Below are 56,681 nucleotides of genomic sequence, written 5' to 3'. Positions count from 1 at the left end.
TTCCACGCATTCGCGGGCCTTGGCCGGGGCGGCGTGGTGCATGACCGGAACCATCATCACCATCGGCTGCATGGCATACCCATATTGCACCGGGCCATAGCCCGCCTGTTGATAGCCATATCCATATCCGGCCTGACCGGGACCGTAATAGCCGGCCAGCGAATCCTCCAGATAGGCCTCGCAATAGTCGCGCGCGCGGTTGCGATCGGCCGAGGCGCCGATGGCCCCGCCGGCTACAGCGCCCACCGCCGCCCCGGCAATCATGCCGACGGTGCGATTGCCGCGGCCCGCGATGCGGTTGCCCAGCAGGCCGCCGAACAGACCGCCGACGACCGCCCCGGCGGTCTTGCTCTTGCTGCCACCCATGCGGCGGCGGCATTCGGTCAGCCAGTCAGCCTTGGCACGGTCCCAGGCGACGGGATCGTAGGCAGGGGCCTGTGCAGGGGCGTGATAGGCGCCGGGATGGGCCATCGGCGCGGTTGGCACAGGGTGGGGCGGAGCACCGGCGGGCAGCGGCTGTACCACCGGCTGCGATACCATTGGCGGCATGACCGGCATGGAGGGGGCAGGCATCGCCGGAGCCGGAACTGCATTGCCGAATACGCGCCCTTCGGCATCGATGGCGGCACTTGGCATGGATTGGGCCAGCGCAGGCGTGGCCAGGGCCAACGGCGCCGTCAGCAAGGTTGCGGCAAGCAGCGGACGAATAATAACGTGACCGGCGACAGACATGGGCATTTCCCCTGATCGGCCGGACGTAAGGTAAGGATTCCTTGATTCCCGGCGTTAACCGGTAATTTATCATTACACGGCGCGGAAAACCAAGGTGCGCCAGCGACCTGTCTTGGCCGTGTCCCGAATCGGAGCGGTTTGGGCGCTTGGCCCGGCAGGATCAGATCGCGTCGGCGATGGCCGCGGCCAGAGCCTCGATCCCGGCGGCGTCCTCCGCATCGAAGCGGGCGGGTTCCGGGCTGTCGAGGTCGATCACCGCGATGACCCGGCCTTCGCGCAGCACCGGCACGACCAGTTCGGACCGGCTGTCCGCATCGCAGGCGATATGCCCGGGAAAGGCATGGACGTCGGGCACCAGCTGGGTTGCCGCGCTGGCCGCCGCCGTGCCGCACACGCCCTGGCCAAAGGGAATGCGGATACAGGCCGGCTTGCCGATGAACGGACCCAGCACCAGCTCATCGGCGCCGACTGTGCGATAGAAGCCCGACCAGTTCAGCCGGGGCAGGAATTGCCAGATCAGCGCAGCGATATTGGCCATGTTGGCCACGCTGTCGCTTTCGCCATGAATCAGCGCCTTCGCCGCGCCGACCAGATCGGCATACAGTTCGGCCTTGGGCTGGTTCGGATCGGGGGCAAAGGCGAACATCGGCGGGGGCTTCCTTGATCGGGGATGTGGACTGGCCCCTACAATACTCGCCTGTTGCCGCATAGCCGCCGTGCATCTATCGTCCCGCCCCATGTCGACCAAACGCAAGCTGCTCGTCGCCCTTGGGGTATTCCTGCTCGTCGTGGGCGGGTTCGTGTTCTGGATCTGGCGCGGGGTGCCTGCGGAGTACACTGTCGACCAGTTGTCCGGCACCGATCCGGTCATCCCGGAGCCCAAGCCCGAAACCCTGCCGAGCGTCGGCATTGCCAAGCCGATCGGCTGGGCCGCGAATGCCGCGCCGACCCCGGCGAAGGGGCTGGTCGTGGGCCGCTTTGCCGAAGGGCTGAACCATCCGCGCACCATGCTGACGCTTCCCAACGGTGACGTCGTGGTGGCGCTGACCGATGCGCCCAAGGGCAATCTCGGCACCGGCCTGATGGCGAAGATCGGCCAGTGGCTGATGAGCAGCGCGGGCGCGCAGGGCGGATCAGCCGATACGCTGGTGCTGCTGCGCGACGCCGATGGCGACGGCAAGGCCGAGGGCAAGTTCGACTTGCGGGTCGGCAACGGCCTCGTCTCGCCCTCCGGCCTCGCCTGGCGCGACGGCACGCTCTACGTCGCCAATCACGATGCGGTCGTCTCGTTTCCCTATCAGCTGGGCGAAACCACGCTGTCGGGCGCTCCGAAAAAGCTGATGGACCTGCCCCCGGGCGGCAACCACTGGATGCGCAACATCATCCTCAGCCCCGATGGCGAAAAGCTCTACGTCGCCGTCGGCTCGGCTTCGAACATCGGTGAAAAGGGGATGGAGCTCGAACAGGGCCGCGCCGCGATCTGGGAACTGAACCTCAAGACCGGCTATCCGCGCCAGTACGCGCAAGGGCTGCGCAACGCCAACGGCCTGGCGTGGAACCCGGCTTCGGGCGAGCTGTGGACCACGGTGAACGAGCGCGACATGCTCGGCCCCGATCTGGTGCCGGATTACCTCACCAACGTGCCGGTTGGTGCGCACTATGGCTGGCCGTGGATCTACTACAAGAAGTACAACGATGACCGCGTCACCGCCCCCGCGCCGGAATACATCGACGACTTCGTGCGCAAGCCCGAATACGCGATGGGCGCCCACGTTGCCGCGCTGGGACTGGCGTTCGTCACTGGCGGGGAGCGCCTGGGGCCGGATTTTGCCAATGGCGCGTTCATTGCCCGTCACGGTTCTTGGAACCGCAAGCCGAAGGCCGGTTACGACGTTGTGTTCGTGCGATTTGACGCGAACGGCAACCCGATGGGCCTGCCGGTGCCGGTGCTGACCGGGTTCCTGACCCCGGATGGCGGCGAAACGCAGGGACGGCCCACCTGGGTGGCGTTTGACAAGGGCGGGGCGCTGCTGGTGTCGGACGATACCGCCGGGATCATCTGGCGTGTAATTGCCCCGAACGCTCAGCCCGCCGCGCCGGTCAAGCCGGTGGTGACCGCTAAGATGCCGCCGCAGCGCTCGTTGCAGGGCGATCCCAACGCGCGCTTCTCCGCCGGGTTCAAGGACGACAGCACCGTCAAGCAGTGACGAATGCGGGGCAGGGCGCGTTACAGCGCCTTGCCCGCCCGCCCGGCCAGCTCGGTAATGAACTGCCAGGCCACCCGGCCTGACCGGGCGCCGCGTCGCTTGGACCATTCCAGCGCTTCGTCGGCCGTCCAATCCAGCCCGAACTGGGTGCAATACCCGCCAATGATGGCCAGATAGTCATCCTGCGAACAGGCGTGGAAGCCGATCGACAGGCCGAACCGGTCGGCCAGCGCCAGCTTGTCATCCACCGCATCGCGCGGGTTGATGGGGTCGTCCTGTTCCGACAGGTGGCGCGGCACGATGGCGCGGCGGTTCGACGTCACGGCCAGCCGGACATTGCCGGGCCGGGCTTCGACCCCGCCTTCCAGCCAGCTGCGCAGCGCGCGCGGGCCCGCGCCATCGGCATCCTCGAACCCCAGATCGTCGATGAATACCAGGAACCGGCGATCCTGACGGCCCAGCGCCGCAAACAGCGGGGCAAGCGAGGCGAGCGCGTCCGGCGCGACCTGGACCAGCGCGACGGCATTGCCAAACGCCGCCTGCGCGGCAAGCACGCTGGCACGAAGCAGAGCCGATTTGCCCATGCCCCGCGCACCCCACAGCAGCATGTCGTGCGCGGCATGGCCCTGGGCCAGCCGGTTGACGTTGGCGGTGACCAGCGCCTTCTGCGCATCGATCCCGCGCAGCAGTTCCAGCGGTGGGGCCACGACCCGGTCCACCGCGCGCGATCCGCGCTGATCGTGGACAAAGGCCGGGGCCGTGGCCCAGTCCGCTGCGCTGGCAGGCGGCGGGGCGAGGCGTTCGAGCGCCTCGGCAATCCGGGTTAGCGCGTCGCTCATCCGGCCAGCGCCGCCGCGTCGAGCGCATAGAGCAGGTCCGCACCGGCCGTGGCCGCCGCTTTCAGGCCGCGCGCTTCGGGGACGATATGCTCCACGAAATAGCGCGCAATTACCGGCTTGGTCACCGCCAGCGCGCCCTCGGCCGCATCGACCTGGCGCAGCAGCTGCCAGCCCGCCACCGCGACCGAGCACATCGTGCAGAACGCGACGCTGCCGGCCAGCTTGTCGTCCAGGCTGGCATCGCTGATCATCCAGCGCGCGACCGCGATGCAGTCCTCGGCCAGTGCCTTGAGCGCCGGGGCCGCATCGCCCGCGCCCGCCGCGACATCGGCCAGCAGGGCGATCAGCACGTCGCCGCCTTCATAGCCCAGCTTGCGGGTAACCAGGTCGGCCGCCTGGATACCGTTGGTGCCTTCATAGATCGGGGTGATCCGCGCATCGCGGTAATGCTGCGCCGCGCCGGTTTCCTCGACAAAGCCCATGCCGCCGTGGATCTGCACGCCGATGCTGGCCACTTCGCAGCCGATATCGGTGCCCCAGGCCTTGATCATCGGCACCAGGCAATCGGCCCGAGCCTGCGCACCGGGCAGACCCAGCGTCCCGCGGTCGACTTGTCCGGCGGTGTAGTAGAGCAGCGCCCGCGCCCCTTCGGTCAGCGCCCGCATCCGCAGCAGCATCCGCCGCACATCGGGATGCTCGACAATCGCCACCGGGGCCTTGTCGGGCGATCCGGCCCGCGCCGACTGGACACGCTCACGCGCGTAATACTGCGCCTGCTGCAATGCGCGCTCGGCAATCTGCACGCCCTGGTTGCCAACGTTGATGCGGGCAGAGTTCATCATCGTGAACATCGCCTTCAGCCCGGCGTTCTCCGCCCCGACCAGTTCACCGATGCATTCATCGTTGTCGCCAAAGCTCATCACGCACGTGGGCGAGGCATTGATGCCCAGCTTGTGCTCGATCGACACGCAGCGCACATCGTTGCGCCCGCCCAGCGTGCCATCGGCGGCCACGTGGAACTTCGGCACGATGAACAGCGAGATGCCCCGCGTGCCTTCGGGCGCGCCCGGCGTGCGGGCCAGCACCAGGTGGACGATGTTGCCCGCGAGGTCATGCTCACCCCAGGTAATATAGATCTTGGTGCCCTTGATCCGGTAGCGGCCCGCATGTTCGCCCTCGGTGATCGGCGTGGCGGTGGTGCGCAGCGCCCCGACGTCAGACCCAGCCTGCGGCTCGGTCAGGTTCATCGTGCCGGACCATTCGCCGCTGATCAGCTTTTCCAGATAGAGCGCCTTTTGCGCGGGGCTGCCGTGATGGGTCAGCGCCTCGATCGCGCCGACGGTGAGCATCGGCAGCAGGCCGAACGCCATGTTGGCCGCGCCCAGGTTCTCGATCACATTGGCCGAGAGGGTAAAGGGCAGGCCTTGTCCGCCAAACTCGGCATCGCCGGAAATGGCATTCCAGCCCTGTTCGACATAGCCGCGATAGGCCTCGGCAAAGCCGGCGGGCAGGGTGACGGTGCCATTGGCCAGCACGGCGCCTTCCACGTCGCCCACCCGGTTGAGCGGCGCCCATTCACCGGATGCGAACGCGCCGATGCCTTCAACGATGGCCTCAACCAAGTCCGGACTGGCGGCAGCGAAGCGTTCGTGCGCGGCAATTTCGTCGATCCCGGCGTTCACCTTGATGGCCAGAACCTGTTCGGCGGTGGGGGCAGTGAATTCCATCGGGATGCCTCGCGCTTTTCCTTGGCTTTGCTGCCTTCCGCCTATAGCGAAGCGGCCATGTCCGACAAGCTGCAAGCCCCAGATGTGCGCCTGGCCGATGCGGCGGGAATCGCTGCTGCCGGGGCAGCGCTGCGGGCGGGGCAGCTGGTCGCGGTGCCAACCGAGACGGTCTATGGCCTGGCCGCGCGGGCCGACAGCGCCGATGCCGTAGCGGCAATCTATCGCGCAAAGGGGCGACCCGATTTCAATCCGCTGATCGTCCACGTGCTGGACATGGCGAAGGCGGAAACCATCGCCGTGCCGGATGATCGCGCGCGGAAGCTGGCGGCGGCGTTCTGGCCGGGCGCGCTGACCATGGTTCTGCCGCTCCGGGAAGGCGCGCGAATCACCCCGGCGGTCACGGCGGGCCTGCCGACGGTCGCCCTGCGTTGCCCGGCGCACCCTGCCATGCGTGCGGTTCTGGCGGAAAGCGGGCTGGCGCTGGCCGCGCCATCGGCCAATCGCTCCGGGGCGGTCAGCCCGACTACCCCCGGCCATGTGATCGCCTCATTGGGGGATCGCGTGCCGCTGGTGCTGGATGGCGGAGCCTGCGCGGCGGGGATCGAATCGACCATCGTTGCGCTACGCGCCGAAGGCGGCTGGCAGGTGCTGCGCCCCGGACCGATCACGGAAGCCCAGATTTCCGCCGTTCTGGGTCAGAACGCTGACGCCGTGACGTCAATGGGAATCGAGGCGCCGGGCCAGCTCGCCAGCCACTATGCCCCCGGCAAGCCAGTTCGGCTGAACGCGGAGACGGCGGCGGCTGATGAATTCCATATCGGGTTCGGGGCGGTGCCGGGCGACGTAACCCTGTCTGCAACCGGCGACCTAGCCGAGGCCGCAGCGCGGTTGTACGATTGCCTGCATCAGGCCGCTGCGGCCACCCACGCGCGGGTGGCCGTCGCGCCCGTGCCGCAATGCGGGATTGGCGCGGCGATCAATGACCGCTTGCGGCGCGCAGCCGCTTAACGCGGTTCATAGGGCACGCTGGGCATCAGCTGGTGCATTTCGGCATAGGCGGCGTCGCGCTTGCGGCAGGCGTCCTCGCTGCCGTCGGCGCAGCGGCGTGATTGCTTGCGATATTCCCGGTCCAGTTCGCCGAGGCGCTCTTCCCGACGGCGAATGTCCTGGCCGCGTTTCTGGTCGCGTTCGGACTGGCTGACCGTGGCGACATCCACCAGTGTGCTGCCGGCTTCGACCGCCTTGGATGTTCCGCGCACAGGCATTGAGGCCAGATCGACGACGGCGCCGGCTGCCCCGCACCCGCCCAGCAACAAGGCTCCCAGAATTGCGCCCCCGTTTCGCATGTAAAAAACCCCGCACTGCATGATGGGGGGCACCATAGCAGCGCGGGGTTACGTCGCGATGAACCGGGACTGGTGATTCATCGCGAAGGGCCGGGGGAATGGTCAGGAACGGATCATTCGGCGGCTGCGGGTTCCGCCTTCGCGGCCGGACCGGATTCGCAGGTCAGCTTGCCGGAACCCATCGCGCTGACCTTGCAGCGGGCGCGGCCCTTTACGGTCACATCGCCCGAACCCATGATCGTTGCGTCGACATCGCCGTCGCTGGCAAAAGTGGTGCTGCCCGATCCGGCGATGGTGACCTTGGCCGTCTCCGCCTTGAGCGCGTCCATCCCGGCCGAGCCGCTGCCGGCGACTGTCAGCTTGAGCGACTTCACGTTGCCGACCGCGCGGTAATTGCCCGATCCGGCAATTGTCACGTCCAGGGTATCGCTTTGCACGGCGGTGGTTTCGATCTGCCCGGACCCGGCAATGGTGACCTTGGCTGTGCTGGCCAGCGCGCCAGCGGTGATCTTGCCCGATCCAGCCATAACCAGTTCGCTAGGCGCGGGCATGGTCACATTGACGATGGCCGGCTTGTCGCTGCCGGAGAAGGTCTTGTCCTTGCGCAGGATGCCCAGCGCGCCATCCTTCAGGGTGAAGCGCATCTGGTCCTTCAGCGCGTCGTCGCCTTCCACCGTGATTGCCAGCTTGTCGCCCGTGGTCACGCGCACTTCATCGGGGCCCAGCAGGACCAGCTCGGTCGGTGCGGTGCCGCTCAGGTCGAGCTCGGAGAGGGGTTTGCCCTCCTCGCCGTTCAGGCGGATATTGGTGGCGTCGCAGCCGGAAACCCCGGCAGCCATGACGACGGCGATGATCGGCGCGAATGCCTTCGCGAAATTGCCCAGCTTCATGCAGACCTCCTCTTGCATGGTGTATTAATGTAATAATACGGCAAGGCAGGCATTTCAAGTGGTCCAACGAAAAAGGGCCACTCCTTTGCAGGAGCGGCCCTTTTCGGTGTGCCGAACTGGCAGGGATCAGGCGGTGGCCTGCTCCGCATAGTACTTCGGCGCGTGTTCGTTCAGGATCGCGAGGATCTTCTTGAGCGCAGCCGGTTCGTCGGTCTTTTCCATCGCGGCGAGTTCGCGCGCCAGGCGCGAGGACGCGGCTTCGAAGATCTGCCGTTCGGAATAGCTCTGCTCCGGCTGGTCATCGGCGCGGAACAGGTCGCGGGTCACTTCGGCGATCGACACCAGGTCGCCCGAATTGATCTTTGCTTCGTATTCCTGGGCGCGGCGCGACCACATGGTGCGCTTTACCTTGGGCTTGCCCTTCAGGGTATCGAGCGCTTCGCGCAGGGTCTTGTCAGACGACAGTTTCCGCATGCCGATCGCCTCGACCTTGTTGGTCGGGACGCGCAGCGTCATGCGTTCCTTTTCGAAGCGCAGGACATAGAGTTCGAGCTTCATGCCGGCGATTTCCTGCTCTTGCAGTTCAATCACGCGGCCAACACCGTGCTTGGGATAAACGACGTAGTCACCAACATCGAAGGCGTGCGCCTTGACCACCATGTAACGTCCTTTCATACGGCGGAACGGACCCGCAAGCGGGCCTGTGATCGAGTGATGCTTGCTGGAACGGGGTAAAGCCTTGCGACCCGGTCCGATGTTCCCATCAACCGAACGTTGCGTCCTGCCTTTCATGATCTGCGGCTGCGCACGAGGCGGAAAACCCCGGCAGTCGCGGATTATATAGCATATCCGCAACAATATTGCCAGCGCGCAGAATCACGCGCCGGCAAGACCGGTGTCACAGGTTGGTCAAACGGTGGAATCGGGCGGAAATCCCCGATTCGCGTCCGCTCAGTCGCCTTCGCCGGGTTCCGGCGAGAAGAACTTCTCGAACTTGCCTTCGACACCCTTGAACTCGTCGGCGTCGGCCGGCGAATCCTTCTTGGACGTCAGGTTCGGCCATTCGGCGGAATACTTGGCGTTCAGTTCCAGCCACTGTTCCAGGCCGGATTCGGTATCGGGCAGGATCGCTTCGGCCGGGCATTCCGGCTCGCATACGCCGCAATCGATGCATTCGCTGGGATTGATCACCAGCATGTTCTCGCCTTCATAGAAGCAGTCGACCGGGCAGACCTCGACGCAGTCCATGTACTTGCACTTGATGCAGGCATCGGTGACGACATAGGTCATGGCAGGCTTGTCCCCTAAGACGAGTTGTTATCAGTCGCTGCTATGGGATTTGCAGCGGGGTCGTCAAGCGTCCGATAGCAGGCCTGTGCTTCACTGGCCGGTCCGCGCCGGGCTGGCAGGGCCAGAATCTCGATCACGGTGACTCGGCGCGGCAGGGGCAGGACCAGCACATCGCCTGGTTTGATGGCATGGCCGGGCTTTTCGATTCGCCGCCCGTTCTGGCGGATATGCCCTTGCAGCACCCAGTCGTGCGCCAGGTTGCGGCTGGCCGCAAACCGCAGGAACCAGAGCAGCTTGTCGATCCGCATTACCGCACGAGTTCCGCCAGCGCGGCAAATGCGCTGGTTGCGGGCCGCGGGGTGGGGCGTGCAGCCTCGATCTGCCGCCGGGTGGGCCGCCAGCGCCATTTCAGCGGTGCGGCCGGGCCAAACGCGCCCTTGGGCAAGGGGCGCGGCATGATCGGCTGGAAACCGGCGAGCCGCAGCAGCTGGGCATAAGCCGCCGTGCCCAGCCCCATGGATACCGCCATCGCGGGATCGATCCCGAACGGGGCCTTGCCTGAACCCACGCGCAGGCCATGCGCGGCGTGGAGCAGCTTTTCCGCCAGATCGATCCGCAGCGCCTGCTTGCCCAGCGCGCGATAGCCCGGCGGCGGCGCGGCCTTGCCCGCCAGCGGCAGGACCGGGGGCATTCCCGGAGCGGGTGGTATCATTCTACCACCGCGAACTTGCGCTGCGTCCTGCCAGGCGGCCAGTGCCGCAGGCTTCAACATGGCGGGCACGAACAGGTCGAGCGCGCCGACCCGCACCCCCAGCTGGCGCAGCATGGTGCGTTGGCCGGGATCAAGCCGGTCCAGCCCGGATTCGCCGCGATCCAGCAGTCCGCCCGCTTCGACCAGCCGGATCAGCAGCGCGCGCAGTTCCGGTCCGGCGGCGGGATCGGTCGCGGCGGTTTCCAGCTTGCGCAGCGGCGCGAGGGGAGCCAGCACCTGGCCCAGCCAGCCATCCAGCGCGGTCAGCAGGGCGCGCTTGCGCTGCGGGTCCAGCGCATCGAGTGCCGGATCAGGCCGAAGCTGGGGCGTGAGGGCAGAGCGCCCCGACGCCAGCCGCGCCACTGCATCGCCATCCCACCGCACTGCGCCACCGGCCAGGTCCAGCGGTGCGGCGCCTGCCGCGATGGCGTCAATCAGTCGATCCGCGCGTTCGGCGAGCAGGGCGGGCAAGTGGCGTTCGGCGGCGGCCAGCAACAGCTTGCGGTCGGCCAGCCGCGCCTCGGGATCGACGCGAAAGCGAAAGCCGGCCAGTTGCCCGATCTGTTCGCCGTCCACTTCCACCGTATCATCGGCGATCGTCACCGGCAGCAGCCCGGCGTCCGGCCCCAGCTTCTTCATCAGCACGCTGGTGCGGCGGTTGACGAAGCGTTCGGTCAGGCGGGCGTGAAGCGCATCGGACAGGCGTGCCTCGGCGGCGCGGGCGCGCGCCGCCATTTCCTCGCGCGCGAGCACCCAATCGGGCCGCTGGGCGATGTAAGCCCAGCTACGGATCGCGGCGATGCGCATTTGCAGCGTGTCGATATCGCCCGACGGGTTGTCGAGCTCCGCGATGGAGCGCGCGACGTAATCGCCGCCGAGATAGCCGTGGCGCAGATCCTCCCACAGTCGCGCGACGAAGCGCGCATGGGTATCCACCCCGGCCTGCCGGAAATCGGGCAGCGAGCAGGTACTCCAGAACCGCCGCACCAGCCCTTCGCCGCGCACGGTGCTGGCAATGTCGGGTTCTTCCGCCAGCCGCTTCAGCACGGCGAGGTCGATGGCTTCGGGTGCGGCGGCCAGTTCGGGGCGGTCGGGCCGCGCTTCCAGGTCCGCGATCAGCGCGCCCAGCGACGTGCAGCGGGGCGCGGCATCGCGCCAGAACAAGCGGGTCAGCGGGGGAAAGCGGTGTTCCTCGATCGCAAAGATTTCCTCGGCGCTGAATTCCGCGTCGTGACTGCCCGATCCGGCCAGCGTGCCGAACGTCCCGTCGCGCTGGTGCCGCCCGGCGCGGCCCGCGATCTGCGCCATTTCCGCGGTGGTCAGCCGCCGCTGGCGCACCCCGTCGAACTTGGACAGCCCGGCGAAGGCGACATGGCCGACGTCGAGGTTGAGGCCCATGCCGATCGCGTCGGTTGCGACAAGGTAATCGACCTCGCCCGCCTGATAGAGCGCGACCTGGCGGTTGCGGGTTTCGGGTGAGAGTGCGCCCATCACCACCGCTGCGCCGCCCCGGAACCGTCGCAGCATTTCCGCCACGGCATAGACCTGCTCTGCCGAAAACGCGACGATCACGCTACGCGGCGGAATCCGCGAGAGTTTTTTCGCGCCCGCGTGGGTCAGCGTGGAAAAGCGGGGGCGGCCGATGATTTCCGCATCCGGCAGCAGCGCGCGGATCAGCGGCTCGGCGGTGGCGGAGCCCAGGAACATCGTTTCCTCGCGCCCGCGCGCGTGCAGCAACCGGTCGGTGAAGATGTGGCCGCGTTCCCGGTCCGCCGCCAGCTGCACTTCGTCCAGCGCCACGAAGGCCAGATCGGCATCGACCGGCATCGCCTCGGCCGTGCAGAGCAGCCAGCGGGCGCCGGGCGGTTCGATCCGCTCCTCCCCCGTAATCAGCGCGACGCGGTCCTTGCCCTTGATCGCGCAGACCCGGTCATAGACCTCGCGCGCCAAGAGCCGCAGCGGAAAGCCGATCGCGCCGGAGGAATGCGCGCAGAGCCGTTCGATCGCCAGATGGGTCTTGCCGGTGTTGGTCGGACCCAGCACGGCCTTCACGCGGGAGTCGGCGTGGCGGATCGGGCGGATCGGGCGGGGCGGCATGGCCTGACCGATGTGGCATCGCGGGCAGTCCCCCGCAACCCGGCCCTTGGGGATGATCCCCAATTGCCCGCACGAACACCGGTTCTGACCGATCTTAGCCCGACATTAACCCTTATCCGTGCAGGACACGGGCTGATGGTGCAGCTGCCGGGGGCAGGTTTCTTGTTCAAGCCGCGCGAATTGCCGGAGCCGGGAAGCGGCGGTGCAGTGGCGCTGGCCGCGGCGCTGACCCATGCGCAGATCGCCAGTCTGCCCGCCGCCCCGCTGATCGAGCAGCTGGAAAGGCGCCGGACCGCCTTGCTGAGCACCATCGCTACGTATGACTGGGCGCCCGATCTGGCCGAAGACATCGGCAGCCAGCGCTGGTTTCGCGGGTTGGGGACGATGCTGGGGCTGACGCTGGCCGCGCTGGCGTTCTGGCCCGATTTCTCGGCCCAGGCGGCCCCTCCGGCAATGCCGGTCGATGCGGCGGCGCGCGACGAGTTTCGCAGCCAGATGATCCAGCCGCTGGCGCTGGGCGGGGATAGCGGCCACCGCATGGGGCCGACCGCCGCCGTCGTGCCACTGGCCGCCGCGCCCGAACGCGCGCTGGTGCAATTGACCGCGACGCTGGTGCAGGGCGACAGCTTTGCCCGGATGCTGCAACGCGCCGGAGTGGGCGCGGCCGATGCTGAGCGCGTGGCGCAACTGGTCGGCCAGACAGTGCAGCCGGGGCAGATCGCACCCGGCACACAAGTCGACATCACGCTGGGCCGGCGCGGCGATGGTGCTGCCGCCCGGCCGCTGGAGCGGCTGTCGTTTCGCGCGCGGTTCGATCTGGAACTGGCGATTGCACGCAATGGCGGCGCGCTGGTGGTGACGCCGCGCCCGATCCATGTCGATACCACGCCGCTGCGCATTCGCGGCACCGTGGGCGGCAGTCTCTATCGCTCCGCCCGCGCGGCGGGTGCGCCGATCGAGGCGATCCAGCAATACCTGCACGCGGTCGACCAGCATCTCAGCCTCGATACCGCGATCGAGCCGGGCGATACGTTCGACCTGGTGGTCGATTACAAGCGGTCGGCCAGCGGTGAGGCGCAAGTGGGCGAGCTGCTCTATGCCGGGATCGAGCGCGCGGGCCGCCCCAAGGCGCAGTTGCTGCGCTGGGGCAGCGAGGGCCAATTCTTCGAGGCATCGGGCATGGGCGCCCAGCGCACCGGGCTGCTGATGCCGGTGGTCGGGCGGGTGACGTCAAATTTCGGCGCGCGCCGCCATCCGATCCTGGGCTATACCCGGATGCACGCCGGGGTGGACTTTGCCGCACCGACCGGCACCCCGATCTATGCCGTGGGCGATGCGGTGGTCAGCTATTCCGGCTGGCGCGGTGGCAATGGCAATTACGTACGGCTGGAGCACGGCGGCGGGTTTGGCACCGGCTATTCGCACATGAGCCGGATCGCTGTGGCATCGGGCATGCGCGTGCGGGCCGGGCAAGTGATCGGCTATGTCGGTTCCACCGGCCTGTCGACCGGGCCGCACCTGCACTACGAACTTTATCGCAACGGCCAGAAAGTGAACCCGCTGTCGGTCAGGTTTACCGTCAGCACGCAGGTCGATGCCAAGGAGCTGGCGGCGTTCAAGGCGCGGCTGGCTTCGCTCAAATCGGTCCAGCCCGGCGCAGCGCTGGTCAGCCTGGCTCCGCGTCAGGCTGCTGTCGCAGGCCCGGAGCGGGAAATCGCGCGGCTCGACTGACCCCGACCGCCGCAGCGCACGGCGCATAGCGGGCTTTCAACCGGGCAGGTCCCGTTCTAGAAGCCCTGCATGACCGGACCTTTTCCCGCCACCCGCCTGCGCCGCACCCGTGCCAACGCCTGGAGCCGCGCGCTGCACCGTGAAACCGTGCTGACCCCGGCTGACCTGATCTGGCCGCTGTTCGTCACCGAAGGAAGCGGGGTGGAAGAGCCCATCGGCTCGCTGCCCGGCGTGTCGCGCTGGTCGGTCGACGGGATCGTGGCGCGCGCGAAGGAGGCGACGGCGCTGGGCATCCCGTGTCTGGCGCTGTTCCCCAACACCCAGCCCGACCGCCGCAGCGCGGACGGGCGCGAGGCGCTCAACCCCGACAACCTGATGTGCCGCGCGATCCGCGCGATCAAGGATGCCTGCGGCGACAGCATCGGCGTGCTGACCGACGTCGCGCTCGACCCCTATACCAGCCACGGGCAGGACGGGCTGATCGACGCGGCCGGCTATGTCCTGAATGACGCCACGGTCGAGGTGCTGATCGGGCAAAGCCTGAATCAGGCGGCCGCCGGGGCCGATGTCATTGCCCCATCCGACATGATGGACGGCCGGATCGGCGCGATCCGCGATGCGCTGGAAGGGGCGGGCCACATCAACGTCCAGATCATGAGCTATGCGGCGAAGTATGCCTCTGCCTTCTATGGCCCGTTCCGCGATGCGGTGGGCAGCAGCGGACTGCTGAAGGGCGACAAGAAGACCTATCAGATGGACCCGGCCAATGCCGAGGAAGCCCTGCGCGAGGTCGAGCTCGACCTGGCCGAAGGCGCGGACAGCGTGATGGTCAAGCCCGGCCTGCCCTATCTGGACATTGTCCGGCGGGTGAAGGACGCCTTCGAAGTGCCGGTGTTCGCCTATCAGGTCAGCGGCGAATACGCGATGATCGAGGCGGCGGTGGCCGCCGGTGCGGGGGACCGCGATGCGCTGGTGCTGGAAACCCTGCTGGCGTTCAAGCGCGCGGGCTGTTCCGGCGTGCTCACTTATCATGCGGCTCATGCAGCGCGGCTGCTGAATGGCTGAATTCCGGCTGGAAACGCCGCGCCTGATCCTGCGGGACTGGCGGGATGAGGATTGGGCGCCGTTCCTGGACGGCACCAATACGCCCGACGGCATGCGCTGGCTGGGCGGGGTGATGGACGCCGCGAAACAGCAATGGCAGCGCGAACGCCTGCTGGGCTACGCCCGCGATCACGGCCATACCTTTTGGGTGGTGGAGCGGCGCGAGGATGGCGCGGTGCTGGGGATGTGCGGACTGAAACGCGCCAACCAGCCTGGCGGGCCGCAAGGCGATTTCGAAGTGGGCTGGCGGCTGCGCGGCGATGCGCAGGGGCAGGGCTATGCCCGCGAGGCGGCGATGGCTTCGCTCAATTACGCGTTCACCGCACTGGATGCGCCGCACGTGCTGGCCCTGACGGTGCAGGGCAATGCACCCAGCTGGGGCCTGATGGAGCGGCTGGGGATGCAGCGCCGCGCCGATCTGGATTTCGACAGCGCCGATTTCGATCCCGATACCGGGCGGATCATCGCCTATGTCCTGACCCGCGCAGGCTGGGAGGAGCAGCCGTGGCGGGCGTGACGCCGGCCACCGCGCCGGGGCCGTCCCGCGCGCTGTTCGTGGTGACGATCCTGGCGGGCAGCTTCCTGCTGTTCCTGGTCCAGCCGATGGTCGCGCGCATGGCGCTGCCGCGCCTGGGCGGTGCGCCGAACGTATGGAACAGCGCGATGCTGGTCTATCAGGCGCTGCTGCTGGCGGGCTATTTCTATGCCCACCGGCTGTCGCGGATGCCGCTGCGACGTCAGGCGACGATCCACCTCAGCCTGCTCGCCGTCGCCGCGCTGACCTTGCCGATCACGCTGGCGGGCCTGCCGCCGCCGCGCCCCGGCACCGAAGTGGTCTGGGTGCCCGCCTTGCTGGCGCTGACCATCGGGCCGGTGTTTTTTCTGGTGTCGGCGCAGGCCCCGCTGATGCAGCGCTGGTTTGCCGCAGATCCCCGCGCCGGGGAGCCGTGGGCGCTCTATGCCGCTTCGAACCTCGGCAGTTTCGGCGGGCTGATCGCCTATCCGCTGTTGGTGGAGCCGGAACTGTCGATCCATGCGCAAAGCTGGGGGTGGAGCATCGGCTATGGCGTGCTGTTGGCGCTAATCGCGCTGGCGGCGCGCGCGCGGTGGAGCGCGGCTGACGTCATCCCTGCGCAAGCCGCCGAGCCGCTCCAGCCGGTGCCGCGCCGCCGGATCGCGCTGTGGCTGGCGCTGGCGGCGGTGCCGTCGGGGCTGATGCTGTCCACCACCACGCACCTGACGACCGACATCTTCGCCATGCCGCTGCTGTGGGTGATCCCGCTGGGGCTGTACCTGCTCAGCTTTGTGATCGCCTTTGCCGACCGGCGCGGGGCGGCGCGGGTGGTGTCGGCGCTGGCCTGGGCGGCGGTGCTGGGTGCGGGCGGGATGGCGATGATCTCGCAAGGCTCGTCGGGCCTTGTCCCGGTCATGCTCAGTGTCGTGCTGCTGTTTGTCATCTGCGTGGCGCTGCACGCGCGGATGTATGATCTGCGGCCTCCGGCGGAGCAGTTGACGCTGTTCTATCTGGTGATGTCCGCAGGGGGCGCGCTGGGCGGGGTATTTACCGCGCTGGTCGCGCCGCTGGTGTTCGACTGGGTGTGGGAACACCCCCTGCTGGTACTGGCTGCCACTGCGCTGCTCCCGGCAGAGCGCCTGCTCGACTGGCGACGGATGCGCGGGCTGCAGCCGGAAATGGTCAAGCTGGGGCTGGCGGCCCTGCTCGGCACGGCGGCGTTTCTGGTCTGGCTGCTGCTGGAAGCCAACGCGTTGGCGGAACCGGGCTGGCAGCGCGCGCTTTGCACCGCGGCGCTGGTGCTGATCGGGCTGCTGCTGACGCCGTGGCGCTGGCTGGTCACGGCGCTGCTGCTGGCAGTGATGATCGCGCAGGGCGGCGACCAGACCTTGCGCGACACCCGCGACGGGGTGCGCAGCCGCAGCTATTTCGGCGTCTACACCGTGCGTGACCATCCGTCAGAAGGGATTCGCACCCTGGCCCACGGCACCACCCTGCATGGCGAACAGTCGCTCGATCCGGTGATGAAGCGAATGCCGCTGAGCTATTATGGCCCCGGATCGGGCGCGGGGATCGCCTTTGCCAATGCCAGCGCGCTCTATGGGCGCGGGGCCCGGCTGGGGGTGGTCGGACTGGGGACGGGGTCGCTGGCCTGTTACCACCAGCGCGGCGAACGGCTGACTTATTTCGAGATCGATCCGGCGGTGCTGCGCTATTCGCGGGATGGCACGTTCACCTACATCCGCGATTGCGCGCCCGACACGCAGATCGTGCTGGGCGATGCGCGGCTGGAACTGGCCAAAGTTGCCCCCGGCAGCTTCGACGTGCTGGCGATCGACGCGTTCTCGTCCGATGCGATCCCGCTGCACCTGATGACGTCAGAGGCATTTGGCGTCTATCTGCGGGCGCTGTCGCCGCGCGGCGTGCTGCTGGTGCACATTTCCAACCGCTATATCGATCTGGAGCCGGTCCTCGCCGCCGAAGTGCGCGCGCGGGGTTTGGCCGGGGCGATGCGCGAGGACGTGCCGCCCTATGGTTCGGACTGGACCGCCTCGTCATGGGTTGCGATTGCCCGCGATTCCGATCAACTGGCGGCGCTTGGCCAGAAGGCCCCGGCGATGGCGTGGCGACCGCTGGTGGCCCCGGCCGCGCGGCGGTGGAACGATGACCATGCCTCGATCCTGCCCTATATCCAGTGGCGCAACTTTCTGGGACACCCGCAATGACCATCAGCCGCCCCGACGTTTCGATCATCCCGATCCACGGCAAGACCCCGCGCATCCACGACAGCGCCTTCGTCGCGCCGGGTTGCCGGATCATCGGTGACGTGGAAATCGGGCCGGATGCCAGCATCTGGTACAACTGCGTGCTACGCGGCGATGTCAGCCAGATCGTGATCGGCGCGCGCACCAATGTGCAGGACGGCACGGTGATTCACTGCGACAGCCCGATGCCCGGCGCGCCGAACGGCTTTCCCACGCTGATCGGCGAAGATGTGCTGATCGGCCACATGGCGATGATTCACGGCACCGTGATTCACGATCGCGGCTTTGTGGGCTTTGCCGCGCAGACCATGAACGGCTGCGTGATCGAGGCGGACGGAATGCTGGCGGCGGGCGCACTGCTCGCCCCGAACAAGCGCATTCCCAGCCGCCAGCTGTGGAGCGGCCGCCCGGCCACATTCATGCGCGATCTGGACGACCGCGCGCTCGGCGGGCTGCAACTGGGCGTGAAGCACTACGTCGAAAACGCGAAGCACCACCGCGCGGCGATCGATGGCCAGACCGAAAGCTGAATTTCCCCCGGCGGAAGCAATCCGCGCGCTGGCTGACGGCGAAGGGCGGCTGGCCCTGCGCGTCACCCCCGGCGCGCGGGTGGAGGCGGTGGAGCTGGGCGATGGCCGGGTGGTTGTGAAAGTCCGCGTGAAGCCGGAAGACGGCAAAGCCAATGCCGCCGTGCTGGATTTGCTGGCCGATGCGCTGGGCATTGCGACGTCACGACTGCGCTTGTTGCGCGGCGCAACTGGGCGCGACAAGCTGGTGCAACTCGACGGGTAAGGGTTTGGGGTTTGTTTCAGCGGCACTGAAACAGCTGAGGCACCGGCCCGGTGCCGTATCCACACAAGTGGAACGGACTCAGCCTTTCAGCCGGCGTGACAGGAATGCCAACGTGCCGGTCCAGGCGACCGCGATCCACAGCACCAGTGCCGGGGCATGGAGCCAGCCAACCGCGCCCAGCACCGCGCCCAATGCCAGTCCCAGCCACAGCAGCAGCCACCCGCTCCAGCCTTCGCCGCCGGTGCCCGTCAGCCATGCGGCCAGCCCCTGGCTCATCCGCACCAGTGCCCCGGTCATGTAGGTCAGGCCGACCGATACCTCGCCCCCGCGCTGGAACGTGTTGTTGAGCGCGCCCATCGCCGCCACCAGCAACGCCAGCATCGCGGGCGTGTGCCCCAGCGCCTGCGTGGTTGCCGCTCCGGCAAGCAGCAGCGTGACCGTGCCCAGCACCACCGGCTTGCGGTGTTGCCCCGCGCGCGCCGCCAGCAGCGCGCCGCCGATCACACCCAGCACGAACCCCGCGATCAGCAGTGCCGGAATCCACGCGAGCGCGGGAAACTGGATCAGGTCCACGCCCAGCCGGGTGGTGTTGCCTGACATGAAGGACACGAAATAGCGGTCCGCCGAAAGGAACCCGGCGGCATCGACGTAACCCGCAAGACCCGCCAGCGCGATGGCCAGCGCCCGGCGGGGGTGATCGTACTGGTGCATGGGATCAGCCTAACGCCGCACGGCGTTGCTGGCAAAATCAATTGGTGTCGGTCAATCCCGGGCCATGCCCTTGGCCATGCGATCCAGCACATCGGCCATGGCATCGGCAATTTCGCGGTCGGCGACGTCGGTTTCGGCAATCGCGCGGCGCATGGCCTCTGCCCATTGTCCGGCGGTGGCGCGGTTAATGCGGAAGCCGCCGTGGGCGCTCATCATGCACTTGCCGGGGTTCGCTTCGAACCAGTCGCGCGGCCCGCCTGCCCAGCCGGCCAGGAACAGCGGCAGCGATGCGCGCATTTCGGACAAGTCCTCGGCGTGCATATCGCGGAGTTCGGCATAGGCCGGGTCCTGATCCATCAGGTCATAGAACCGGTCAGTGATCGCCCGCAGTACCGGATGGCCGCCGACCCGCTCGAACGGGCTGGTGGCGGGAGCTTCGGCAGTGGCAGTGGTCACGGGGCATTCTCCGGCAGGCACAAATCAACATGTCGTGCCTAGCGCAGCCGTCGGTCCAGCGAATTGACCGGAATCAAACGCCGCCCCGAAGCAGGTTCGGGGCGGCGCCAGAGTTGGGAGCAAGGTTGGGACAGGTTGTTATTCGCCGTCGCCGCTGGGTTCCGGCGCGGCCTTGGGCTTCTTGCCGACCGATGGGACGGACTTCTTGCCCTTGACCAGCTTGGGCGGCGCGGGCGTCAATTCGAACGCCAGCGCATCGTCCCTGACCGAGACGTGGACTTCGCCGCCGTGGCGCAGCTTGCCGAACAACAGTTCCTCCGCCAGCGGCTGCTTGACCTTTTCCTGGATCAGGCGGGCCATCGGCCGCGCGCCATAGAGCTTGTCATAGCCGCGCGCACCCAGCCAGGCACGGGCATCGCCGTCGAACTGGATGTGGACGTTCTGCTCGGCCAGTTGCAGTTCCAACTGCAGCACGAACTTGTCGACCACGCGGGCGATCACTTCGGTGCCGAGGTAGGCAAACGGCACGATCGCATCCAGGCGGTTGCGGAATTCGGGGCTGAACATCCGCTTCACCGCTTCGTCGCCCGCATCCGCCTTGGACACGTCGCCGAACCCGATGCCCTGCTTGGCCATGTCGCTGGCGCCCGCGTTGGTGGTCATGATGAGGACCACGTTACGGAAATCGACCGTCTTGCCGTGGTGGTCGGTCAGGCGGCCGTTATCCATCACCTGCAGCAGGATGTTGAACAGGTCAGGGTGGGCCTTTTCGATTTCATCGAGCAGCAGCACGCAGTGCGGTTGCTGGTCGATCGCGTCGGTCAGCAGCCCGCCCTGATCGTAGCCGACATAGCCCGGAGGCGCACCGATCAGCCGGCTGACCGAATGGCGCTCCATGTATTCGGACATGTCGAAGCGCTGCATCGGAATGCCGAGGATCTGCGCCAGCTGCTTGGACACTTCGGTCTTGCCGACGCCGGTCGGGCCGGAAAACAGGAAGCTGCCAATCGGCTTGTCCGGATCGCGCAGGCCCGCGCGGCTCAGCTTCATGGCGCTGGACAGCACTTCGATGGCCTTGTCCTGCCCGAACACCACGCGCTTCAGATCGCGCTCCAGATGTTCCAGCGCGGTGCGGTCGTCCGACGAGACGGACTTGGGCGGGATCCGGGCCATCGTCGCGATCACGGCTTCGATCTCGCGCGCGGTGATGGTCTTCTTGCGCTTCGACGGCGGCACCAGCATCTGCATCGCGCCGCATTCGTCGATCACGTCGATCGCCTTGTCGGGCAGCTTGCGGTCGTTGATGTAGCGCGCCGACAGCTCGACCGCAGTCTTGATCGCGTCGGGGGTGTACTTGACCTTGTGGTGCTCCTCGAACGCGGTGCGCAGACCTTTGAGGATCTTGATCGTGTCCTCGATGGTCGGCTCGTTCACGTCGATCTTCTGGAACCGGCGGAGCAGCGCGCGGTCCTTTTCGAAGTGGTTGCGGAATTCCTTGTAGGTGGTCGATCCGATGCAGCGGATCGTCCCGCCCGACAGCGCGGGCTTCAGCAGGTTGGAGGCGTCCATCGCCCCGCCGCTGGTCGCCCCGGCACCGATCACAGTGTGGATTTCATCGATGAACAGCACCGCGTGCGGCATCTTTTCAAGTTCGTTGACGACCTGCTTCAGCCGCTCCTCGAAATCGCCGCGATAGCGGGTGCCAGCCAGTAGCGCGCCCATGTCGAGCGAATAGATCACCGCTTCGGACAGGACTTCGGGCACTTCGCCCTCGACGATCTTGCGCGCGAGGCCTTCCGCAATCGCGGTTTTGCCGACGCCGGGATCGCCGACATAGAGCGGGTTGTTCTTGCTGCGGCGGCACAGGATCTGGATCGTGCGGTCCACTTCCGGCCCGCGTCCGATCAGCGGATCGACTTTGCCCGCCAGCGCCTTTTCATTCAGGTTGACGCAGAACTGGTCGAGCGCCGTTTCCTTCTTGCCGTCCTTGGCGGCGGCCTTTTCCTCGGCCGCGGGTTGGTCGGTTTCGGTGCCCTTGGGGCTGCGATCCTCGATCCGCTTGCCGCCCTTGCCGATGCCGTGGCTGATATAGCTGACGGCATCGAGCCGGCTCATGTCCTGTTGCTGCAGGAAATAGACGGCATAGGAATCGCGCTCTGAAAACAGCGCGACCAGCACGTTGGCGCCGGTGACGGTATCCTTGCCCGACGACTGCACGTGCAGGATCGCGCGCTGGATGACCCGCTGGAACCCTGCCGTGGGGGCGGGATCGCCCTTTTCCTCGGTCTTGAGCGACTGGTATTCCTGATCGAGGTATTGGCGCACCACGTCGCCCAGCTCGCCCAGGTCCACTCCGCAGGCCTGCATCACTTGCGCCGCGTCGGCATCGTCGATCAGCGCCAGCAGCAGATGCTCAAGCGTGGCATACTCGTGGCTGCGTTCCGAAGCGTTGGCGAGCGCGGAATGTAGCGTCTTTTCAAGGCTTTGGGCGAAACTTGGCATCTAGCGGGCTTTCACGCGGGAGGGGGAGGAGGGCCGGGGGAAGGATGAACGAAGGGAGTATGAACGGTCGGGATTAACCGAACCTATATGGCGCGCCCGCGCAAAACCGGTAGGGGCGCTCATCGTTTTGGCCCGCCGAACAGCGCATCGGCGGCGGCGCGGTGCGCGGCTGCCTTGTCGCGATGCGCTTTCACGCGGGCGATTTCCGCTTCCAGCAAGGCGACGCGCTCAGCCAACTCGTCCTGCGAATAGCTGTCGAGGCTCTCGCGAGCCAGGGCGCTGGCGGCATCACCGCGCGGGCGGGGGCGATCATCGTCGTCCATGCATGGCAGAATCACCGCTGCGGCGCTTGCTGTCAACACGGCCAAAGGATAGGGGAAGGCAGGCGTGCTTTTTGGGCAACGGGGCTGTGCAAATGACTGGTTTACTTCCCGATTCCATGAAGGTCGCGGGTTTTGACGCTCCCGGCGGCCCGGAAGTGCTGCGGCTGGCCGATGCGCCGGTGCCTGTGCCGGGGCCGGGCGAGGTGCTGGTGCGGGTCGCCTTTGCCGGGGTGAACCGGCCCGACGTGATCCAGCGCCAGGGTTTCTATCCGCCGCCGCCGGGCGCTTCGCCGATCCCGGGGCTGGAAATCGCGGGCGCGGTCGTGGCGCTGGGAGAGGGCGTGGAACCGGCGCTGCTGGGCCAGCAGGTCTGCGCGCTGGTATCCGGCGGGGGCTATGCCGAATATTGCCTGGCGGTCGCGGACCACTGCCTGCCGGTGCCGGCGGACCTGCCGCTGGATCAGGCCGCCGCGCTGCCCGAAACGCTGTTCACCGTGTGGCACAACGTGTTCGAACGCGGCTGGGCGAAAGAGGGCGAGACGATCCTGGTCCACGGCGGCACCAGCGGGATCGGCAGCATGGCCATCATGCTGGGCAAGCTGTTCGGCCTTACCGTGATCGTCACCTGTGGCGGGGCGGACAAGTGCGCCCAGGCGCTGAAGATCGGCGCGGACCACGCGATTGACTACAAGGCGCAGGATTTCGTCACCGAAGTGGCGCGGATCACGGATGGGCAGGGGGTGCACCTCGTGCTCGACATGGTTGCGGGCGATTATGTGATGCGCAACCTCAAATGCCTTGCCGATGATGGCCGCCACGTGACCATCGCGGTGCAGGGCGGGGTGCGGGCCGAGCTCAACATGGCCGAAGTCATGCGCCGCCGCCTGTGCCTGACCGGATCGACGCTGCGCCCGCGCTCCAACCAGTTCAAGGCGCTGCTGGCGCAGGAAATCGCGCGCATGGCCTGGCCGCTGGTGGAAAGCGGGCAACTGCGCCCGGTGATGGACCGCGCGTTTCCGCTGGCCGAGGCGTCGGCCGCCCATGCGCGGATGGAGGCGGGCAGCCACATCGGCAAGATCGTGCTGGCGGTTGGTTGAGTCGCTGGCGGCCCTAGAAACCCTTGCCCTTCGGGGCGAATCCGCCTAGACGCCTGCCCAAACGGCCGCTCCGCGAGGGGCGGCCCTTCTATTTTGAACGGAGAATACCCGTGTCCCAGCCGACCCCGTTGATGCCGCACGCCACCGCTTCGTGGCTGGTCGACAACACCGCGCTGACCTTTGAACAGATCGCCGAATTCTGCGGTCTGCACATCCTGGAAGTCCAGGCGATGGCCGATGATCTGGCCTCGTCGAAGTACACCGGACGCGATCCGGTGCGCGCGGGCGAACTGACCATGGCCGAAATCGAAAAGGGCCAAGCCGACGCCAACTATGCCCTGAAGATGCAGAAGGCTCCGGTTACCGTCAGCCGCACCAAGGGCCCGCGCTATACCCCGGTGTCGAAGCGCCAGGACAAGCCCGATGGCATCGCGTGGATCCTGCGCCACCACCCCGAAATCTCGGACGCGCAGATCGGCAAGTTGATCGGCACCACCCGCAACACCATCGCCGCGATTCGCGATCGCAGCCACTGGAACATCGGCAATATCCAGCCGAAGGACCCGGTCACGCTGGGCCTGTGCAGCCAGCGCGAGCTGGACGCCATCGTTGCCAAGGCGGCGAAGAAGGCCGGGCTGGAAGATGCCGCCGGTGACGATGAACGGCTGGGCGATGATCGCGCCTCGCTGATCGAGGAACTGCGCGCCGAACGCGAAGCCGCCTCGCGCGCTGCCAGCGAAGCCGCGCAGGAAGCCGAAGCCGCCGCCTGGCTCGAAGCCAAGCGCGCTGCCGAGGCCGCCGAAGGCCAGTAAGCTTGCCGGTTTAGGCCATCGTGGCAACTTGCCCTTCCCGGTGGGAGGGGCCAAGTTGGCAGGATGACCGAAACCGATCCCGCACCGACCCCCTGGCAAGCCCACTATGCCCACCCTTGCGCGTGGGACATGGACTTTCCGCCACTGACCCTGCCAGAGATGTTCGCCCAGAGCGCCGCCCGCTTTGCCGAGCGGCCGCTGGTGGACTTCATGGGCCGCGCCTTCACTTATGCCGCGCTGCATGCAGAGGCCCGCGCTTTTGCCGCCGGGCTGCAGCGGCTGGGCGTGACCAAGGGCGACCGGATCGGGCTCTACCTCCCCAATGTCCCGATCTATGTCTCGGCCTATTACGGGGCGATGCTGGCCGGGGCGACCGTGGTCAATTTCAGCCCGCTCTACACCGCGCAGGAACTGGCTGCGCAAGTGGAGGATTCGGGCACGCGGCTGCTGGTGACGATCGATTCGGTCGCGCTGCTGCCCACCGCGCTGGAAGTGCTCAAGACTTCCGGGCTGGAACGGCTGGTGGTCGGCTCGCTCGCGGCGATGTTGCCGCTGGCCAAGGGGCTGGCGCTGCGGCTGCTGGGGCGCAAGTCGCTGACCCGCATTCCCGCCCGCCCGGACGTGATCCGGTGGGAGGACGCGCTGGCCCGGACCGATCCCGCGCCCGTCCTGCTCGATCCGCTGGAGGATCTGGCCCTGCTGCAATACACTGGCGGCACCACCGGCACGCCCAAGGGCGCGATGCTGACCCACCAGAACATCTCCGCCAACACCCGCCAGGTCGAGGCGATCGATCCCCGCGCGGGCGAACGCGACGTGATCATGGGCGTGCTGCCGCTGTTCCACGTCTTCGCCAATATCTGCGTGCTCAACCGCACGGTGGTGAACGGCGGGTGCATTGCCATGCTGCCGCGCTTTGATGCGGGGCAGGCGCTCAAGACGCTGCAACGGGTGCGCGCCACCGCGATGCCCGGCGTGCCGACGATGTATCAGGCGCTGCTCGATCATCCCGCGCTGGCCCGGACCGATTTCTCCTCGCTGCGGGTCTGCATTTCCGGCGGCGCGCCGCTGGCCGGGCCGCTGAAGGAAAAGTTCGAGGCCGCCACCGATGCGCGGCTAGTGGAAGGGTACGGCCTCACCGAAACCGCCGGCGTTGCTTCCACCAATCCCTATGAGGGTGAAGACCGCGTGGGCACCATCGGCCAGCCGATCCCCGCCACCCGCATTCGCCTGCTTGACAAGGAAGACCCCACCCGCGATGCCCCCGCCGGGCAGCCGGGTGAACTCGCCATCCAGGGCCCGCAAGTCATGCGCGGCTACTGGCGCCGCCCCGAAGCCGCCGCCGCCTTTGCGGAGCGCGCCGATGGCCAGTGGCTGCGTACCGGTGACGTCGCGGTGCTGGACGATCAGGGCTATGTCCGCATCGTCGACCGCATCAAGGACATGATCGCGGTGGGCGGGTTCAAGGTGTTCCCCAGCCAGGTCGAAGCCGTGGTGCTGGAACACCCGGCGGTCAAGGAAGTGCTGGTCATCGGCGTCCCCGAACCCCGCCTTGGCGAAGTCCCCCGCGCCTACGTCACCCTGAACGACGGCACGGCCGAAACCGGCGAAGCCCTGCGCGACTGGATCAACGCCCGCATCGGCAAGCACGAACGCGTCGACGCTGTGGTGGTGCGGGAAACCATGCCCAAGACGATGATCGGCAAGCTGGACCGCAAGGCGTTGAGAGCCGAGGTGGCGGCGGAAGGATAGGCCCGCCGTCCTGATCGGACGTCACCCCGGGCCTAACCGGGGGGCAGCGACCTTCTGGATTGCTATGGTTTGCGCGACCGCCGGACAAGCCAAGCGGGATTCCGGATCAAGTCCGGGATGACGAAGGCGGAGTTGCCCTAGACCGCCGCTGCCAGCAGCGCTTCAACCCCAGCCGCCACACTCGGTTCGTTCGCGCCGCGCGGGGCGAAGCGGCCTTCGACCTGGGCGCCTTGTTCGATGGTCAGCGAATCGTAGTGGACGTCGCCGTGGATGCGGGCGGATTTGAGGACCACCAGGTCGCGCACGCTGATCGTGCCGCGGATCACGCCGGACAGGCGGGCCGTTTCGGCCTTGACCGCGCCGATGATTTCGCTGGCTTCGCCCTGCACCAGCGCGGTGCAGGTCACGTCACCTTCGATCCGGCCATCGACGTGGAGGTCGGCCGAGGCGGTGACGTCGCCCTTGATGCGGGTGTCGGCGCCGAAAACGGAGAAGGTCGATCCTGCCACGGTGTTACTTCCCGTTGGGTGCGCGGCTGCGCGGTTCTTGGAAAACATGGGCAGCAGCCTCTAGAAATGGACGCGGGTTGAGCGGACGGTCGTGCATCCGCACTTCGAAATGGAGGTGCGGCCCGGTGGACCGCCCGGTGTTGCCAATCGCGCCGATCACGGCCCCGGCGGCCACCGGCTGGCCGACCCGGGTGGCAAAGCGCGACATGTGGGCATAGCGCGTCATCAGCCCGTTGCCATGGTCGATTTCCACGCAGTTGCCGTATCCAGCCTTCACCCCGACGAAGCTGACGGTGCCTTGCGCGGCGGCATAGATCGGCGCGCCGATCGGGCCCTTGAAATCCAGTCCGGCATGGAACGCCGCGCCGCCACCAAACGGGTCGGCGCGGTAGCCGAAGCCCGACGAGACGAATTCGAGGCTGGCGGGCAGGACCTGGGGAATCCCGGCAAGGCCGCGTTCCAGCGCATCCATCCGCGCCAGGCTAACGCCGAGCCGTTCAAAGCGCGTGTCGATCCGCCCCCCACGCGCCGTGGCCAGCGCGATGAAGGGACCGCCCATTGCGCTGCGATCGTCGAGCGAGGCGAGCATGGTGCGGGGATTGAGGCCGAGGCGCTTGATCTTGCTTTCGGCGTCGGCGGCGCGGCGGTCCGCCGCGCGGGTCAGCTTTTCGACGAAGGCCAGCTGGCGGGCCTCGATCCGGGCGAGCGCGGCGGCTTCGGGGATCAGCGCGCTGACCTTGTTCACGGTCTTGGCCGCTTCGCCGGAGGAATCGGAGACGGTTTCGCCCGCCTTCTTCTCTTCCGGCAGGTCGCCCAGATGCGCCTCGGCCATCTTTTCCAGGAATTCCTGGCGCTTTTCGAGGTCGGTGGCGACGCCCTTGATGTCGTCGCGGTATTCGGACACCCGGCTTTCGGCGGTGGCGACTTGCGCTTCGCGGTTGAGCAGCGACAGCCGGTCGCGCGCGGCGAGGTATTGGGATACCGCCATGCCGGCCATCGACAGCACCCACACCAGCAGCAGCGCCGCGGTAACGCCCGCGCCGATCATCTGGATCCGCGATGAAACCTTGATGAAACGAACCTGCCCCTGCGACCGCATGAAGAATTCGCGATCGGGAAACCATGTCCGCAGGCGATCCCCGAAACCGCCAACGCTCAATTTTTGCAAGACGACCCCGGAAGCCTGATTTCAGTTGGGCGCGCGCTAGCAGGCGCATCGGCACGAGGCGAATCCATTAACCGGCGGAGTCGCTGAATCGACGGACTCGCGCGACGAGTCGTTTGCGGCCCCTACGAATTAGCCCCTAAGTTACTTGCAACCGATTGCAGCGAATCGGCACCGGCGGTGACAGCACCGGGCGGAAGTGCTAGGCGCGCGGACCTGATGACCACTGACCTTGCCCCTGCCGTCGAAGCGCCCGAGGCGCTCGTTGCCCGTCTTGCCGGGGTCGGCCGCGCTGCCCAGCGCGTGCTGGCGCGCATGGATGCGCCGGCCAAGGCCGCCGCGCTCCACGCCGCTGCTGCCGCCCTGCGCGCGGCTGAAAGCACGATCCTCGCCGCCAATGCGCAAGACATGGCGGCGGGCGAAGCGCGCGGGCTGACCGGCGCGATGCTGGACCGGCTGCGGCTGGATTCCGCGCGGCTGGCGGGCATTGCCGACGCGGTCGACGCCGTCGCGGACCTGCCCGATCCGGTCGGACAGGTGATCGACCGCTCGGTGCGGCCCAACGGGCTGGAACTCAGCCGGGTGCGGGTGCCGGTCGGGCTGATCGGGATCATCTATGAAAGCCGGCCCAACGTCACCGCCGATGCCGCCGCGCTCTGTGTCCGCTCGGGCAACGCCGTGCTGCTGCGCGGCGGGAGCGAGGCGGTCCATTCCAACCGCGCGATCCACGCCGCGCTGGTGCAGGGCCTGGTCAGCGCCGGAGTGCCGGAAGCCGCCGTGCAACTGATGCCCACGCAAGACCGCGCTGCCGTGGGTGCGATGCTGACCGCCGCCGGCCTGATCGACATGATCATCCCGCGCGGCGGCAAGAGCCTGGTGGCCCGCGTTCAGGCCGATGCCCGCGTGCCCGTGCTCGCCCACCTCGACGGCATCTGCCACACCTTCATCCACGCCGCCGCCGATCCGGCCAAGGCCCGCGCGATCGCCCGCAATGCCAAGCTGCGCCGCACCGGCATCTGCGGGGCGATGGAAACGCTGCTGATCGATTCGACCTTCCCCGACGCGCAAGCCGTGGTGGCCGATCTGCTTGATGGCGGGTGCGAATTGCGGGGCGATGCGCGGGCCAGGGCGCTCGATCCCCGGATCAACCCGGCCTCGGCCGAGGATTGGGACACCGAATACCTCGATGCGATCCTCTCGGTGGCGGTGGTGGACGGCCTTGGTGCCGCGCTGGCCCACATCGAGCGGCATTCCTCGCACCATACCGATGCCATCGTGACCGAGGACGAATCGGTCGCCGAGCAGTTCCTGGCCGAGGTCGATTCCGCCATCGTCATGGTCAACGCCTCGACCCAGTTTGCCGATGGCGGCGAGTTCGGTCTGGGCGCCGAAATCGGTATTGCCACCGGGCGTTTGCACGCGCGCGGGCCGGTCGCGCTGGAAGGGCTGACGACCTATAAATGGCAGGTGCGCGGCACCGGCCAGGTCCGCCTCTGAGAGGCGCGCCCTGAAGCGGATCGGCCTTCTTGGCGGCAGCTTCAACCCCGCTCACGGCGGGCATCGCCGGATCACGCTGTTCGCCCGCGAAGCGCTGGGGCTGGACGAGGTGTGGTGGCTGGTTTCACCCGGTAACCCCTTGAAACCAAAGGCGGGAATGGCACCGCTTCATGCGCGGCTCGCTGCTGCCCGCAGCCAGTCGCGCCGGGCCCCGATCCGTGCCACCGCGATCGAGCGGGAGCTTGGCACCCGCTATACCATCGATACCCTGCGCGCCCTCACCCGGCGCTATCCCAAATGCCGGTTCATCTGGCTGATGGGGGCCGACAATCTGGCCCAGTTCAGCCAGTGGCGGGACTGGCGCGGGATCGCCCGCACCATGCCGATTGCGGTTATTGCCCGGCCGGGCTATGATGGCGCCGCTGTCGCGAGCCCCGCGATGGCCTGGCTCGGCCGATTCCGGCGGACCGCCGCCAGTCTGAAAACCCGGAGAGGATGGAGCGCCCCTGCGCTGATACCTTTGCGTTTTGATCCCGATCCGCGCTCGGCCACGGCCATTCGCCGCGCCGATCCTGACTGGGCCAGCCGTTATGACGGCCGCCCACAGCGTGATCCCCTGACGCACCATCCCGTTCATCCCCACAGCATCAAGAAAGCCGGGCAATGATGCCCAGCGCTTTCCGCATCGCCCGCTTACAGGAGCCGTTCCGGTTTACATGACCCCTGCCCAACCTTCCCCGGCCACTGCCGGTGCCCCCGCCCCGCTCCCCCCGTCCGAGCCGGGTTCGCTTCACGAACTCGTCCTGAAGTCGCTTGACGATGATCAGGCGCAAGAGCTGGTTTCCATTCCGCTCGAAGGCAAAAGCTCGGTCGCGGATCACATGGTGATCGCGTCCGGTCGCTCCACCCGCCAGGTCGCCTCGATGGCGCAGAAACTGGCGGAGCGGATCAAGCAGGGCGGCTTTGGCCATGTCCGGATCGAAGGCCTGCCTGCTGCCGACTGGGTGCTGGTCGATGCGGGCGATGTCGTCGTCCACCTGTTCCGCCCGGAAGTGCGCACGTTCTATAACCTGGAACGGATGTGGGCCTTCGGCGACAGCGGAAACGCGTGATTTCAGCTGCGTGGTCCGGTCATGCCCTTGGCATGACCTCGCGCGGCACCGGCCCGCTCCCCCGCCCGGCCACCCATCCAGGATATACTTCCGTGGGTGGCCGGGCGGGGGAGCGGGCCGGTGCCGCGCCAGCCACAAGCGCAGCTTGTGGCGACCACGGCGAATAACATGCGCCTGCACATCATTGCCCGCGGCAAGATCGGGCGGTCGCCCGAGGCGGAGCTGGTCGATCGCTACGTCAAGCGGATCGCATGGCCATTCAAGCTCACCGAGTTACCTGATGTGGGCGGCACGATCCCCGCTCCGCTCACCCCATCGCGCGATGTCCTGCTGGACGAGCGCGGCAAGCAGCTGTCGTCAGAGGAATTCGCCGCTCTGCTGGGCAAGTGGCGCGACGAGGGCGTGCGTGAAACGCGGTTCCTGATCGGGGCTGCCGATGGTCATGGCGAAGCCGGGCGGGCCAAGGCCGACCTGCTGATCGCATTCGGGGCGATGACCTGGCCGCATATGCTGGCACGCGCGATGCTGGCAGAACAATTATGGCGTGCAACCAGCATTTTGGCTGGCCATCCCTATCACCGTTCGGGATAAGCGCGCCGTCATGATCGCGCTGCGTTCCTTCCGTCTGTTGCCGCTGGCTGCTGTCCTGCTGGTCGGCGCGGCCACAGCGCAAGTGCAAGTGCCGGTCGAGACGGCCGAGGATTCGCGCAAGTTGCTGGCCGAAGCGCAGGCCCAGGGCGAACAGGCACGCCGCCGCGCGGAGGCGCTGGAAGCGAATGCCGCCAGCGCGGTCGCCGCCGCCGACAAGACCGCGCAGGAAGCGGCCGCCGTTGCCGCGCGCATCCAGCAATCCGAAGCGAAAATTGCCGAGAACGAGGCCCGCATCCGCCTGATCGATCGCCAGCGCGTGCAACTGCGCGCCCGGCTGGCAGAGCGGCAACGCCCGGTGGTGCAACTGACCGCCGCCCTTCAGCGCCTGTCGCGGCGTCCGGCCGCCTTCTCGCTGCTGCGCCCCGGTTCGCTGCGTGAAGCGGTGTATTTGCGCGCCGTGCTGGAAACGATGTTGCCCGAAGTGGAGCGCCGGACCGCCAGCCTGCGTGCCGAGATCGAACGGGGCCGGGCCTTGCAGCGTCAGGCCCAGGCGGCCACGGCAGCCTTGCGGGCCGGCCAGGGCGAACTGGCGCAGCGCCGCAAGGCGCTTGCCGCGCTCGAATCGCAGCAGCGGCTTGCCTCACGCCAGGCCAGCAACAGCGCCGACCGTGAGGCGGAACGTGCGCTGGCGCTGGCAGAGCAGGCCCGCGACCTGTCGACGCTGGCGCGTGAACTCGACAAGGCTGGCACCTTGCGTAGCGAACTGGCCGCCCTGCCGGGACCGGTGCTTCGGCCCTTGCAGCCGCAATCGGCGCAAGTGCGCGGCGATGCGGGGGCGATGGCCGAACCGCAGGTCGCGCCGCCGCCCGGATATATCCTGCCGCTGGCCGGACGACTGGTGGCCGGTTTCGGCGCGAGCGTGCCCGGACAGCCGCGCTCGCGCGGGATTTCCATCGCCGCGCGGGGCGGGGCGCAAGTCGTTACCCCGGCAGCAGGGCGGGTGGCCTTTGCCGGGCCGTTCCAGGGCTATGGCAGTATTGTCATCATCGAGCATCCGGGTGGCTGGACCTCGCTGGTCACCGGGCTCGCGGCACTGGATACCAGCGTCGGGCGGCAACTGGTCAGCGGTTCGCCACTGGGCGTGATGGGGCCGGGCCGCCCGGTGCTGACGCTGGAGCTGCGGCGGCAGGGCGAACCGGTCAATCCGCTCGATTTCGTGCGGAGCGGACCCTGAACCGGGCTTCGGGCCATCTGGCGTTAACGTGTCAGGCGCGATAGATTCGCGCGCAATTCGTGTGAAAGGCAATTCTGGCCAATGAAACTTGCATCCCTGACCCGCGCGGCCCTGCTGGTAAGCGCCGTGGCCCTGCTGCCGGCAACGACGGCAGGCCTTGCCGCGGTCGATGGCCGGTCCGCGCCGCAGTTCGGCAGGCTGTTCACCGTCTACCAGCTGGTCAAGGCGCAGTATGTCGAGCAGGTCGATGATGCGAAGCTGATCGACGGTGCGCTGGATGGCATGCTGGCCGCGCTGGACCCGCATTCCGGCTATCTCGACGGCAGTTCGGTGCAGCGGGTCAACACGCTGATCGATGGCAAGTATGCCGGGCTGGGGCTCAGCGTCGTCCAGGAACAGGAAACGGTCAAGGTCATCGCGCCGCTGCGGGGCAGCCCGGCAGCCGAAGCCGGGGTGAAGCCGGGGGACTATATCACCCACCTGGATGGCAAGCTGATCTACGGCGTCCCGCTGGATGAGGCGGTGGCCCAGATGCGCGGCGAGGCGGGCACCCAGATCCGCCTGACGGTATTCCGCCCGGGCCGCGATGAACCGTTCGATGTGACCGTGACGCGCAAGGAAATCCTGCTGGAGCCGGTGACCTGGAAGCTGGAAGGCAACATTGGCGTCATCAGCATCAACGAATTCTCCCGCGACGTTGGCAACTACGTTCGCACCGGCATCGCCGCGATGCGCCGCGAAAGCGGTGGACGGCTGAACGGGCTGGTGCTGGATCTGCGATCGAATCCCGGCGGTTCGCTGGAAGAGGCGGTGGCGCTGTCCGACCTGTTCCTGTCCAGCGGCGACATCGTCTCGCAGCGTGGGCGCAACAAGGGCGAGGACATGTATTTCCGCGCCGATGACATGGAAAATTATCCGGAGCTTCCGCCCGCTGTAGCGGCCACGTTCAAGGGCGATTCGGCCCGCGGGTTGCCGATCGTGGTGCTGATCGACGAAGGCTCTGCCTCTGCCTCGGAAATCGTGGCCGGAGCGCTGCAGGACCATCGCCGCGCACTGGTGATGGGTGAGCGCTCGTTCGGCAAGGGCAGCGTGCAATCGGTGTTCTACCTCAACAACCAGCGCACCCAGGCGGTGAAGCTGACCACGGCGCGCTATTACACGCCATCGGGCCGCTCGGTACAGGAAGGCGGGATCGAGCCCGACATTCGCGTGCCGCAGCTGTCCGACCCCGATGCGCGTCGCCGCTCGCAGATGGTGCTGCGCGAAAGCGACCTGCGCCGCCATCTCGTCAACGAAGTGGGCATCGATGACAAGCAGCTGGAGGCTGACAAGCAGGACGATCCGCGCTTCAAGCTGACGGCGGAAGAGCTCAAGGCCAAGGGCATCAGCGACTTCCAGCTGCACTATGCGCTGGAAACGTTGCGCCGGACCAGCGGCACGGCGCTGGCGATCAAGGGCAAGTGACCATGACTGCTGATGAACATCGCGCCCGCCTGCTGGCTCTGGCCGTGCCTGCCGGGTTGCTGGGTGGTGCTTATCTCAGCCAGTACGGCTTTGGACTCTATCCCTGCGAAATGTGCTGGTGGCAGCGTTATCCGCATTTCGCGGCGCTGGCGTTGGCCGGACTGGCGTTTGTCCGTCCGGCGCGGGCACTGGTCTGGCTGGCGGCGCTGGCCGTGCTGGTTAGCGGGCTGATCGGCGGCTTTCATGCGGGGGTCGAATATGGCTGGTGGGAAGGGCTGACCGCGTGCAGCACCGATCTGGCGGCTGGTGGCGGCAGCGCACTCGATGCGATCATGAACGCCCCGATCGTGCGGTGTGACGTCGCGCCCTGGTCACTGTTCGGGATCAGCCTTGCGGGCTACAACTTCCTCATTTCCACGTCGGCTGCGCTGGGAATCTTTGCGCTGCTGCGCCGTTCGGGAGACCCGGCATGACGCCATCACAATCCGCCCGGATGCTGCGGGTCGATCAGGCCGGCGAATATGGCGCGACCCGGATCTACGCCGGACAACTGGCGGTAATGGGCGACCGCAGCCCGCTGTCGGGCGAGATCGTCCACATGGCCGCGCAAGAGGCGGAGCATCGCGCGAAGTTCGATGCCCTGCTGGCCGAGCGCGGGGTGCGCCCGACGGTCCTGCAACCATTCTGGCATGTCGCCGGGTTTGCGCTGGGTGCGGCGACGGCGCTGATCGGGCCGAAAGCGGCGATGGCCTGCACGGCTGCGGTCGAGGAAGAGATCGACCGGCACTATACCGAGCAGCTGGAAGAACTGGGCACGTCCGATCCGGAACTGGCCGGCATGATCGAACAGTTCCGCGCCGATGAGCGCGACCACCGCGAAACCGCGCTGGCGCACGGGGCGGAACAGGCGGTGGCCTATCCGCTGCTGTCGGGCGCGATCCGGCTGGGTTGCCGGGTGGCGATCAAGCTGGCCGAACGGATTTGAGCGCCCACATTTGCGCGCAGGGTTTTGATTGGTCGCAAGGCGCGGGTCGGCTTAAGCTGGCATTCAGCGCGAATGGTGCCAATGGTGCCGGATATTTCAGGAGTATGCCGATGCGTTCGATGATCCTTGCCGCCGCCGCACTCAGCGCCGGATTGGCTATATCGGCACCGGCCGCCGCGCAATCCGCGCCAGAGCCCAAGGTCAATCAGCTGATCATCTATGGCGATGATCCCTGCCCGACCTCGCCCGATGATACGATCACGGTCTGCGCCCGCAAGGAAGAGGCGGAACGGTTCCGCATTCCTGAAATCCTGCGCCAGTCGTCCGCGCCTTCGAACGAGGCCTGGACCCAGAAAGTGCTGGCCTATGAAACGGTTGGTCGGAGCGGCACGATGAGCTGCTCGCCGGTGGGTGCGGGTGGCTGGACCGGTTGTTCCGGCAAGCTGATCGACGCGGCCTATGCCGAAAAGAAGACCGCGCCCGAAGTGCGCTTCAGCGAGCTGATTGCCGCCGAGCGCGAAAAGCGCCTGTCGACCATCGACAAGGATGCCGCCGAAACCCAGGCCCGCGTCGAAGTGCTGGAAGAAGAAGTGCTGAAACGCCGCAAGGCCCAGGAAGCGGCCGAATCCGGCGCGGACGTCCCGCCGGAGCTTTGAGCTAAAGCTCGGTCAGCCACACTTCGACCCGGTCGAAGTGGTCATCCCAGCTGTGCGGGCGGAATTGCGGGATGGTCGCCAGCTGCCGCTGCCGTTCGGGGCTGTCGCCCATAAAATCGCGGATTGCGGTTTCCCAGCCCTGCCCGTCCAGCGGATCGAGGTAGAGTGGTAGGTCGCCCGCGATTTCGCGGAATACCGGCTGGTCGCTGGCAATCACCGGGGTGCCGCGTTGCAAGGCTTCGATCAGCGGAATGCCGAACCCTTCGACAAAACTGGGCAGCAGGACCGCGCGGGCATTGTCGATCATCGCCAGCATGGTTGCATCGTTGCAGCGGCCCAGTTCGCGGACGTGGCCGCGCAGGCGCGGTGACCGGTCGAGCAGGGCAAAGACGTCGTCCGCCTCCCAGCCGCGCTGGCCGACCAGCACCAGTTCGGGGGTTTGATCGCCCAGCCGCGCGGCCAGCCGTTCCCAGATGTGCAGCAGCAGCAGGTGGTTCTTGCGCGCTTCAATCGTGCCGATAGTGACGAAAAAGGGTCGGGCGGGTGGATTGATCCGGGCCGGGGCCACCTGTTCATCCGCGCCGAGCCACGCCACGACGCTGTTCGGCATCGATTGCCCCTCGCTGGCGGCAAACGCGGCCAGCGCATCCAGCGTAGCACGCGAATTGGCAATCACACCGTGGGCGCTGGCCAGCGCGTGGCGCATCCGCGCCATGTGCCGCGCGGATTCGCCCTGACGGCAGAATTCGGGGTGGGTGATCGGGATCAGGTCATGGATCAGGAACACGGGGCGCAGGCGCCGCCGGGCCAGCCAGCCGGGCAGTCCGGGTGCGTCCAGCCCGGTGTGACCGATGTTGAGGTAGAGCTTGCCCGCCAGCGGTAGCCGCTTGCGGCGCAGCACGGCCTGTCCCAGCAGCCGAACCAGTCCGCGCCGAAAGCCGGGCCTGCCCCGGCAGAGCAGCGCAAACAGCGCGTCGCTGAGGTCGGCGGGCAGGACCATCCGGAATTCCTGCCGCTGGACCACGGCGAGCGAGCGGGCCCCGAACCGGTCGAGATAGGCCAGGCACACCCGGTCGATCCCGGTGGGCAGGCGGCCCGTCCAGACCCGCCAGATCAGGCGGCTGACGTCCAGCAGCAGTGGCCGTTCAGCCATCAGGATCAGGATTCCTGCCGGAAAAAGACCGGCTCCGCCGCCGCGACGTCATCGCGGCTGTGCCACGGACTTGGGCCGACTTCGGCCAGCAAGCGTTCAGTGCTGTTATGGACCAGAATCGCCAGTGCCGATTTGCTGGCCAGCCCGCCGCGCACCAGACAGCGGGCATGCAGCATCCGCTTGAACGCGTCGTAAAGTGTCGGGTTCGGGGCTTCCGGGGTGGTCCAGAACTGGTCCAGCCCGGACTGATGCGTCACCCCGCGCACGTCGTAAACTGCATCGCCCAGCACCACCACGGGCAGGCCGGCTTCCAGCGCCAGCGTGCCTGAGGTGCTGTTGACGCAGACCATGCCGACCGCGCTTTGCGCCAGTTGCTGCAAATCCCCACCGTCGATGTGATGGACCCGGCCTGACACACCCAGTCGCTTTGCGGCCCGGTCCAGCGTGCGGCGCCAGTTGCGGTACCCACTGTCGAGCGGGTGTTCCTTGACGACCAGCACCGTGTCGGCGGGGGCGAAATGGGCAAAGCTTTCCAGCACGTATTCCGCGGCGACCAGCATCGACCCGAACGGGGAATGCGCGCGGATCTGATAGTCCCCGGTGAGTTGCAGCGGGAACAGGAAGAAATTGCGGCCCGCGATAGCGGCCAGCGTTTCCTCGGCCTGCCGCTGTCGCCGCCGCGCCCGCATGAACTTGAGCAGCCAGCCGATTGCATCGAGCACCAGCGAGCCTTGGCGGTGGCTGCGATAGAATGGAAAGCGCAGCCGCCCGGTTACGACGTGGTGATAGTGCCAGTAACTGTCGCGCGCCCGGCGTTTGAAATCGGCGGTAATGCCGGGCAGGCGCGGGATGGGCGGCAGCCACCGGGCGGCGGCCAGAATGAAATCGGGATCGCGTTCCAGCGGCGAATGGCCGTTCACTCCGTCGCGTTCCAGCGTCATCCAGTCAGGCCGGATATAGCCTTCCTCGAACACGTGGATGTGCAGCCCGCGCAATTGCGCCATCCGCAGCGCGGCCTGGTGCATCGGGCGGCAATCGCCGAACACGACCACATCAGTGATCCGGTGTGCGCGCACGAACCGGTCGAAATAGAGCGGCCATGCCCCCGCCGTTCCGCGATAGGCGGTGGCGTCATCCGGCCAGTCATAGCGATCCCCGCCCGACAGGTTGATCCGGTGCGTTCCTGCCCCGCGCGCGCGCAAGGCTGCCGCGAGTTCGTGGAAGAACGGTCCCGGCGGGCCTTGCAGAAACAGGAATTGGCGGATGGGCGCGGGCGTCATCGTCATCATGCTGCCCCTGCCAGCCGTCGCCACGCCAGCCGCGCGCGGCCTTGCCACTGCCGCAGCGCGATCAGCGGCGAGGTGAACTCCGCTTGCCCCCTGGCCATGCGTCGCACCACCACTTCGGCCGGGCAGGGCAGGCGGGTGATGGGATCGAGGTAGCGCGGATAGAGCAGAAGCGCCCCGGCCACCAATTCATCCAGTGTGCGGCGGCGGGTCCGGCGCGGCGGGATCAGCGCCAGATCGCGAGTCAGGCCCCAACCGGCATAGAACGGCATCCCGTGCGTGGTCACCGGCTTGCCGCGCAGCAGCGCCTCGAACCCGGCGAGCGAAGTGATGACGTGAAGCGCATCGACCGAATCGATCAGTGGAATGATCGGGGCATCGGGCAACACCTCGTCGGCCAGCCCCAAGGCCTGATCCAGTGGCACGTGGCCCTTGCGGTGCCCGGCCATGACGTCAGGGTGGGGTTTGAACACGATCCATGCGTCCGGTTCCAGTTCGCGTGCGCGGGTCAGCAGGGCCAGATTGGTCATCCCGCCGCCGCCGCTTAGGATCGAGCGGTCGTCTTCCACCTGCCCGGTTACCAGCACCCGGCGGCGATTGTCCTCGGTCCGGGCAATGGCCGCGCCGCCCTGTCCGTATTTGCTGATCGCACCGCGCACCAGTTCTTCCCGCAGCGCCGCGGCCCGGGCGCAGAGGTCTGGTCCGATTTCAGCGGTTTCCAGCAGCATTTCCAGATCGCTCGGTCCAGCGGGATCAAAATAGACGCCCGAAAAATCGACAATCGCGGACAGCGGCGGCACGCAGTTCGCGCCAAGGCCAGTTGACCGGATCATGCCGTCTTCCAATTCACCTACGCCGCAACCGCGCGCGCCCAACTCGGCCAGCACTGCCGGGTTGGTGCGGGTTTTCCACGCGATTACCCGGCTGGCCGGGCCAAGGGCGGCAGGCACGCGGGCGGCGTGGCGGACCGGGCCGGTCCCGTCCCACAACACCGCGTCGAGCGTCTCGCGCTTCCACCAAGCGACGCCGAATACGGCGGCAATCGTCCGGTTGGCGTCGATCAGGCGGCGCCAGTCAGCCAGCAGGGCAATGGCGTCAGCCCCGGTCCAGTCCGCGCCGCTGAACGGATCGCGATAGGCCCAGTCACCGACCACGCGCGCGGCGACGGCGGCGGCATCGGCATTACATCCGTCAAAGCGGCCAGCGCCGAACAGGCGCAGGGGCGTACCGGAAAGGGCGGCGATCAGCGCCAGCTCCTGATCGGCTCCGGCCCACACTGCACGGGCTTGCCCGGCGATCCACCAGGGATCGGACCCGGCCGGAAGGGTGATTGCCGTCCGGCCCGCCAGCGCGGCCTGCATCTCGGCCAGTTGCTGCGGCGTGTCGGCGGCCAGTACGATGACGTCGCCGTCCGGCAGCACCGGCTGCGTGCCCCAAAACGTGCCGCCGACCTGCGCCCGGACCAGCGCCGCCGCGATCTCGGCTGGATCGGGCTGACCGGTGCCGGGGTGCGCCAGAGTATGGACCTGGCGCCCCGGAAACGGCGGAACGCGCAGGAAAGGCGGCAGCGTGTTCACGGCTGGGTAGCGCCCTTTACCACTGCATCGATGGCGGTCAGTTGCCGCAGAAATGGTTCCAGTTGCTCAAGCGGCAAGGCGCTGGGGCCGTCGCAGCGGGCCTGCGCGGGTTCGGGGTGCGCTTCCAGGAATAGCCCGGCGATGCCGACCGCGATGCCCGCGCGGGCCAGCGCGGCGGCTTGCGGACCGCGTCCGTCGGCGCTGTCAGGGCGCCCGCCGGGGCGTTGCAGCGCGTGGGTGACGTCGAAGATCACCGGCGCCAGCGGTTTCATCAGGTCGATCCCCAGCATGTCGACCACCAGATTGTTGTAGCCGAAACTGGACCCGCGCTCGCACAGCAGCACGCGCTCGTTCCCGGCTTCGGCGCACTTGGCGATGATGTGGCGCATTTCCTCGGGAGCGAGAAACTGAGGTTTCTTGACGTTGATCACCGCCCCGGTCGCCGCCATCGCGCGGACAAGATCGGTCTGGCGGGCCAGAAACGCGGGCAGCTGGATAATGTCGGCCACTGCGGCGGCGGGCGCGGCCTGATGCGGTTCGTGGACGTCGGTGAGGATCGCGACGTTGTGGCGGGCCTTCACTTCGGCCAGCAGCGCCAGCCCTTCGTCCAGGCCGGGGCCGCGAAACGAGTGGATCGACGAGCGGTTGGCCTTGTCGAAACTGGCTTTGAACACGAATGGGATGCCCAGCCGCGCCGTGACGTCAACAAAGTGCGCGGCCGTATCCAGCAGGATGTCGCGTCCCTCGATCACGTTCATGCCGCCGATCAGCACGAACGGGCGGTCGTTGGCAAAGGTGATGCCATTGGCCAGGTTGATCGCGGCAGGGGCGACCATCAGTTCAACCCCCTCTGGCGCAGCACGGCCTCGATCGCGGGGACGTCCTGCGGGTTGTTCAGCTCGATGCAGTCCCACGGCAGCGGATCAAACGGGACCATGCGGATCGGCTGGCCCATGTCGAGAAAGCGAAGCTGCTCCAGCCCTTCCAGTTCTTCCAGCGGGGCAGGCGGAGCGGCGACATAGGCCGCCAGTGCCGCCGGGCGATACGCATAGACGCCCAAGTGCAGGTGAACGTGCTGATGCGCGTCGGCGCGGCTTTCGGGCAAGTGCGGGATCACTCGCTTCGAAAAATAGAGCGCGCGGGCATCGCGCCCGAACACGACTGTCGTTCCGCCAACCCGTCCCGCCGCCTGATCGCTGATCAGGTGGCGATAGAGCGTGGGCGAACAGCGCACTGCCGGGGTTGCCATTGCGGCGCCGGCATCAGCAGCGAGTGCGGTTACCAGATCAGCCACAACAAAGCCGGGGGTCAGCGGCGCATCGCCTTGCAGGTTTACGACGATCGGCGCGACGTGACCCAGCGTGTCAAGCGCGGCGGCGCAACGTTCGGTGCCGTTGCGGCAGGAGGTTGGCGTCATCACGACTTGCCCGCCGAACGCTGCAACTGCCTCGGCAATGCGGGCATCGTCGGTTGCCACCCACACGCGGTCCGGCCCGGCGATGGCCTGCGCGGCTTCCCAGCTGCGCTGGATCAAGCTTCGCGCGGTGCCATCCGCCCCACGCAGGGTCGCCAGCGGCTTGCCGGGATAGCGGACAGAGGCGAAGCGCGCCGGGATCAGGATCGCAAAATCAGCAGGCATGGGGGCGGTCAGTTCAGGCCGACGCGCAGCAGGTCATGGATGTGGATGATGCCGAGCGGATAGGGGGCGGGAATCGATGCGTCTTCGACCACGAAGGCGGCGGTAATCTGGCTGTCGTTGAGGAACAGCAGCGCTTCGCCAGCCGGTATTTCAGCGGGCAGTACTTTGGGTGCGCGGGTCATCACATCGCGGGCGAACGCGGTGGTCAGCATTCCGAAGCGGCGGCGCAGATCGCCATCGGTGATGATCCCGATCAGCGCGCCGGTATCGTCCACCACCCCGGCCAGTCCGAAGCATCCGCGCGTCATGACCGAAATGACCTCGGGCATTCCGGCCATGTGGCTGACCAGCGGCATCCGGTCTTCGCCGTGCATGATTTCCGCTACGGGGGCCAGCGCCAGCCCGATCGACCCGGCCGGGTGCACCATGCGCAGCCAGCTTTTCGTGATGCCGCGCATGTCCATCACCGCCATGGCCAGCGCATCGCCCAGCGCCAGTTGCAGCGTGGTTGACGTCGTCGGAGCGACGTTGACGGCGCAGGCTTCGCGCACTTTGGGCAGGAGCAAGGTAACGTCGGCCAGTTCACCGACCAGCGAATTGCGCCGTGATGCCATGCCGATGATCGGAATGCCGCCCTTGCGGGCATAGTTCAGGATCGCGCGCAGCTCGCTCGTGTTGCCGGAATTGGACAGCACCAGCAGCACGTCGCCCCGCGCCAGCATCCCCAGATCGCCGTGCGCAGCCTCACCGGGATGGACGAAGATCGCCGGGGTTCCGGTGGCGGCGAAGGTGGCAGCGACCTTGCGGCCGATGTGGCCGGATTTGCCCATGCCAGTAATCACCAGCTGGCGGGCGGCTCCCTTGATGGTCCGGCAGGCCTGGACAAAGCTGTTATCCAGTGCCGCGTGGAGCAAGCCCAGCGCGTCCGCCTCGATCCGGACGACGTCCCGCCCGCGTTCGAGTATCTGGCTGGTATCCAGCCCGGCAATGGAAGTAACCTGATCCACGGTGCGACCCTTTCAACTGTTTCTCAGCAGAGCGGAGCCACCTAACACCTGGTCGCACGCTTGTGGAGCGGCGGCCCTGTGCAATCTGGCGCATTTGCGACAATGCGTTCATTACCCGCCACCAACCGCTTTAAAAATATAAGATAAATCCAGAATGAACCAATTGCGATTGGCTAGTTCACGGCGTTCCCCACGCTGACGACCGAGAACGCCATCGAGGAAACTCTACCTCTGAATGGTAACAATCAGGGGAGCACGTCAAATCCCGTCTGACGCATCCTCACCTCCAGTCAGCCGCACTGAATCAAATCAGACCGCCATTGGCTATGGGTTTTTGGAGATGCTGACATGACCCCCAGCTTCCCCCAGCTTGGATTAGAGCCGGGCGTTTGTTTTGCGCATCAGCGCGTTTGAAGCAATGGCCTGCGTAGCGGAGCCCGTAGGGCGTAGCGAAGTAGGTCATTGCTTGTCGAGTTCGGCGGCGAACGCCGCCGGGGTTGTGCAGCCAAGGGACGAGTGCGGCCTCTCCCGGTTGTAGTCCTCGACCCAGGCAGCGATCTCGACCCGTGCATGGGCAAGGTTCATGAACAGGGTCTCGTTCAGCAGTTCGTCGCGCATGCGGCCGTTAAAGCTCTCGACGTAGCCGTTCTGCATCGGCTTGCCCGGAGCGATGTAATGCCACTCCACGCCGATCCGACCACACCATGCGAGCACGGCATTGCTGGTGAGTTCGGAGCCATTGTCGCTGACGACCATTCCGGGCTTGCCCCGCTGGGCAATGAGCCGGGTCAGCTCGCGAACGACGCGATGCCCGGAGATCGAGGTATCCGGCACAGCAGCCAGGCACTCCCTGATCACGTCATCGACCACGTTGAGGACCCGGAACCGCCTGCCAGAGGCCATCTGGTCATGAACGAAGTCCAGGCTCCAGCGCTGGTTCGGCAGGGCCAGCACCGGAGCTGGTGCTCTGGTCCCGACAGCACGCTTGCGGCTGCGTCGCCCCCTCACCGCCAGACCTTCCTCCTTGTAAAGCCTCTGGGTCTTCTTCCGGTTGATCATCACGCCCTCCCGGCGCAGCAGGATATGCAAACGGCGATAGCCGAACCGGCGACGCTGGTTGGCCAGCCCACGCAGCTTCTCGCGCAGATCGGCATCATCGTCGCGTGTGGAACGGTAGCGCACGCTCTTGCGATCGGCATCGATAACACGGCACGCCCGTCGTTCGCTCATCCCGTGGCACGCCTGGAGATGAGCGAGAGCTTCCCGCTTAGCGGCGGGCGTCACCACTTTTTTCAAAGAAGATCCTTCAGCGCCACGTTGTCCAGCATCGTGTCGGCCAGCAGCCGCTTGAGCTTCGCGTTCTCGCTCTCGAGTTCCCGCAGCCGCCGGGCCTCGGATACCTCCAGCCCGCCATACTTCGACTTCCAGTTGTAGATCGTCGCTTCCGACACCCCGTGCCGTCGGGCCAGGTCGGCGGTCTTCGCGCCGGCCTCGGCCTCCTTCAGCACACCGATGATCTGCTCCTCTGTAAACCTCGTTCTCTTCATCTCGTCCGTCCTTCTGTCAGGGCCGGACTCTAATCGAGACTGGAGGAAAATCAGGGGGTCACGTCAGCCGACCTTCACTTCGCCGTTGACACAAAGATTGAACGAGGGTTATCATTATCAAATACACCATGTATCCAAACATGGAATGTAAGTTGCAATTCGCTACCCAAAATTAAAATTGTCCTTCAATGTCTAGGTTTAGCATTTTGTTTTTTTTAGGGGGCAGCTTCCAGATAATCGGCAGCTTACAGCATGAACTGATTGTGGCCCATGAGTGCCTGGCTAAGTTGCAAGCCCACATCCGCGGAAACCTCTGGCCCCCCTCGGTTTGCCTCCTGTTGCTGAACCTTGAGGGTGTCATCGCAGCGAAATCGGAGCATCTTCCAGATAGCGATTTCGCTGCAACTTTGCCCGGGGCTGGAAGATTGGCTTTCGGCAGATGAAGCCCATACCTGATCAGCTGTTGGCCGAACCTGGTCGCGCGCATGGCGAGGCTACCGGCGAACCGACAGATGTCGTGCGTCGCAGCCTGCTGCAATGGTTTCGGGGGTTAAGCCCGCTGTTTGCGGGGTTAGTCATCGTCCCGACCCTGCTGGCCAGCCTCTATTTCGGGTTCCTCGCCAGCGAGGTCTATGTCTCGGAAAGCCGCTACATCGTGCGCAGCCCGTCGAAACCCAACCTCTCGCCGCTCGGCATGGTGTTGAGCGGCGGAAACATCGTCGGCGCGAGCGAGGAAAGCGAGGCGGTGATCAAATTTCTTGGCTCGCGTCAGGCCCTTGAGACGATCAACCAGGACGGCTACGTAACGCGCGCCTGGGGCAACGGGTCGATCTTCTGGTTCGACCGCTTCGGCTACTTGGGCAAGGACACGGGCGAGGATCTGTTCGAATACTTTCTCGGCAAGGTCACAGCCAATGATTCGAGCAGTACAATGGTAACAGTGCTGACCGTCAAGTCCTTCGATCCGCAGAGCGCGCAAACAATCAATCGGCGGCTGCTCGAACAATCCGAAGTGCTCGTCAACGAACTTTCCGATCGGGCGCGGCGCGACTCGATCGCCTTTGCGGAGACCGAGCTGGCCCGTGCGCGGCAGGATGCGCAAAATGCGGCGTTGGCACTAGCTGCCTTCCGGAACCGCGAGGGCGTGATCGATCCTGAATTGCAGGCCAGCGCCGGACTGCAGATGATTGGCAAGCTGCAGGACCAGCTGATCGCCTCCCAGACCCAGCTGCTGCAGATGCAGACCTATACCCCCCAGGCCTCCCAGATCCCCTATTTGCGCACACAGATCAGCAATCTTGAACGCGAGATCGCGGCGCAGACCGCGCAATTGGCGGGCGGGCGCGGCTCCCTATCTTCGGCTTCCGTTCGCTTTCAGGAACTGCGCTTGGCGTCTGAATACTCCGAAAGGCAGCTCTCGACTGCACTCTCGGCCTATAAGGAGGCACAAGCTGAAGCCCGGCGTAAGCAGGCATATGTTGAGCGGATATCTGAGCCGAGCCTGCCGGATGATGCCGCCTATCCCCGCCGTCTGCGCAGCATCCTCGGTACCTTCGTCCTCGGACTGCTGGCCTGGGGCGTGGCCTCAATGCTGCTGGTCGGCGTTCGCGAGCACCGGGATTGACCATGGCGATCGCTGCCCAAACCTCTCTAATCGCCAACCTCGGGGTGCAACGCCGGGTGTTGGGCGCGCTACTCTTGCGCGAACTGCTGACCCGCTACGGGCGCCATAACATAGGCTTCCTGTGGTTATTTGTGGAACCGATGCTGTTCACCCTCGGGGTGACCGCGCTGTGGACCGCGACCAGGTCGCTACACGGCAGCAACCTGCCGATCGCAGCCTTTGCGCTGACGGGCTATTCCACCGTCCTGCTATGGCGCAACATGCCCGGTCGCTGCATCGGCGCTATCGAGAGCAATATGGCTCTGATGTATCACAGGAATGTCCGAGCCCTGGATATCTATGTGGCGCGGATCATAATCGAATTCGCCGGCGCGACCATGTCGTTCTTTACCCTGTCGCTGGTGTTCATTGCGAGCGAATTAATCAAGCCGCCAGAAGATTTTCTCACCGTAGCCGGCGGGTGGATGCTGACAGCGTGGTTCGGGGCGGCGCTGGCGATCACAATTGGAGCCTTGAGCCAAGAGTACGAGCTGGTCGACAAGCTCTGGCACCCCGCCTCTTACCTACTCTTTCCCCTGTCGGGCGCAGCCTATCTGGTATCCGCGCTGTCGTCCGCGGTCCGCGAGATCGTCCTCTACATCCCGATGGTGCACGGGGTTGAGATGATCCGGGACGGTTATTTCGGCTCCCAGATCGAGCCAATATATGATCCCGGCTATGCCATCATCTGTTCGCTGGTGTTGTCGGTCGCAGCTTTAATTCTGGTCCGCTGGACCGAGAAACGACTGTCCCCGCGATGATCACAGTCAGCAACGTCACCAAGCATTATCGCACGCGCACTGGTCCGAAGCGTGTGCTCGATGGAATAAACTTGAAACTCACAAAGGGTGAGCGGCTCGGCGTGCTGGGCCGCAACGGCGCGGGTAAATCAACTTTGATCCGGCTGGTGGGAGGGGCAGAAGCGCCGACTTTCGGCAAGATCACCCGCGAAATGTCCGTGTCTTGGCCGCTGGCGTTTGGGGGCGCATTTCAGGGCAACCTGACTGGGATCGACAATGTGCGCTTTATCAGCCGGCTCTACAACCAGGACCCGGAGCACAACCTCGCCTTCGTTGAACAATTCGCAGAGCTCGGCCAATATCTGCGCGAACCGGTGAGCAGCTATTCGTCGGGGATGCTGGCGCGGTTGGCCTTCGCAATCTCGATGATCATCGAGTTTGACTGTTTCCTGATCGACGAAGTGGCCGCCGTCGGCGATTCCCGCTTTCACGAGCGCTGCAATTACGAATTGTTCGATCGGCGTAGCGACCGGGCGATGATGATCATCTCGCATGATCCAGGCTACCTGCGCGATCACTGCAACCGCTTTGCTGTGCTCGATCAGGGCCGCCTCACCACGTTTGCCGATCATGACACGGCGCAGGATCATTTCCTCGCCCAGATGCGCTCGTCCGTGGTGGTCAGGGCGGTGGCGCAGCCATTCTCGCGGCGTCTGGCGGCGATCGATTCGCTACGCCGCGTGGCCCATGCCGACGAGCATTTCATGACGCTAGTTCGTCAGGCCGATGCCGCGCGCGATCGACACGACTGGACTCTGGCAGAGGCCGGTTATGGCGAGGCGCTTGCGCTTCACCCCTATGAGCGTTCTTACTGGGTGCAGCTTGGCCATGTGACGCGCGAACAGGGGTGTCTGGCGCGGGCCGAGATCGCCTATCGCACCGCCTGCGCCTATGGTGAGCCGGTACGGGTGCTCGCCCCCTTCATCACCGCAGTCGCGCCGCCGGGCAGCAGCACGCTGAACAGCCCGATCGCGGTGCCGGACGGTGGCGATACTCGGCGACAACCGCCCGGCTATGTCGATCTCGCGCTGCTGGCCGCGCTTGCCCGCGGAACCGATGGCATCGCGGACGAAGAGGCGCTTGTCTTGCTTCGCGAAGGGGGCAGTCTCGAAACGGTGCTCGCCCGTATGATGAGCGAAGCGCCTGCTGGGGCGGCTTTGCCCCAGCAGGTGGCCCTAGTCCCCGGCGGCTGGGCGGTGCGGTCCGACTGGCGCGACGATCTCGCCAGGCTCGTCGGGGCGGAGCAGGACGCGTTCGACGCGGCACTCTCCCGCGGAGAGGAACCGCTGGCTGCCCTCCGCTCGGCCGGAGGCTTGGCCGAATGGATCATTCCTGTGCGAGACACAACCACCGCATGAGCAATATCAGATCAGTCCTGCTCGAGCAGAACCGCCCCGCTGCTGAGGCGCACTTTGCTGCGAACACGCGTAGCGAGTATCTCGGCAACGGTACCTTGTTGTGCAAGATCCTCGGCAATCTCAGGATGTTCGTCCTCGGGGACGACATCGGCTTTTCCCCGCACATGATCTTCGACGGGTATTGGGAGTTCTGGCTTACCCGCTATTTCGCCGCGGTGATCCGTCCGGGCGACACCGTGATCGATGTCGGCGCGAACCTTGGCTACTACACGGTGCTGGCCGCAGATCTGGTGGGTCCGAGCGGCAAGGTTGTCGCAATCGAACCCAATCCGGCGGTCTTCCGCCGCCTTGCCGCCAGCATCGCGCTCAACGGTTTCGGTGCGCAGACCAGCGCCCGCAATGTTGCGCTGGCGGGGGCGGGGGAGAGCGGCACCCGTCCCTTCTTCGTGCCCGAAGGCGAACCCAAGAACGGCCGCTTCCTCGCGCCGCACGAGACGCCCGAAGGGCTGGCCGGACATGGCAGCGTCTTCGATGTCGCGCTCGGCAGCATCAACCCCGACGAATTCGAACGCGTCGACCTTATAAAGATCGATGTCGAGGGGGCGGAACTGGCGGTGCTCGATCACCTGCGCCCGGTGCTGCAGAAGTTCCGCCCCAAGGTGATCTGCGAAGTAAACTTCCGCCGCGGTTACAGCTATGATCGACTGGTTGCCACTCTCGGCACCGACCGGTTGAAGCATCTCGATTTCCACAGCAAGTTGCATCCCCTCACTCGCGAGATGTGCGAGACGGAGCAAATGGGCGAGGATTGGCTGTTGTTCGTGGATTTTGCCGATAGGCAAATCAGCCGCGGGGAAAATTGACATAAGTTTCGTTTGCTAATCTTTTTCGAAGTAGGGTCAGAACAAAGAATTTGCAAAATAAAACACACAAAATGCTGGTAATTGCTTGGAGCGAATAATGGCCGTTATCTTCGACGAAAATGCCATGAGAAGTGAAATGGCTGGCTTTCTCGAACTCTACGAAAGGCGACCAATCCAGCAAAATCAGGGCGGGATGGGTCCGACCCACCTGTTCGGTCTCTATACCCTGCTTCGGAAGATCAAGCCGAAGTTTGTGATCGAAAGCGGCGTCTACAAGGGGGCTGGAACGTGGCTGATCCGATCGGCGCTCCCGGAAGCGGAGATCTTCTGCTTGGACCCCAAGCCAGCCTCTATCAGCTGGAAGGACCCGCAGAGCCATTATCTCGAACGCGATTTCGCTTGCGTAGACTGGTCGAGACACATCGACGACATGTCCGAGTGTCTGCTGTTCTGCGACGATCACCAAAATGCCATTCGCCGGATTCAGGAATGCTTGTGGTTCGGCGTTGGCTATGCGGTGTTCGAAGACAACTATCCTACCGGGAAGGGCGATTGTTACACACTGAAGACTGCATCCGAAGGCGGTTCATTTCCGATCCCTGACAGCTTCAACTCTTACGAGCGTTCAGACTACAACTGGCGGTGCGCCAAGAGGTTCTTCGAATTCTACGAGGAAATGCCGCCGATCTGTATCCCCGAGCAAACACGCTGGGGCGACATCTGGACTCAGGACAAGTTTCACACCCGCGCGCCCCTTTTCGCCGACCCGCGCGACCCGCATGTTGCGGCGCAGTTTCTGAAGGACGCAGGTGCTTACACTTGGCTTTGCATTGTCAAATTTCGCCAGCAATTTCAATTGCACTCATCTTCTGCGGGGGGGGTGATTTGATCCGTGAGTAAGCCATCGAGCCTCGATAAAGCTAGCGGTTGCGGAGTCATTTACGCCGTAACGGGAAGGCATTTTTTCGAAGAGGCCCGAACCTCGATATGCTCCCTGCGTGTCCACCACCCTGAGTTACCTGTCCTGGTCATCATCGCAGGAGAGGTCGAGACAGCGAGGGAGGTCCTTGAAGGCATTGAGCATGTCGATTTTCTCGACCTGAGGGACCGAGTGATCGAGGAGGGGTACAATCTCGACAACAAGATGGAGGCAAGCCGCTGCCTCAAGACAAACGTCATGTTGCATACCCCCTTCAGGTATACTCTTTTTCTCGATACTGACACTTTCGTACGAAATTCGATTGCGGAAATATACCATTGTATCGGTTTCGATAATTCCGAGGATCAGCCGGACATTGTCGTTACTTGCGAGCCGATTACTAAACTCTCGCAAAAAATTGAGAGCGATGGTCGGCCTCGGGCGACCACTTTGCAGAGCCTAAGCAACGAAGATTATTTCAATTCCGGTGTCTACGCATTCAACGAGGCGACTGTGAAATCTGGATTTGCGTCGACATGGCGCGATACTTTCAGAAAGCAGTCCTCTATTGCTGCGAATGATACGGTCTCGGAATGGAAACGTCTGTGTGATCAGACTGCTTTTAATACCTCCCTTAAGGCATATCCGGGATTTCGTAAAAAGATATTGAGCAATGCAATTTGGAATGCACAATGTAAAATCCTGAATGAACTCATTAAGCAAGGCAAGTTCGAAGACGTCCGAATTTTGCATTGCAAAATGGCGCATGTCTATGGCGGAGCATCTTCAGACCTTCTTTTGCGAAGCGAATACATCCGTTCATTTTCGCTAGCGGATTGACTGGGCGCACATGACCTCGACAATCCACATCGTCACCCCTTGCATGAACATGCGGTCCACCATCGACCGGACGATCCTCAGCGTGGCGACGCAGGAGGGCGATTTCTGCATTCGCTATCATGTCAAAGATGCCGGCTCGACCGACGGCACCCGCGAGCGGTTGGAATGGTGGGCGGCGGAGCTGGCCGGCGGGCGTTTCCCGGTGCGCTGCGAGGAAATCGACTTCACCTGGTCGGACGAGCGCGATGGCGGCATGTATGAAGCGATCATCCAGGGGTTCCGTCATACCGCCGCGGGCGAGCATGACTGGATGACGTGGATCAATGCCGATGACATCCTGATGCCCGGTGCGCTTGCCTTCGTGGCCAATGTCAACCGGCAGTTCCGGTCCGATCAGGTCTCCTGGCTGGGCGGGGCTGCGTGTGTGTCGCGGGACAATCACCCGATCACCGCCTATGACCGGGTGCTGCCCCGCGATGTAATTCGCGCCGGTCTGTGCGACGGGACGCATTGGGATTTCTTCCAGCAGGAAGGCACCTTCTTTCGCCGCTGGCTGTGGGACTCGGCGAAACCCGAAGAATCCATCAGGTCCATGCGGCTCGCCGGGGACTGGAACCTCTGGCGCCTCTTCGCCCAGCAGGCGAGCTTCGTGCAGTGGGCGATTCCGCTGGGCTGCTTCACCGTCATGCAGGGCCAGCTTTCGGCTAGCCAGCGGGAACGATACCTCGCGGAAATGGATGACGTGGTCCCGCGCGAGGAGCGGGCGGCAGCGTTGCAGTCGCTCGGCGAGGCCGGTCAGGTGGTGCGGCGGCGGTTCAAGAGCCGCTATGCCGACGGCCAGCTCACCATCCAAGAGGAGGCTATGTCCGCGCCCCTGGCAGAACGGTGGCGCAAGGTGTTCGACCGGGAACTCCTAGCCCCGGCCAGCCAGTTTGCCGACCGGGTGCTCGCGGTGGGCGACCTGACCCCGAAGGAGACCGGCCTACCCGAACTGTCCACGATCGTTCGGCAAACGGGCGGCGTGGTGGCCTATGATCACGGCTGGCAGTTTCCCGCCATCACCGAACAGCACGCCTATCACCGCGTCCGCGATACCCTGATGCTGCCCGAAGGCGTGATCTATGTCGGCTACCCCTGGGCAACGCTGATCGACAAGCTGCAATCAAAGGCCAAGGATGCGCGTGCCTATCTGCGACAGTTCCGCAAGTTCTGCGAATTGCTACCCGCCGACACGATCCGGATCACCGTTTGCCAGCAGATCTACATGCGCGACTATCTTGCGCTGTTTGCCGAAGCCGGGATCCATCATGTGTTCTGGACGCATGCGACCCCGCGAGATGTGCAGGATGCGGCCTGCGGTGCCGTCCGGCCTGCGCTTCATCCCTTCCCACTCTATCCGGTGCAGGTTGTCGAGGCACTGGCCGGCGCTGCCCTCGCCGCCGACGGCGCGCAGCGGCGGTTACTGTTTTCCTTCGTCGGCGCCCGGGCCGACAAGCATTACCCGCGCCAGACACGCAATTTCATACTCGACCTGCTGGACAAGGACTCGCGCGGGTTTGTCGCCGGGCGGGCCAACTGGTTTTACGAAAAGATCGTCTATCATCATCAGGTCCACCAGTTCACCGATGCCCGGCCCGAAGCTCTGATCGAGGAGGATCAGGCTGTGCAGTTCCGAAAAGTGCTGGAGGAGTCGACGTTTTCGCTGTGCCCGGCCGGTACGGGGCCGAACTCGATCCGGCTATGGGAATCGATTGGCGCGGGCGCGATCCCGGTCATCCTGGCCGAAGACTGGGCACCACCGGGCAACCGCGCGCTGTGGGATGCCGCCTGCCTGTTCCGACCCGAAACCACCGAAGCCGTCGCCGCCCTGCCCGACGAATTGGCTGCGCTGGCCGCAGATCCCGCTGCACTGGCCGCCCGACGGCACGCGCTGCGGCAATTGTGGATGCTCTACGGGCCGGGCGGTTTCGTGCATGACATCCACACCCTTGCGCAGGCGCTTACCCCCGGTGAAGTGCGTGCCGAGCCTGCGCAGGTCGCACCGCAATCGACCGGGGATGCCGCCCGCGTGCTGTCGCGCCTTGCGGGCCTCATGCTCGTCGATCACCCCGAGGCAGCGATGCTGATGACCCCGGAGCATCCGCTCGCGCAGCAGGCCGCCGAGGCGCTCGATCTGGTCGAGCCAAACCATCCGGCGCGTTGCCAGTTTGAAGCTGTCGCTGCCACGCGCGGTACGGCGATCGCGCCGCGGCGCCGGGCGCCGGCGGTGCTCTGTCGCGCGGTGCCCAAACTGCACTATTTCGGTCGCCATGCTAATCGCACGCCGCTCAGTTACGAACCCTTCCTGCGCGAGATCGGCGGTCAGATCGCCTTTGTGGATCGGCCCGAGGATGCCGATCTACTGCTGACCGGCTTCAATCTCGATTTCCGCGATGCAGCCGCGGAGCTCGCCGAGTTGCGCGCTGTCCAACCGGCGCTCAAACTGCTGGTCCTGTCGGAAGAGCCGCTTTGGGATATCTACTGGAGCGCCGGGTTCATGGAGACCGAACGCCAGCTGGAAAACGGTATCGACTACCGTTTCCTCAACCACGAGAATTCGGCCATCTTCGACTTCGATCGCTACCCCTATTTCGCATTGTCGACTGACAGTTTCGCTGCGACCTATGCGATGCGCCTGGAGGCTATGGCCCGGCTGTCGACCTCGGCGTTGCTGGAGCAATGGGAAACGGCGGCGGTGCCGGCCGCGTTTTTCGCCGAACATCGTACCGCCAACGGAGCCGAGCCTTCCGCGCCCGACCGCGAGTTCTGGGGCATGAGTGCGCATCGCACCCAGATAGCCGAAGCCGTGCGCGATCTATTGCCCGGTAGCCTGTGCGTCGGGAAAGGCTGGGGGGAGCCGAAGCTTCGACAGGAATTGGCCAGTTGGCACCTCGACAAGCTGGCGACGCTGAGCTGCCGCACCCGCATCTGCTCAGCGATCGAGAACACGCACCAGAACCGCTACATTTCCGAAAAACTTTTCGATGCCTTTGTGGTGGGCGCGATCCCGGTCTATTGCGCTGGGCCGCGGCACCGGGCGGTGGAGCTAGTACCCGAACAGGCAATGATCAACATCGCTGGGCTGGACGCTGCCGCCGCAGCTCAGCGTATTGTCGACTTTCGTCCCGATGCCGCCTTTGCTGAGGCGTGGCGTGAAACCGCAGGCACTCTGGCCCGTCTGTTTGCCGATAGCGGCGCGCTACGGGCCGAGCGTATCCGGATCGCCGAAGCCTGCCTGGAAGCCGTCCACCAACAGCTTGATGCAGCGGCCATGGCACCAGACTTTGCCCAGCAAGGGATAAGCGTCGCGCAATGCAATGTTAAATATAAATAAATATCTGCAAGAAGGTATACCGCCGCGCTTGATGCGTGGGCGGTCTGCCGTTAAACGTCGGTCGATAATCCCTGCGATGCGTTTGAAGTAAGGCTCCGCCATGTCCGGCACTTCCGTTTCCAATCATTTGGCAAAGCCACACGCGAAGAAGCGCAAAGCTCCGGCACGTGCGGAACAGCGCAGGGACGCACCGGGACTGTTCCTGACAGCGGATGTGACAGCCGTGCTCGAGCAGCAACTGGGCGCAGCCGGGTTTGCGTTGGCGCGGTTCGGCGGTGATGCTGTGCGGTCCGCGCTGGATGCGTCTGGCGACAAGGCTGCTGGTCCGCTCGGGATCGTATGGAGCGGACCGGAACGCGGCATCGTTGCGGCTTTACTGGAAGGTGCCGATCCGGCCCTTTCGCTCGAGAATTGGTGCGCTGAGGCAGAGCAGGTTGTCGGTCTGTTCCGCCGCTTTCGTCGCAAGCTTGTGCTGATTAACGACAACAGCTTCGCCGACCCCTCCGCAGATGCCGAGCGCGAGGCTATCCTCCAGCGGTTCGACCTCTCAGGCATGGCGCTACAAGTGACACGCGAGCCAACATCGGGCGATGCCCGCGAGGAGGGCGGGGTCAGCGCCGCACATGCTGCGGCCATGACCTGGTTGACTCGTGTCGCGATCACGCACCATCCCCGGCTGAAAGGCCTGCTCGCGGAGCTTTCGGCTTCCAGTATCATACCGTTAAGGGCCGCCGATGTGGCGAAGGTCGGGGCGGTGCAGGCCTTTGCTGCGCTTTCCGCCCTTCACGAAGAAGGCAATAGATTGCGCGGCGCAGCGGAGCTGGCGACCCAAGAAATGGTTGCGCTGACTCAACGGCATGAGCAGGAACTCCGGGCAAGCCGCTCCGAACTAGATGCGCTGCGCCTTCGCAGCGAAGAGAGAGAAGGTGAGTTCGCCGAGGAAGCCCGGGCGTTGAACGTCGAGATCGCCGCTCTCCAAGAGGAGCGCGATGCCGTGCGGGAAGAGCGTGATCTGCTGCGCCGGCAGGCTGAACTGGCGATGCGGGAGTTGGCCGCCCTTCACGAAGAAGGCAATAGATTGCGCGGCGCAGCGGAGCTGGCGACCCAAGAAATGGTTGCGCTGACTCAACGGCATGAGCAGGAACTCCGGGCAAGCCGCTCCGAACTAGATGCGCTGCGCCTTCGCAGCGAAGAGAGAGAAGGTGAGTTCGCCGAGGAAGCCCGGGCGTTGAACGTCGAGATCGCCGCTCTCCAAGAGGAGCGCGATGCCGTGCGGGAAGAGCGTGATCTGCTGCGAGAACAGATTTTGCTGAACATCAAAGATCTTGATGATCTGGATGCATCCGCGCGCGCTTATTGTGCTTCGGTAGAGGAGTTGACCGTCAAGCTGGACCGGCAGAGTGACAAGCTCACTGCCCTCACTGACGAGAACGCCGCGCTGCAAGGTAACCTCATCGCCTATGCCGCGCGCGCCGAGGCCGAGGCCGATCTTGCGATGCAGGGATTCGATCAGTCCGGACGGTTCATGGATCTGATCGAACGGGTTACACTCGGCACCGGCGTCGAGCGGTCCGACGGTGTGATCAAGCTGTCTGCCACCAGCGCGCAGAGCCACGGGATTTACGGACCCTATCTCACCCTCGCCCCCGGCAAATACGAGGTTTGCGTCGCGTTCTCGATGACGCCCCGCGGTTTGGGAGAACCGGTGGCCGTGATCGAAGTTGTGCACAATGTGGACGACGTTCTGGCAATGCGCCGATTCGAAGGTTCCAAGCTCAAGTCGCAGCATTTCATCATGCGCGAAGTCGTCACGATCCCTCCGCACACCTCTGAAGCCGATCGCCCAGAGTTCGAGCTGCGGCTGTGGACTGATCAGATTAAGCAGGCTGAGGTTGGTCTGGCTTATGTCAGGAGGCTGTGATCATCGCCGCCATACGCCTCACCCAGCCCTGCGGTAATGGTGGAACGGGGCGCGCACGGGAAAGCACATGATCTCACTGCAGGATCAAGCTAAGGGCGATCTGCAAAAACAGATGTATAGCATCGAACAATCCGCCGCCTGCGCATGGCAAAACCTTAATGACATGAGGCAGGTATGGTAGCCGCCAGTGAAATGAACCCCGCGACCAGCGTTCTGGTGCATATTGGCACCGATAGCCGCGCGCGACTTGCCGAATACCTCCACAGCGCTGTTTCCCGTATCGTGCTGGTCGAGCCGCTCGAGGAAGAGGCCGCGCTGCTTGAGGCGGATCTTGCCGGCGATGAGCGTGTGCAGGTGGTTCGCGGTTTCGTCGCGGAGTGCGGGGGCGAAGCCGAGTTGCGGCGCTGGAACATGGACGGTCTCGTCAGCCTCCGCGAGGCGACTCCGCTGTTGCTGGAACTGCTGCCTGGTCTCAGGATCACGGCACGCGAACAGATGCCCTTGTTCACGCCGCCGGAACTGCTTGCGGCAGCGGGCATTGATGGGGCGCAGATTGATCTGGTGGTGGAGTTTTCGGGCGCGGAGCAGGACTTCCTTGCGACATGGCAGGCTCACGGTCTGCTGGAAAAAACCAAGACAATTCGGATCCGTATCGCGGAAGAGCCTTTTTTCGTAGGGGCGACAAGCCGCCCCGTCGTTGAGGCATGGCTGGTGGATGCCGGCTATGAGGTGGTCGACCGCGATCTGAGCGATCCCGACTGGCCGGTGCTGCTCCTGCGCGCCGATGATGCCGGTCGCACGCTGAGGGCCACTGAGGCACGGATCGCGGCGCTAGAAGAGGCGCTTGCGGAAACCGAAGCCGCGCAGGCCGCGCGCGACAAGACCCTGAGCGCACGTGAAGAGGCGCTCAAGCTGGCGGAGGACCGCGCCAAGGAACTTGAAAAGGCGCTGGCCCAGGCTGTCGCAGCCCAAACAGCTCGGGACAAGGCCGTCGCCAAGCGTGAGGCAAACGCCATGAGCGAGGTCGAAGCGGCGCGCAGAGCTGCCGACGAGCAGGCGGCACAACATGCGCAGCAATTGGCTGAGATTTCCGCCGCCCGAAAAGCGGCAGAGACAGCGCTCGCCGAGCTGACTGCGTCGCGGGACGCAGCGGTGAAGGCCGGCAAGGACACCGGGACGGCGCTCGAAGCCGCGACGGCGCAGGTGGCACAGCGCGATGCAGCGCTTGCCGAGGCTCAGGCGCTGCTCAAGGCGAAAACCGCAACCATCGCCGAGCGCGATGCGGCGCTAATGGCGGCCGAAGAGCAGAAGGCCGAGCTTGCGCAGCAGCTCGCCGAGCTGACTGCGTCGCGGGACGCAGCGGTGAAGGCCGGCAAGGACGCCGGGACGGCGCTCGAAGCCGCGACGGCGCAGGTGGCACAGCGCGATGCAGCGCTTGCCGAGGCTCAGGCGCTGCTCAAGGCGAAAACCGCAACCATCGCCGAGCGCGATGCGGCGCTAATGGCGGCCGAAGAGCAGAAGGCCGAGCTTGCGCAGCAGCTCGCCGAGCTGACTGCGTCGCGGGACGCAGCGGTGAAGGCCGGCA

The 56,681-nt window shown here is 65.7% G+C and carries 52 protein-coding genes and 1 pseudogene (1 of these 53 cut by a window edge); 29 read left to right on the top strand and 24 right to left on the bottom strand.

All coding sequences use genetic code 11. The features are described 5' to 3' along the window. Nucleotides 1–732 carry the 5' portion of a glycine zipper 2TM domain-containing protein gene (locus tag IE113_RS00360; RefSeq protein WP_229822023.1) on the bottom strand. It extends 111 nt beyond the left edge of the window, so the window shows 732 of its 843 coding nt (coding positions 1–732); it begins with the start codon at nucleotides 730–732; its stop codon lies off the left edge, out of view. Nucleotides 733–892: 160 nt separating this feature from the next. After that, the gene (gene msrC / locus IE113_RS00355; protein ID WP_189538443.1) at nucleotides 893–1,378 is read right to left on the bottom strand and encodes a free L-methionine (R)-S-oxide reductase MsrC; all 486 of its coding nucleotides are present in this window, start codon (nucleotides 1,376–1,378) and stop codon (nucleotides 893–895) included. Nucleotides 1,379–1,469: 91 nt separating this feature from the next. On the opposite strand from msrC, the gene IE113_RS00350 reads away from it, so the two are divergent. Next, nucleotides 1,470–2,939 carry a PQQ-dependent sugar dehydrogenase gene (locus IE113_RS00350; protein ID WP_189538442.1) on the top strand — a complete coding sequence of 490 codons (1,470 nt, stop codon included), beginning with the start codon at nucleotides 1,470–1,472 and terminating at the stop codon, nucleotides 2,937–2,939. 20 nt (nucleotides 2,940–2,959) lie between these two features. On the opposite strand, the gene IE113_RS00345 is transcribed toward IE113_RS00350, so the two are convergent. Beyond that, nucleotides 2,960–3,778, bottom strand: coding sequence for an ATP-binding protein (locus tag IE113_RS00345; protein ID WP_189538441.1), 819 nt, complete (start codon nucleotides 3,776–3,778; stop codon nucleotides 2,960–2,962). Continuing rightward, a complete protein-coding gene (locus IE113_RS00340; protein ID WP_189538440.1) occupies nucleotides 3,775–5,505 on the bottom strand; it encodes an acyl-CoA dehydrogenase family protein in 1,731 nt (576 codons plus the stop codon). The genes IE113_RS00345 and IE113_RS00340 overlap by 4 nt, the downstream gene beginning before the upstream one ends. 57 nt (nucleotides 5,506–5,562) lie before the next feature. Here IE113_RS00340 and IE113_RS00335 point away from each other — a divergent pair, with 57 nt between their 5' ends. Next, nucleotides 5,563–6,513, top strand: coding sequence for an L-threonylcarbamoyladenylate synthase (locus tag IE113_RS00335; protein ID WP_189538439.1), 951 nt, complete (start codon nucleotides 5,563–5,565; stop codon nucleotides 6,511–6,513). Here the strand turns inward: IE113_RS00335 and IE113_RS00330 are convergent. The 6 genes from IE113_RS00330 to IE113_RS00305 form a co-directional block, all read right to left on the bottom strand. Then, complete coding sequence (locus IE113_RS00330; protein WP_229822020.1) at nucleotides 6,510–6,770, bottom strand: hypothetical protein; 261 nt, start codon at nucleotides 6,768–6,770, stop codon at nucleotides 6,510–6,512. The genes IE113_RS00335 and IE113_RS00330 overlap by 4 nt on opposite strands. A gap of 194 nt (nucleotides 6,771–6,964) precedes the next feature. Further along, nucleotides 6,965–7,741, bottom strand: coding sequence for a head GIN domain-containing protein (locus tag IE113_RS00325; RefSeq protein WP_189538437.1), 777 nt, complete (start codon nucleotides 7,739–7,741; stop codon nucleotides 6,965–6,967). A gap of 126 nt (nucleotides 7,742–7,867) precedes the next feature. Continuing rightward, nucleotides 7,868–8,401: a CarD family transcriptional regulator gene (locus IE113_RS00320; RefSeq protein WP_189538938.1), complete on the bottom strand. Its 534-nt coding sequence runs from the start codon at nucleotides 8,399–8,401 to the stop codon at nucleotides 7,868–7,870. A gap of 291 nt (nucleotides 8,402–8,692) precedes the next feature. After that, entirely contained in the window at nucleotides 8,693–9,031 is a 339-nt protein-coding gene (gene fdxA / locus IE113_RS00315) for a ferredoxin FdxA (protein WP_189538436.1), read from the bottom strand. Between the two features lie 14 nt (nucleotides 9,032–9,045). After that, on the bottom strand, nucleotides 9,046–9,339 hold the full coding sequence (locus tag IE113_RS00310; RefSeq protein WP_189538435.1) for an RNA-binding S4 domain-containing protein: 294 nt from the start codon (nucleotides 9,337–9,339) through the stop codon (nucleotides 9,046–9,048). Beyond that, nucleotides 9,339–11,879, bottom strand: a complete 2,541-nt coding sequence (locus IE113_RS00305; RefSeq protein ID WP_189538434.1) for a helicase-related protein — start codon at nucleotides 11,877–11,879, stop codon at nucleotides 9,339–9,341. The genes IE113_RS00310 and IE113_RS00305 overlap by 1 nt, the downstream gene beginning before the upstream one ends. A 135-nt stretch (nucleotides 11,880–12,014) precedes the next feature. On the opposite strand from IE113_RS00305, the gene IE113_RS00300 reads away from it, so the two are divergent. From IE113_RS00300 to IE113_RS00275, 6 genes are all read left to right on the top strand, one after another. After that, the gene (locus IE113_RS00300; protein ID WP_189538433.1) at nucleotides 12,015–13,610 is read left to right on the top strand and encodes a M23 family metallopeptidase; all 1,596 of its coding nucleotides are present in this window, start codon (nucleotides 12,015–12,017) and stop codon (nucleotides 13,608–13,610) included. 69 nt (nucleotides 13,611–13,679) lie between these two features. After that, nucleotides 13,680–14,675: a porphobilinogen synthase gene (gene hemB, locus IE113_RS00295; protein WP_189538432.1), complete on the top strand. Its 996-nt coding sequence runs from the start codon at nucleotides 13,680–13,682 to the stop codon at nucleotides 14,673–14,675. After that, nucleotides 14,668–15,231: a GNAT family N-acetyltransferase gene (locus IE113_RS00290; protein WP_189538431.1), complete on the top strand. Its 564-nt coding sequence runs from the start codon at nucleotides 14,668–14,670 to the stop codon at nucleotides 15,229–15,231. Before hemB ends, IE113_RS00290 begins: the two co-directional genes overlap by 8 nt. Next, nucleotides 15,219–17,453: a fused MFS/spermidine synthase gene (locus IE113_RS00285; RefSeq protein WP_229822019.1), complete on the top strand. Its 2,235-nt coding sequence runs from the start codon at nucleotides 15,219–15,221 to the stop codon at nucleotides 17,451–17,453. The genes IE113_RS00290 and IE113_RS00285 overlap by 13 nt, the downstream gene beginning before the upstream one ends. Continuing rightward, nucleotides 17,450–18,022, top strand: a complete 573-nt coding sequence (locus IE113_RS00280) for a gamma carbonic anhydrase family protein (RefSeq protein ID WP_189538430.1) — start codon at nucleotides 17,450–17,452, stop codon at nucleotides 18,020–18,022. Before IE113_RS00285 ends, IE113_RS00280 begins: the two co-directional genes overlap by 4 nt. Further along, nucleotides 18,003–18,284, top strand: a complete 282-nt coding sequence (locus IE113_RS00275) for a DUF167 domain-containing protein (protein ID WP_189538429.1) — start codon at nucleotides 18,003–18,005, stop codon at nucleotides 18,282–18,284. The genes IE113_RS00280 and IE113_RS00275 overlap by 20 nt, the downstream gene beginning before the upstream one ends. 78 nt (nucleotides 18,285–18,362) lie before the next feature. On the opposite strand, the gene IE113_RS00270 is transcribed toward IE113_RS00275, so the two are convergent. From IE113_RS00270 to IE113_RS00255, 4 genes are all read right to left on the bottom strand, one after another. Then, nucleotides 18,363–18,995, bottom strand: coding sequence for a YoaK family protein (locus IE113_RS00270; protein WP_189538428.1), 633 nt, complete (start codon nucleotides 18,993–18,995; stop codon nucleotides 18,363–18,365). Between the two features lie 51 nt (nucleotides 18,996–19,046). Beyond that, a complete protein-coding gene (locus IE113_RS00265; protein WP_189538427.1) occupies nucleotides 19,047–19,451 on the bottom strand; it encodes a group II truncated hemoglobin in 405 nt (134 codons plus the stop codon). Between the two features lie 138 nt (nucleotides 19,452–19,589). Further along, on the bottom strand, nucleotides 19,590–21,953 hold the full coding sequence (gene clpA / locus IE113_RS00260) for an ATP-dependent Clp protease ATP-binding subunit ClpA (protein ID WP_189538426.1): 2,364 nt from the start codon (nucleotides 21,951–21,953) through the stop codon (nucleotides 19,590–19,592). A gap of 119 nt (nucleotides 21,954–22,072) precedes the next feature. Further along, nucleotides 22,073–22,276: a DUF1192 domain-containing protein gene (locus tag IE113_RS00255; protein ID WP_189538425.1), complete on the bottom strand. Its 204-nt coding sequence runs from the start codon at nucleotides 22,274–22,276 to the stop codon at nucleotides 22,073–22,075. Nucleotides 22,277–22,368: 92 nt separating this feature from the next. Here IE113_RS00255 and IE113_RS00250 point away from each other — a divergent pair, with 92 nt between their 5' ends. The 3 genes from IE113_RS00250 (at nucleotide 22,369) to IE113_RS00240 (ending at nucleotide 25,937) form a co-directional block, all read left to right on the top strand. Continuing rightward, nucleotides 22,369–23,373, top strand: a complete 1,005-nt coding sequence (locus IE113_RS00250; protein ID WP_189538424.1) for an NAD(P)H-quinone oxidoreductase — start codon at nucleotides 22,369–22,371, stop codon at nucleotides 23,371–23,373. A gap of 110 nt (nucleotides 23,374–23,483) precedes the next feature. Beyond that, a complete protein-coding gene (locus IE113_RS00245) occupies nucleotides 23,484–24,185 on the top strand; it encodes a DUF1013 domain-containing protein (protein ID WP_229822018.1) in 702 nt (233 codons plus the stop codon). 63 nt (nucleotides 24,186–24,248) lie between these two features. Next, on the top strand, nucleotides 24,249–25,937 hold the full coding sequence (locus IE113_RS00240) for an AMP-binding protein (protein WP_189538423.1): 1,689 nt from the start codon (nucleotides 24,249–24,251) through the stop codon (nucleotides 25,935–25,937). A gap of 137 nt (nucleotides 25,938–26,074) precedes the next feature. Here IE113_RS00240 and IE113_RS00235 read toward each other — a convergent pair whose 3' ends face one another. Next, complete coding sequence (locus tag IE113_RS00235; protein ID WP_373297828.1) at nucleotides 26,075–26,446, bottom strand: bactofilin family protein; 372 nt, start codon at nucleotides 26,444–26,446, stop codon at nucleotides 26,075–26,077. Nucleotides 26,447–26,450: 4 nt separating this feature from the next. Beyond that, nucleotides 26,451–27,545, bottom strand: a complete 1,095-nt coding sequence (locus IE113_RS00230) for a M23 family metallopeptidase (protein WP_189538421.1) — start codon at nucleotides 27,543–27,545, stop codon at nucleotides 26,451–26,453. Between the two features lie 285 nt (nucleotides 27,546–27,830). On the opposite strand from IE113_RS00230, the gene IE113_RS00225 reads away from it, so the two are divergent. From IE113_RS00225 to IE113_RS00185, 9 genes are all read left to right on the top strand, one after another. Beyond that, nucleotides 27,831–29,108, top strand: coding sequence for a glutamate-5-semialdehyde dehydrogenase (locus IE113_RS00225; RefSeq protein ID WP_189538420.1), 1,278 nt, complete (start codon nucleotides 27,831–27,833; stop codon nucleotides 29,106–29,108). Between the two features lie 10 nt (nucleotides 29,109–29,118). Next, the gene (locus IE113_RS00220; protein ID WP_189538935.1) at nucleotides 29,119–29,775 is read left to right on the top strand and encodes a nicotinate-nucleotide adenylyltransferase; all 657 of its coding nucleotides are present in this window, start codon (nucleotides 29,119–29,121) and stop codon (nucleotides 29,773–29,775) included. A 49-nt stretch (nucleotides 29,776–29,824) separates the two neighbouring features. Next, nucleotides 29,825–30,220 (top strand): ribosome silencing factor, encoded by a 396-nt coding sequence (gene rsfS / locus IE113_RS00215; protein WP_189538419.1) that lies wholly within the window; start codon nucleotides 29,825–29,827, stop codon nucleotides 30,218–30,220. Between the two features lie 168 nt (nucleotides 30,221–30,388). Beyond that, a complete protein-coding gene (locus tag IE113_RS00210; protein WP_189538418.1) occupies nucleotides 30,389–30,811 on the top strand; it encodes a 23S rRNA (pseudouridine(1915)-N(3))-methyltransferase RlmH in 423 nt (140 codons plus the stop codon). A gap of 10 nt (nucleotides 30,812–30,821) precedes the next feature. Next, nucleotides 30,822–32,045, top strand: coding sequence for a murein hydrolase activator EnvC family protein (locus IE113_RS00205; protein ID WP_229822017.1), 1,224 nt, complete (start codon nucleotides 30,822–30,824; stop codon nucleotides 32,043–32,045). Nucleotides 32,046–32,126: 81 nt separating this feature from the next. After that, a complete protein-coding gene (locus IE113_RS00200) occupies nucleotides 32,127–33,509 on the top strand; it encodes a S41 family peptidase (protein ID WP_189538417.1) in 1,383 nt (460 codons plus the stop codon). Between the two features lie 2 nt (nucleotides 33,510–33,511). Then, nucleotides 33,512–33,982 (top strand): disulfide bond formation protein B, encoded by a 471-nt coding sequence (locus IE113_RS00195; RefSeq protein WP_189538416.1) that lies wholly within the window; start codon nucleotides 33,512–33,514, stop codon nucleotides 33,980–33,982. After that, on the top strand, nucleotides 33,979–34,494 hold the full coding sequence (locus IE113_RS00190) for a demethoxyubiquinone hydroxylase family protein (RefSeq protein ID WP_189538415.1): 516 nt from the start codon (nucleotides 33,979–33,981) through the stop codon (nucleotides 34,492–34,494). The genes IE113_RS00195 and IE113_RS00190 overlap by 4 nt, the downstream gene beginning before the upstream one ends. Nucleotides 34,495–34,604: 110 nt before the next feature. Continuing rightward, the gene (locus tag IE113_RS00185; RefSeq protein WP_189538414.1) at nucleotides 34,605–35,150 is read left to right on the top strand and encodes a hypothetical protein; all 546 of its coding nucleotides are present in this window, start codon (nucleotides 34,605–34,607) and stop codon (nucleotides 35,148–35,150) included. A 1-nt stretch (nucleotide 35,151) separates the two neighbouring features. Here IE113_RS00185 and IE113_RS00180 read toward each other — a convergent pair whose 3' ends face one another. From IE113_RS00180 to IE113_RS16215, 8 genes are all read right to left on the bottom strand, one after another. Further along, the gene (locus tag IE113_RS00180; protein ID WP_189538413.1) at nucleotides 35,152–36,303 is read right to left on the bottom strand and encodes a glycosyltransferase family 4 protein; all 1,152 of its coding nucleotides are present in this window, start codon (nucleotides 36,301–36,303) and stop codon (nucleotides 35,152–35,154) included. A gap of 5 nt (nucleotides 36,304–36,308) precedes the next feature. Further along, nucleotides 36,309–37,583 carry a capsule polysaccharide biogenesis protein gene (locus tag IE113_RS00175; protein ID WP_308430021.1) on the bottom strand — a complete coding sequence of 425 codons (1,275 nt, stop codon included), beginning with the start codon at nucleotides 37,581–37,583 and terminating at the stop codon, nucleotides 36,309–36,311. Nucleotides 37,584–37,588: 5 nt separating this feature from the next. Next, the gene (locus IE113_RS00170; protein ID WP_229822016.1) at nucleotides 37,589–39,166 is read right to left on the bottom strand and encodes a capsular polysaccharide export protein, LipB/KpsS family; all 1,578 of its coding nucleotides are present in this window, start codon (nucleotides 39,164–39,166) and stop codon (nucleotides 37,589–37,591) included. Further along, nucleotides 39,163–40,002 carry a 3-deoxy-8-phosphooctulonate synthase gene (kdsA, locus tag IE113_RS00165; RefSeq protein WP_189538411.1) on the bottom strand — a complete coding sequence of 280 codons (840 nt, stop codon included), beginning with the start codon at nucleotides 40,000–40,002 and terminating at the stop codon, nucleotides 39,163–39,165. The genes IE113_RS00170 and kdsA overlap by 4 nt, the downstream gene beginning before the upstream one ends. Further along, nucleotides 40,002–40,805, bottom strand: a complete 804-nt coding sequence (kdsB, locus tag IE113_RS00160) for a 3-deoxy-manno-octulosonate cytidylyltransferase (protein ID WP_189538410.1) — start codon at nucleotides 40,803–40,805, stop codon at nucleotides 40,002–40,004. Before kdsB ends, kdsA begins: the two co-directional genes overlap by 1 nt. Nucleotides 40,806–40,813: 8 nt before the next feature. Beyond that, entirely contained in the window at nucleotides 40,814–41,812 is a 999-nt protein-coding gene (locus IE113_RS00155; RefSeq protein WP_189538409.1) for a KpsF/GutQ family sugar-phosphate isomerase, read from the bottom strand. A 459-nt stretch (nucleotides 41,813–42,271) separates the two neighbouring features. Beyond that, nucleotides 42,272–43,108: an IS3 family transposase gene (locus tag IE113_RS00150; RefSeq protein ID WP_229822015.1), complete on the bottom strand. Its 837-nt coding sequence runs from the start codon at nucleotides 43,106–43,108 to the stop codon at nucleotides 42,272–42,274. Continuing rightward, nucleotides 43,105–43,359, bottom strand: coding sequence for a transposase (locus IE113_RS16215; RefSeq protein WP_229822014.1), 255 nt, complete (start codon nucleotides 43,357–43,359; stop codon nucleotides 43,105–43,107). The genes IE113_RS00150 and IE113_RS16215 overlap by 4 nt, the downstream gene beginning before the upstream one ends. Before the next feature lie 463 nt (nucleotides 43,360–43,822). Here IE113_RS16215 and IE113_RS00145 point away from each other — a divergent pair, with 463 nt between their 5' ends. From IE113_RS00145 to IE113_RS00105, 9 genes and pseudogenes are all read left to right on the top strand, one after another. Beyond that, entirely contained in the window at nucleotides 43,823–44,983 is a 1,161-nt protein-coding gene (locus IE113_RS00145) for a KpsE/RkpR family capsule polysaccharide export protein (RefSeq protein WP_229822012.1), read from the top strand. Nucleotides 44,984–44,985: 2 nt separating this feature from the next. Beyond that, a complete protein-coding gene (locus IE113_RS00140) occupies nucleotides 44,986–45,783 on the top strand; it encodes an ABC transporter permease (protein ID WP_189538408.1) in 798 nt (265 codons plus the stop codon). Next, the gene (locus IE113_RS16370) at nucleotides 45,780–47,180 is read left to right on the top strand and encodes an ABC transporter ATP-binding protein (RefSeq protein WP_189538407.1); all 1,401 of its coding nucleotides are present in this window, start codon (nucleotides 45,780–45,782) and stop codon (nucleotides 47,178–47,180) included. Before IE113_RS00140 ends, IE113_RS16370 begins: the two co-directional genes overlap by 4 nt. Beyond that, nucleotides 47,177–48,043, top strand: coding sequence for an FkbM family methyltransferase (locus IE113_RS00130; protein WP_189538406.1), 867 nt, complete (start codon nucleotides 47,177–47,179; stop codon nucleotides 48,041–48,043). The genes IE113_RS16370 and IE113_RS00130 overlap by 4 nt, the downstream gene beginning before the upstream one ends. A 97-nt stretch (nucleotides 48,044–48,140) precedes the next feature. Beyond that, nucleotides 48,141–48,932, top strand: coding sequence for a hypothetical protein (locus tag IE113_RS00125; RefSeq protein WP_189538405.1), 792 nt, complete (start codon nucleotides 48,141–48,143; stop codon nucleotides 48,930–48,932). A 3-nt stretch (nucleotides 48,933–48,935) separates the two neighbouring features. Continuing rightward, nucleotides 48,936–49,802, top strand: a complete 867-nt coding sequence (locus IE113_RS00120) for a glycosyltransferase family protein (protein WP_189538404.1) — start codon at nucleotides 48,936–48,938, stop codon at nucleotides 49,800–49,802. Between the two features lie 10 nt (nucleotides 49,803–49,812). Further along, a complete protein-coding gene (locus IE113_RS00115; protein ID WP_189538403.1) occupies nucleotides 49,813–53,175 on the top strand; it encodes an exostosin domain-containing protein in 3,363 nt (1,120 codons plus the stop codon). A gap of 100 nt (nucleotides 53,176–53,275) precedes the next feature. After that, on the top strand, nucleotides 53,276–55,096 hold the full coding sequence (locus IE113_RS00110; protein WP_189538402.1) for a coiled-coil domain-containing protein: 1,821 nt from the start codon (nucleotides 53,276–53,278) through the stop codon (nucleotides 55,094–55,096). Between the two features lie 192 nt (nucleotides 55,097–55,288). Next, nucleotides 55,289–56,681: pseudogene (locus tag IE113_RS00105) on the top strand (hypothetical protein); the annotation flags it as partial.

Origin of the sequence: Novosphingobium arvoryzae (genome assembly GCF_014652615.1) — a bacterium.
Lineage (GTDB): Bacteria > Pseudomonadota > Alphaproteobacteria > Sphingomonadales > Sphingomonadaceae > Novosphingobium > Novosphingobium arvoryzae.
This window is presented reverse-complemented; position numbering and strand designations above follow the sequence as displayed.

Coding starts and splice junctions, on each gene's coding strand:
- msrC (WP_189538443.1), bottom strand. CDS start 1,378: ATGTTCGCCTTTGCCCCCGATCCGAACCAGCCCAAGGCCGAACTGTAT.
- IE113_RS00350 (WP_189538442.1), top strand. CDS start 1,470: ATGTCGACCAAACGCAAGCTGCTCGTCGCCCTTGGGGTATTCCTGCTC.
- IE113_RS00345 (WP_189538441.1), bottom strand. CDS start 3,778: ATGAGCGACGCGCTAACCCGGATTGCCGAGGCGCTCGAACGCCTCGCC.
- IE113_RS00340 (WP_189538440.1), bottom strand. CDS start 5,505: ATGGAATTCACTGCCCCCACCGCCGAACAGGTTCTGGCCATCAAGGTG.
- IE113_RS00335 (WP_189538439.1), top strand. CDS start 5,563: ATGTCCGACAAGCTGCAAGCCCCAGATGTGCGCCTGGCCGATGCGGCG.
- IE113_RS00330 (WP_229822020.1), bottom strand. CDS start 6,770: ATGCCTGTGCGCGGAACATCCAAGGCGGTCGAAGCCGGCAGCACACTG.
- IE113_RS00325 (WP_189538437.1), bottom strand. CDS start 7,741: ATGAAGCTGGGCAATTTCGCGAAGGCATTCGCGCCGATCATCGCCGTC.
- IE113_RS00320 (WP_189538938.1), bottom strand. CDS start 8,401: ATGGTGGTCAAGGCGCACGCCTTCGATGTTGGTGACTACGTCGTTTAT.
- fdxA (WP_189538436.1), bottom strand. CDS start 9,031: ATGACCTATGTCGTCACCGATGCCTGCATCAAGTGCAAGTACATGGAC.
- IE113_RS00310 (WP_189538435.1), bottom strand. CDS start 9,339: ATGCGGATCGACAAGCTGCTCTGGTTCCTGCGGTTTGCGGCCAGCCGC.
- IE113_RS00305 (WP_189538434.1), bottom strand. CDS start 11,879: ATGCCGCCCCGCCCGATCCGCCCGATCCGCCACGCCGACTCCCGCGTG.
- IE113_RS00300 (WP_189538433.1), top strand. CDS start 12,015: ATGGTGCAGCTGCCGGGGGCAGGTTTCTTGTTCAAGCCGCGCGAATTG.
- hemB (WP_189538432.1), top strand. CDS start 13,680: ATGACCGGACCTTTTCCCGCCACCCGCCTGCGCCGCACCCGTGCCAAC.
- IE113_RS00290 (WP_189538431.1), top strand. CDS start 14,668: ATGGCTGAATTCCGGCTGGAAACGCCGCGCCTGATCCTGCGGGACTGG.
- IE113_RS00280 (WP_189538430.1), top strand. CDS start 17,450: ATGACCATCAGCCGCCCCGACGTTTCGATCATCCCGATCCACGGCAAG.
- IE113_RS00275 (WP_189538429.1), top strand. CDS start 18,003: ATGGCCAGACCGAAAGCTGAATTTCCCCCGGCGGAAGCAATCCGCGCG.
- IE113_RS00270 (WP_189538428.1), bottom strand. CDS start 18,995: ATGCACCAGTACGATCACCCCCGCCGGGCGCTGGCCATCGCGCTGGCG.
- clpA (WP_189538426.1), bottom strand. CDS start 21,953: ATGCCAAGTTTCGCCCAAAGCCTTGAAAAGACGCTACATTCCGCGCTC.
- IE113_RS00255 (WP_189538425.1), bottom strand. CDS start 22,276: ATGGACGACGATGATCGCCCCCGCCCGCGCGGTGATGCCGCCAGCGCC.
- IE113_RS00250 (WP_189538424.1), top strand. CDS start 22,369: ATGACTGGTTTACTTCCCGATTCCATGAAGGTCGCGGGTTTTGACGCT.
- IE113_RS00240 (WP_189538423.1), top strand. CDS start 24,249: ATGACCGAAACCGATCCCGCACCGACCCCCTGGCAAGCCCACTATGCC.
- IE113_RS00230 (WP_189538421.1), bottom strand. CDS start 27,545: ATGCGGTCGCAGGGGCAGGTTCGTTTCATCAAGGTTTCATCGCGGATC.
- IE113_RS00225 (WP_189538420.1), top strand. CDS start 27,831: ATGACCACTGACCTTGCCCCTGCCGTCGAAGCGCCCGAGGCGCTCGTT.
- rsfS (WP_189538419.1), top strand. CDS start 29,825: ATGACCCCTGCCCAACCTTCCCCGGCCACTGCCGGTGCCCCCGCCCCG.
- IE113_RS00210 (WP_189538418.1), top strand. CDS start 30,389: ATGCGCCTGCACATCATTGCCCGCGGCAAGATCGGGCGGTCGCCCGAG.
- IE113_RS00205 (WP_229822017.1), top strand. CDS start 30,822: ATGATCGCGCTGCGTTCCTTCCGTCTGTTGCCGCTGGCTGCTGTCCTG.
- IE113_RS00200 (WP_189538417.1), top strand. CDS start 32,127: ATGAAACTTGCATCCCTGACCCGCGCGGCCCTGCTGGTAAGCGCCGTG.
- IE113_RS00195 (WP_189538416.1), top strand. CDS start 33,512: ATGACTGCTGATGAACATCGCGCCCGCCTGCTGGCTCTGGCCGTGCCT.
- IE113_RS00190 (WP_189538415.1), top strand. CDS start 33,979: ATGACGCCATCACAATCCGCCCGGATGCTGCGGGTCGATCAGGCCGGC.
- IE113_RS00185 (WP_189538414.1), top strand. CDS start 34,605: ATGCGTTCGATGATCCTTGCCGCCGCCGCACTCAGCGCCGGATTGGCT.
- IE113_RS00180 (WP_189538413.1), bottom strand. CDS start 36,303: ATGGCTGAACGGCCACTGCTGCTGGACGTCAGCCGCCTGATCTGGCGG.
- IE113_RS00175 (WP_308430021.1), bottom strand. CDS start 37,583: ATGACGCCCGCGCCCATCCGCCAATTCCTGTTTCTGCAAGGCCCGCCG.
- kdsA (WP_189538411.1), bottom strand. CDS start 40,002: ATGGTCGCCCCTGCCGCGATCAACCTGGCCAATGGCATCACCTTTGCC.
- kdsB (WP_189538410.1), bottom strand. CDS start 40,805: ATGCCTGCTGATTTTGCGATCCTGATCCCGGCGCGCTTCGCCTCTGTC.
- IE113_RS16215 (WP_229822014.1), bottom strand. CDS start 43,359: ATGAAGAGAACGAGGTTTACAGAGGAGCAGATCATCGGTGTGCTGAAG.
- IE113_RS00140 (WP_189538408.1), top strand. CDS start 44,986: ATGGCGATCGCTGCCCAAACCTCTCTAATCGCCAACCTCGGGGTGCAA.
- IE113_RS16370 (WP_189538407.1), top strand. CDS start 45,780: ATGATCACAGTCAGCAACGTCACCAAGCATTATCGCACGCGCACTGGT.
- IE113_RS00130 (WP_189538406.1), top strand. CDS start 47,177: ATGAGCAATATCAGATCAGTCCTGCTCGAGCAGAACCGCCCCGCTGCT.
- IE113_RS00125 (WP_189538405.1), top strand. CDS start 48,141: ATGGCCGTTATCTTCGACGAAAATGCCATGAGAAGTGAAATGGCTGGC.
- IE113_RS00115 (WP_189538403.1), top strand. CDS start 49,813: ATGACCTCGACAATCCACATCGTCACCCCTTGCATGAACATGCGGTCC.
- IE113_RS00110 (WP_189538402.1), top strand. CDS start 53,276: ATGTCCGGCACTTCCGTTTCCAATCATTTGGCAAAGCCACACGCGAAG.